The organism is Paenibacillus lentus, assembly GCF_042714055.1.
GTDB lineage: Bacteria > Bacillota > Bacilli > Paenibacillales > Paenibacillaceae > Fontibacillus > Fontibacillus lentus_A.
The window spans coordinates 519,043-576,713 of the sequence record NZ_JBHGVC010000004.1 but is presented as its reverse complement, the minus strand read 5'-3'; the positions used below and the strand labels follow the sequence as shown (position 1 = coordinate 576,713).

At 47.1% G+C, this 57,671-nt stretch carries 43 protein-coding genes (2 of these 43 only partly in view); 4 read left to right on the top strand and 39 right to left on the bottom strand.

Annotated elements, in window-relative coordinates:
* Window positions 1-1,162: the 5' portion of an excinuclease ABC subunit UvrB gene (gene uvrB / locus ACE3MQ_RS12420; protein WP_379392937.1), read on the bottom strand. Its footprint begins 833 nt before the window's first position; only the first 1,162 of its 1,995 coding nucleotides appear in the window; its start codon is at window positions 1,160-1,162; its stop codon lies off the left edge, out of view.
* Window positions 1,163-1,432: 270 nt separating this feature from the next.
* On the opposite strand from uvrB, the gene ACE3MQ_RS12415 reads away from it, so the two are divergent.
* Complete coding sequence (locus ACE3MQ_RS12415) at window positions 1,433-2,239, top strand: flagellar motor protein (protein WP_379392935.1); 807 nt, start codon at window positions 1,433-1,435, stop codon at window positions 2,237-2,239.
* Complete coding sequence (locus ACE3MQ_RS12410; protein ID WP_379392933.1) at window positions 2,236-3,099, top strand: flagellar motor protein MotB; 864 nt, start codon at window positions 2,236-2,238, stop codon at window positions 3,097-3,099. Before ACE3MQ_RS12415 ends, ACE3MQ_RS12410 begins: the two co-directional genes overlap by 4 nt.
* A 599-nt stretch (window positions 3,100-3,698) precedes the next feature.
* Here the strand turns inward: ACE3MQ_RS12410 and ACE3MQ_RS12405 are convergent.
* The 5 genes from ACE3MQ_RS12405 to ftsE form a co-directional block, all read right to left on the bottom strand.
* Window positions 3,699-5,072 (bottom strand): PDZ domain-containing protein, encoded by a 1,374-nt coding sequence (locus tag ACE3MQ_RS12405; RefSeq protein ID WP_379392931.1) that lies wholly within the window; start codon window positions 5,070-5,072, stop codon window positions 3,699-3,701.
* 517 nt (window positions 5,073-5,589) lie between these two features.
* A complete protein-coding gene (locus tag ACE3MQ_RS12400) occupies window positions 5,590-7,035 on the bottom strand; it encodes a S41 family peptidase (RefSeq protein WP_379392929.1) in 1,446 nt (481 codons plus the stop codon).
* A 203-nt stretch (window positions 7,036-7,238) separates the two neighbouring features.
* Entirely contained in the window at window positions 7,239-8,459 is a 1,221-nt protein-coding gene (locus ACE3MQ_RS12395) for a murein hydrolase activator EnvC family protein (RefSeq protein WP_379393099.1), read from the bottom strand.
* Between the two features lie 44 nt (window positions 8,460-8,503).
* Window positions 8,504-9,418: a permease-like cell division protein FtsX gene (ftsX, locus tag ACE3MQ_RS12390; RefSeq protein WP_379392927.1), complete on the bottom strand. Its 915-nt coding sequence runs from the start codon at window positions 9,416-9,418 to the stop codon at window positions 8,504-8,506.
* A complete protein-coding gene (gene ftsE, locus ACE3MQ_RS12385; RefSeq protein WP_379392925.1) occupies window positions 9,408-10,094 on the bottom strand; it encodes a cell division ATP-binding protein FtsE in 687 nt (228 codons plus the stop codon). Before ftsE ends, ftsX begins: the two co-directional genes overlap by 11 nt.
* Window positions 10,095-10,315: 221 nt before the next feature.
* Between ftsE and ACE3MQ_RS12380 the strand changes: the two genes are divergently transcribed.
* Complete coding sequence (locus ACE3MQ_RS12380) at window positions 10,316-11,845, top strand: VanW family protein (RefSeq protein ID WP_379392922.1); 1,530 nt, start codon at window positions 10,316-10,318, stop codon at window positions 11,843-11,845.
* 145 nt (window positions 11,846-11,990) lie between these two features.
* Complete coding sequence (locus tag ACE3MQ_RS12375; protein WP_379392920.1) at window positions 11,991-13,298, top strand: CynX/NimT family MFS transporter; 1,308 nt, start codon at window positions 11,991-11,993, stop codon at window positions 13,296-13,298.
* A 76-nt stretch (window positions 13,299-13,374) separates the two neighbouring features.
* Here ACE3MQ_RS12375 and ACE3MQ_RS12370 read toward each other — a convergent pair whose 3' ends face one another.
* The 33 genes from ACE3MQ_RS12370 to ACE3MQ_RS12210 all read right to left on the bottom strand — a co-directional run.
* Window positions 13,375-14,103 carry a hypothetical protein gene (locus ACE3MQ_RS12370; RefSeq protein ID WP_379392918.1) on the bottom strand — a complete coding sequence of 243 codons (729 nt, stop codon included), beginning with the start codon at window positions 14,101-14,103 and terminating at the stop codon, window positions 13,375-13,377.
* A gap of 159 nt (window positions 14,104-14,262) precedes the next feature.
* Window positions 14,263-16,344 (bottom strand): alpha-glucuronidase family glycosyl hydrolase, encoded by a 2,082-nt coding sequence (locus ACE3MQ_RS12365; RefSeq protein WP_379392916.1) that lies wholly within the window; start codon window positions 16,342-16,344, stop codon window positions 14,263-14,265.
* Between the two features lie 16 nt (window positions 16,345-16,360).
* Window positions 16,361-17,977, bottom strand: a complete 1,617-nt coding sequence (locus tag ACE3MQ_RS12360; protein ID WP_379392914.1) for a response regulator — start codon at window positions 17,975-17,977, stop codon at window positions 16,361-16,363.
* 153 nt (window positions 17,978-18,130) lie between these two features.
* Window positions 18,131-19,441, bottom strand: coding sequence for an ABC transporter substrate-binding protein (locus ACE3MQ_RS12355; RefSeq protein WP_379392912.1), 1,311 nt, complete (start codon window positions 19,439-19,441; stop codon window positions 18,131-18,133).
* A gap of 109 nt (window positions 19,442-19,550) precedes the next feature.
* On the bottom strand, window positions 19,551-21,287 hold the full coding sequence (locus ACE3MQ_RS12350) for a cache domain-containing sensor histidine kinase (protein WP_379392911.1): 1,737 nt from the start codon (window positions 21,285-21,287) through the stop codon (window positions 19,551-19,553).
* A gap of 103 nt (window positions 21,288-21,390) precedes the next feature.
* A complete protein-coding gene (locus tag ACE3MQ_RS12345) occupies window positions 21,391-22,236 on the bottom strand; it encodes a carbohydrate ABC transporter permease (RefSeq protein ID WP_379392910.1) in 846 nt (281 codons plus the stop codon).
* Complete coding sequence (locus ACE3MQ_RS12340) at window positions 22,233-23,186, bottom strand: carbohydrate ABC transporter permease (protein ID WP_379392909.1); 954 nt, start codon at window positions 23,184-23,186, stop codon at window positions 22,233-22,235. The genes ACE3MQ_RS12345 and ACE3MQ_RS12340 overlap by 4 nt, the downstream gene beginning before the upstream one ends.
* Window positions 23,187-23,847: 661 nt before the next feature.
* Window positions 23,848-25,845 carry a methyl-accepting chemotaxis protein gene (locus ACE3MQ_RS12335; RefSeq protein WP_379392908.1) on the bottom strand — a complete coding sequence of 666 codons (1,998 nt, stop codon included), beginning with the start codon at window positions 25,843-25,845 and terminating at the stop codon, window positions 23,848-23,850.
* Between the two features lie 688 nt (window positions 25,846-26,533).
* On the bottom strand, window positions 26,534-28,537 hold the full coding sequence (locus tag ACE3MQ_RS12330) for a methyl-accepting chemotaxis protein (protein ID WP_379392907.1): 2,004 nt from the start codon (window positions 28,535-28,537) through the stop codon (window positions 26,534-26,536).
* A 509-nt stretch (window positions 28,538-29,046) separates the two neighbouring features.
* Entirely contained in the window at window positions 29,047-30,462 is a 1,416-nt protein-coding gene (argH, locus tag ACE3MQ_RS12325; protein ID WP_379392906.1) for an argininosuccinate lyase, read from the bottom strand.
* Between the two features lie 200 nt (window positions 30,463-30,662).
* Window positions 30,663-31,898 (bottom strand): argininosuccinate synthase, encoded by a 1,236-nt coding sequence (locus ACE3MQ_RS12320; RefSeq protein WP_379392905.1) that lies wholly within the window; start codon window positions 31,896-31,898, stop codon window positions 30,663-30,665.
* A 110-nt stretch (window positions 31,899-32,008) separates the two neighbouring features.
* A complete protein-coding gene (gene argF / locus ACE3MQ_RS12315; RefSeq protein ID WP_379392904.1) occupies window positions 32,009-32,971 on the bottom strand; it encodes an ornithine carbamoyltransferase in 963 nt (320 codons plus the stop codon).
* 1 nt (window position 32,972) lies between these two features.
* Window positions 32,973-34,208 carry an acetylornithine transaminase gene (locus ACE3MQ_RS12310; protein WP_379392903.1) on the bottom strand — a complete coding sequence of 412 codons (1,236 nt, stop codon included), beginning with the start codon at window positions 34,206-34,208 and terminating at the stop codon, window positions 32,973-32,975.
* Window positions 34,209-34,284: 76 nt separating this feature from the next.
* Window positions 34,285-35,124, bottom strand: a complete 840-nt coding sequence (argB, locus tag ACE3MQ_RS12305; RefSeq protein WP_379392902.1) for an acetylglutamate kinase — start codon at window positions 35,122-35,124, stop codon at window positions 34,285-34,287.
* A gap of 175 nt (window positions 35,125-35,299) precedes the next feature.
* A complete protein-coding gene (argJ, locus tag ACE3MQ_RS12300; RefSeq protein ID WP_379392901.1) occupies window positions 35,300-36,535 on the bottom strand; it encodes a bifunctional glutamate N-acetyltransferase/amino-acid acetyltransferase ArgJ in 1,236 nt (411 codons plus the stop codon).
* Window positions 36,536-36,553: 18 nt separating this feature from the next.
* Entirely contained in the window at window positions 36,554-37,654 is a 1,101-nt protein-coding gene (argC, locus tag ACE3MQ_RS12295) for an N-acetyl-gamma-glutamyl-phosphate reductase (RefSeq protein ID WP_379392900.1), read from the bottom strand.
* 732 nt (window positions 37,655-38,386) lie between these two features.
* On the bottom strand, window positions 38,387-39,292 hold the full coding sequence (locus ACE3MQ_RS12290) for a YitT family protein (protein WP_379392899.1): 906 nt from the start codon (window positions 39,290-39,292) through the stop codon (window positions 38,387-38,389).
* 84 nt (window positions 39,293-39,376) lie between these two features.
* Window positions 39,377-40,493 (bottom strand): peptide chain release factor 2 gene (gene prfB, locus ACE3MQ_RS12285; protein ID WP_379392898.1). Its coding sequence is split into 2 segments (ribosomal slippage): window positions 39,377-40,420 and window positions 40,422-40,493, totalling 1,116 coding nucleotides; the frame shifts between segments, so codons are not numbered across the junction.
* Between the two features lie 121 nt (window positions 40,494-40,614).
* Window positions 40,615-43,122: a preprotein translocase subunit SecA gene (secA, locus tag ACE3MQ_RS12280; RefSeq protein ID WP_379392897.1), complete on the bottom strand. Its 2,508-nt coding sequence runs from the start codon at window positions 43,120-43,122 to the stop codon at window positions 40,615-40,617.
* A gap of 328 nt (window positions 43,123-43,450) precedes the next feature.
* Window positions 43,451-43,999: a ribosome hibernation-promoting factor, HPF/YfiA family gene (hpf, locus tag ACE3MQ_RS12275; RefSeq protein WP_379392896.1), complete on the bottom strand. Its 549-nt coding sequence runs from the start codon at window positions 43,997-43,999 to the stop codon at window positions 43,451-43,453.
* Between the two features lie 159 nt (window positions 44,000-44,158).
* The gene (locus ACE3MQ_RS12270) at window positions 44,159-45,088 is read right to left on the bottom strand and encodes a DUF2920 family protein (RefSeq protein ID WP_379392895.1); all 930 of its coding nucleotides are present in this window, start codon (window positions 45,086-45,088) and stop codon (window positions 44,159-44,161) included.
* Window positions 45,089-45,230: 142 nt separating this feature from the next.
* The gene (locus tag ACE3MQ_RS12265) at window positions 45,231-45,428 is read right to left on the bottom strand and encodes a cold shock domain-containing protein (protein WP_155612535.1); all 198 of its coding nucleotides are present in this window, start codon (window positions 45,426-45,428) and stop codon (window positions 45,231-45,233) included.
* Between the two features lie 162 nt (window positions 45,429-45,590).
* Complete coding sequence (pseC, locus tag ACE3MQ_RS12260) at window positions 45,591-46,787, bottom strand: UDP-4-amino-4,6-dideoxy-N-acetyl-beta-L-altrosamine transaminase (protein WP_379392894.1); 1,197 nt, start codon at window positions 46,785-46,787, stop codon at window positions 45,591-45,593.
* A 26-nt stretch (window positions 46,788-46,813) separates the two neighbouring features.
* Window positions 46,814-47,761 carry a dTDP-glucose 4,6-dehydratase gene (locus tag ACE3MQ_RS12255; RefSeq protein WP_379392893.1) on the bottom strand — a complete coding sequence of 316 codons (948 nt, stop codon included), beginning with the start codon at window positions 47,759-47,761 and terminating at the stop codon, window positions 46,814-46,816.
* A gap of 42 nt (window positions 47,762-47,803) precedes the next feature.
* Entirely contained in the window at window positions 47,804-48,529 is a 726-nt protein-coding gene (locus tag ACE3MQ_RS12250) for a cytidylyltransferase domain-containing protein (RefSeq protein WP_379393097.1), read from the bottom strand.
* A 21-nt stretch (window positions 48,530-48,550) separates the two neighbouring features.
* Window positions 48,551-49,600 (bottom strand): pseudaminic acid synthase, encoded by a 1,050-nt coding sequence (gene pseI / locus ACE3MQ_RS12245; protein WP_379392892.1) that lies wholly within the window; start codon window positions 49,598-49,600, stop codon window positions 48,551-48,553.
* Complete coding sequence (locus ACE3MQ_RS12240; protein WP_379392891.1) at window positions 49,597-50,604, bottom strand: hypothetical protein; 1,008 nt, start codon at window positions 50,602-50,604, stop codon at window positions 49,597-49,599. The genes pseI and ACE3MQ_RS12240 overlap by 4 nt, the downstream gene beginning before the upstream one ends.
* 10 nt (window positions 50,605-50,614) lie before the next feature.
* Entirely contained in the window at window positions 50,615-51,292 is a 678-nt protein-coding gene (locus ACE3MQ_RS12235; protein ID WP_379392890.1) for a class I SAM-dependent methyltransferase, read from the bottom strand.
* On the bottom strand, window positions 51,293-52,462 hold the full coding sequence (locus ACE3MQ_RS12230; RefSeq protein ID WP_379392889.1) for an ATP-grasp domain-containing protein: 1,170 nt from the start codon (window positions 52,460-52,462) through the stop codon (window positions 51,293-51,295).
* 27 nt (window positions 52,463-52,489) lie between these two features.
* Entirely contained in the window at window positions 52,490-53,533 is a 1,044-nt protein-coding gene (locus ACE3MQ_RS12225; protein WP_379392888.1) for a UDP-N-acetylglucosamine 4,6-dehydratase family protein, read from the bottom strand.
* Window positions 53,517-55,409 carry a motility associated factor glycosyltransferase family protein gene (locus tag ACE3MQ_RS12220; protein ID WP_379392887.1) on the bottom strand — a complete coding sequence of 631 codons (1,893 nt, stop codon included), beginning with the start codon at window positions 55,407-55,409 and terminating at the stop codon, window positions 53,517-53,519. The genes ACE3MQ_RS12225 and ACE3MQ_RS12220 overlap by 17 nt, the downstream gene beginning before the upstream one ends.
* Window positions 55,406-56,005, bottom strand: coding sequence for a hypothetical protein (locus tag ACE3MQ_RS12215; RefSeq protein WP_379392886.1), 600 nt, complete (start codon window positions 56,003-56,005; stop codon window positions 55,406-55,408). The genes ACE3MQ_RS12220 and ACE3MQ_RS12215 overlap by 4 nt, the downstream gene beginning before the upstream one ends.
* Window positions 56,006-57,225: 1,220 nt before the next feature.
* Window positions 57,226-57,671: the 3' portion of a flagellin N-terminal helical domain-containing protein gene (locus tag ACE3MQ_RS12210; protein WP_379392885.1), read on the bottom strand. Its footprint extends 376 nt past the window's final position; the window shows 446 of its 822 coding nt (coding positions 377-822); the start codon falls outside the window, past its right edge — the gene reads right to left on this strand; its stop codon occupies window positions 57,226-57,228.

Sequence of the window (57,671 nt, the reverse complement as noted above, 5' to 3'; positions counted from 1 at the left end):
ACTCCTCGAACTTCAGCGGTCGGTTGTCCAGCGCCGACGGCAGCCGGAATCCGTGCTCGACGAGCACCGTTTTTCTCGCTTGGTCACCATTGTACATCGCCCTGATTTGCGGCAAAGTGACGTGGGACTCATCTACCACAATGAGCAAATCGTCCGGAAAATAGTCCAGCAAGGTATATGGGGTCGCCCCCCGTTCCCGGAAGGTCAGCGGCCCGGAGTAGTTCTCGATCCCCGAGCAAAATCCGACTTCCTTCATCATTTCGATATCATACCGCGTACGCTGCTCCAGACGCTGTGCTTCAAGCAGCTTGCCCTGTGACCGGAACAGCTCGAGCTGCTCTTCCAGCTCTCTCTCGATATTTTTGATCGCGATGCGCATCGTCTCTTCCTGGGTTACGAAGTGAGAGGCCGGGAATATAGCTACATGATCGCGCTCGCCCACCAATTCTCCGGTTAGCACGTCAATCTCCGTAATGCGTTCAATCTCATCGCCGAAAAATTCAATCCGTACCGCCTGCTCTCCTTTAGATGCCGGGAATATCTCCAGTACGTCTCCGCGCACCCGAAACGTTCCCCGCACGAAATTGATATCGTTCCGCTGATACTGGATATCCACGAGCCGGCTTAATATCTGATTGCGCGGCCGCTCCATGCCAATTCGCAAGGAAAGCACAAGATCACGGTATTCCATCGGGGAGCCGAGGCCATAAATGCAGGATACGCTTGCTACTATAATGACATCGCGCCGTTCGAACAGCGAGCTCGTCGCGGAGTGCCGGAGCTTATCGATCTCTTCGTTAATACTGGAATCTTTCTCAATATACGTGTCGGAGGATGGAATGTAAGCTTCCGGCTGGTAGTAGTCATAATAGCTGACGAAGTAATCTACGGAGTTGTTCGGAAAGAAATCTTTGAACTCGCTCGCAAGCTGGGCTGCCAGCGTCTTGTTATGTGCGATAACGAGCGTTGGACGACCGAGTTTGGCGATCGTCTGAGCAATCGTAAACGTCTTTCCTGTGCCCGTCGCACCGAGCAATGTCTGATGCCTTTTGCCTTGACGAACACCCTCTGCCAGCTCGTCGATAGCCGAAGGTTGATCGCCCTGAGGAGAGAATTCAGAGACAATTTCAAATTTATTGTTGCTAAAGACAATATCACTCATTGTCCAACATCACCCTTATCGTCTAAAATGAATTACTAGGGAATGAAAATAACTTTATATTTCTAAAAAGGAGGACATTGCCTCCTTATTATATTAACCTATATCTATATTCTTAAAAGAAACGAATCGGCTTACACCGTATCTCGAGCAATACATTCAGAACCCGTATTCCACATTTACGCAAAATAGGAATGGGTGTTCCCATGTCATTATACCTTTTTCATCCTTTGGATGCAATCGGTAAGTATAGGATAGGAGCTGTCGCAATCTATGGATATCGCAACGATCATTGGTATTATTATCGGACTGGCCGCCCTGGTTGGCGGATTTTTGTGGGAGGGCGGAGAAGTTGCAGGCCTCATGCAGCTTACGGCTGCGCTGATCGTTTTTGGCGGCACCTTTGCTGCGGTCATGATCAGCTTCCCTCTGCGCAGATTAAAGACAATTCCCCGAGCCTTAAAGCTAGCGTTCACAACGACGAACACAAATACGGAGCAATTAATAGAAGATATTGTCGATATGTCAACAACGGCAAGACGCGAAGGCGTCCTCTCTCTGGAGAATAAAATCATCAATCATTCCGATGCCTATCTACGCGAAGGGATCCAGCTAGTCGTAGATGGCACGGATCGGGAGATGGTCAAGCAAATCATGGAGTATGAAATGGATGCGGTCGAGCAAAAATACGACAGCTATGCCAAGATATTCGAATCTGCCGGAGGGTATGCCCCAACGATGGGGATCATCGGAACGGTAATGGGACTCATCCATGTGCTGGGCAGTCTGACGGAGCCTACAGCCTTAGGCCCTGCGATCGCGTTGGCATTTACGGCTACGTTGTACGGCGTCGCTAGCGCCAACCTCATATTTTTACCGATTGCCTCCAAGATCAAAGCCCGCGGGGAGGACGATATCAGCCGCATGGAGATGATTCTGGAAGGCGTCCTATCGATTCAAAACGGCGATCACCCGATGCTCGTTCGGCGGAAGATGGGATCGTTCCAAACGGATATCCATTCTGAGATGTCCTCATCCTCAGCTTCAGCTTCGACATCATTTATGGAGAATGACTTATGAGACAGCGCAACAGGCAACGCAGGAGAGAAGGAGCCGAGGCCAAGGATCGCTGGCTGATTACATATGCCGACCTGATCACGCTGCTGCTCATTTTCTTTGTTATTATGTACGCTATGAGCCGTCTGGATATCGAAAAATATGAGATCGTGACCGCCTCGCTGCAGCATACGTTCAAGAGCGGGGATTCCATCCTGGAGAAGGGCAGCGGGTTGCTAGGCTCAGCCGACCGTTACACGCATCGCAACCCTCCTTCTGAAGGAGAGCAAGGCACCCATCAAGAAGGCAACAACGGCAAGGACGCCCAGGGGCCGGATCAAAATCAGGGTGCCGCCCCCCAGCCGGATGCTTCCTCCCAAGGGCCGCTAACCGAGCGTGAGCTGTCCTTTCGCAAACAGGAGGAAGAGCTCCTCAATTTAATGAATATGATTGAAGCTTATATTAAAGACAATGAACTCGAGGATCAAATTACGGTAGCCGATCTGCCAAAGGGCATTTCGATTACATTAAGCGACCGTTTCCTGTTCGATGTCGGCAAGGCCGAGCTTAAAGCAGACTCTGCCAAGACGCTGTCCAAGCTCGCCAGCCTGTTCAGCAAGCTTGACACGGCCATCAGTATCGAAGGCCATACCGACAGTCTGCCTATCGTCCATGCCTCCGAGTACAAGGATAACTGGGAACTGTCGGGAGCCAGAGCTTTGTCCGTACTGCGCTATTTCATTGACACGGAGAAGCTCGATCCGGAAGGCTTCCAATATGCCGGATACGCGGACACCCGGCCCGATGGAGACAACGCCACGGAAGCCGGACGCCAGAAAAACCGGCGCGTTGAAATCACCGTGCTTCGCCAGCTGCAGCAGTAGCCGTTGGGGATTATGTGCAAGGGATCCTTGAGGGCAGCTATATAAGTTGAACTAAAGATTTTACGATAGAAGCAGCCGTGTGTTCTGCTTGCTATTCTGATTTATGTTTGGCTGTTGGCTGTTTGCTGTTTGCTGTTTTCTGTTTGCTGCTCTACTTACTGTTCTACTTGCTACTATCATTGCCAGTTGTTCTACCCACATGCTTTTTTTCTATTTTCTACTTTGGCTGTGTAGCTTGCTCTAACATTGGATATAGCTGCCCTCCCTTCCTCGCATCGCGTGATCGTTTACTCGCGCGGTGCGATTTTTTCGAACATTTCTGCTACATGGATGATAGCCATCATAAAAGAGGCAAAAAAGCAGAAAAAAAGAGCAGCCAGAGGCTTCTCCTCTTATCTGCCCTTTGCAATTGATTCCCGAATCTAATCCAATCCAACCAATCGAAAGATCCACATTAACACGGCAAACTAACCCTAATTATCCTTAAAGGCACTTAGATCTTCATCCTCTCAAGTGGTCGACCGACCGCCGTCATGCAGCAAAACACCGCACGCTGGGAGCTCGCGCGGTGCGAAAAAGCGTGATCCAAGCATTCTCCGTTAAGCTTCCGTCTCTGCTTGCACCTCTCCCTGCGAAGAGGATCGATGCTTGTCCTCCGAAAGCTTCGCATTCCGTCTATTAAACCATCTCGCAGAACGGCGAGAACCGCTATTCGCCGGCTCGCCTTCGCGTCTCGGGCGAAGCAGATGAATGAGCGATATCGACCGCATTCGTACAGCGACTGGCGATTTATCATCCGGAGCGAGGATGGCGCCAAGCTGGTGATGCTCTCCTGCGTAAATTGCACGTTGGAGAAATTTGCTCTCGCCTGCGAAGTTGCGCACCTCCAGCTTGCAAAAAGCCGGATTCATGCGCAGTGCGGCGTGAAGCTCTTCCTTTGTAGGCACTGGAGTGCCGTTGACCTTGATGATCGTCTCGCCAGCTTGAATTCCAAGCTCCTCCGCAGGGCTTCCCGGCAACACTGCCAGCACCTTAACCCCGTCCAGAGGATTGACGAACAGCGGACTACGGTTCTGCTCCTCGAAGCGGCTAAACCAGATCAATCCTTCATGCAAAATAATTCCCGCCAGCGCAGCCACAACCACAAACGGACTCCACCATGCGCTTAACAACGCCAAAGCCAGCATAACGATGCCGTAAGCGACCAATCGGCCAGAAGAGACCCTAGCCTTGGCCCGGGGCAGCAGCCCGACAGTTATTTCCGTAAAACCAATCACGATTGGGAACGCAATCAATTGAAATCCCCCCTGCCAAGCATCCCCGCCAAACAATGGTGTCCATGGCAGCACTGTCCCCGCTGTCTGTACCGGGATTAGCAAGAATAGCGGAACCGGCCACAAGCTTTGTAGTTGATAGCCGCCAATCGGCTTTCCGCGTTTTCCTTCAAAGAAGAGGGGGCCCGCGAAGGAAGCGCCTTGCCATCTTACTAGCAATCCCTCAGCCACATGCAGCACAGCTACGAGGCATAGCAACGCAGGAATATTCAACTCCCGGATGATGCGCACGACCTCAGCAGTCCATCCAACACCCTGAAGACCCGGAACGATATTTAAAATAAACTGGGCTACGCCAAGCAGCCCCACAGAATAGGCCAGACATAAATAGCGAACACGGAATAGCAGCAAGATAAGCGTGACAGCCCAGATGCAAATGACACCCTCCACCGTTAACGTCATTCCGATAAACATCGAAACGAGCGATACGAAGATCCCCGCCAACAGCCCTCCAAGTACAGTACGCCAAGTCTGAGCTCCCCAGCTGTGCAACCTTACATGAAACAGCTTGCGCTCCAACAGCACCTGCCGTCTATAAATGAGCATAATCAATATTATTGAAATATAATAGAACGGCTGCAGGAGAAGCTGCCATCCCGCTTCAGCCAGCATCCACAGAACTTCAAGCACTGTATCCAAGAGGTATTCACGCTCCTATCCTTTTAAAGAAGCACATTCGGTGCCTATAACAAGATTAACCCTGTTCATACTCCAAATTGATACATTCTGTCCCTCTAAGTGAGAATCCGAAAAAGCGTCAAAACGCTTTACGTTTTGTTGGATCCATCTATCCTTTACATAAAAATTAGAACACTAGCGCAATATTCAATTTAATTGGAATTCTTGTGTCTATTTTTCTTTTTAGCATAGACTTGGCGAAATAGCAGTGTTTCTTGTATCTAAAGTGTTGTTTTTCGCCTAATTTTCCTATAAGACTCATTTTAAGTACACAAAATCCAGCTAATTGTATGTTGAATGTTAAAGTGCAGCTTTTAAATACATCAAATCCAGTTATTATATAACGGCCCTCACGAGAATGTCTCACGATAACGGGCCGATCCAGAAGCTCAGAGCAACGATCCAAACGACGATTAAATTTTCACCAGCTTAAGAAAAAAGAAGGCTGAAATCAGCCCTCTTATGGATTCGACGCTGCCTAGGTTATTTCCTTCCGGATTTCCTCCAGGGCACGGTTCAATTGCGCATCATTTTTCGGATCGCGGATGAGCTCAATCAGCTTGCTCTCCAGCTTCTCTGCCGTCTTGGCTTCAAGCACACCGTTTGCTTCGAGCTCATGAGCGCCCTGGAATTTCTTCAGCGCACTCTCTGTATTTTTGTCAAAATAGCCATCCACCCGGCCTGACTCATACCCGAGACCCTTGAGCATAATTTGCGCGCTCTTCACATCTTCACCGAGCATATCATATTTATAGGTTTTTTCTTTATTGATCGGTGCTACCGAGAAATAATCCGGCTGGGAGATGTTAACGTCCGGCTGAATTCCTTTCTTGTGAATCCACTCGCCATTAGGCGTCAACCATTTGGCAATCGTTATTTTGAGCATGCTGCCATCGCCCATCTCCTGAGAGTAGCTCGATTGAACGGTGCCTTTGCCGTAGGTCGGTTCACCGACCAGCTTCGCTCCTGCCGATTCCTGCAAGGCCCCTGCTAAAATTTCCGAGGCACTGGCGCTGCCTTTATTCGTAACGACAACAATCGGATACGATTTGCCAGACCCTGTCGATAGCGTAGAATCGCGGCGTCCGTTCTTATCCTCCACCTGGACGATTCCTTTGCCTTTCGGCACGAACATCTCGGACATTTCAATGACGATCGGCAATACGCCGCCCGGATTGTTCCGCACGTCGATTACGAGGCCCTTCATCCCTTGGTTCTCCAGCGCCTCAAGCTCTTTCTTGAAACGATTCGCCGTATTCATGGAGAATTCCGTAATTTCGATCACGCCGACCTTATCATTCTCCATACGCGCGTAAACCGTTTCTAAGGCAATATCGTCGCGTACGATCGAAAACTCCAATGCTTCCGAAGCTCCAGAGCGTTTGACTTTTACTTTCGCTTCCGTTCCTTTAGGGCCGCGGATTTTGGATACCGCCTCATTCAAGGTCAATCCTTCAAAAGACTCCCCATTCACGGACAATAAAATATCCTTCGGCTGAATTCCCGCCTTCTCTGCTGGAGAACCCTTGATTGGTGAAATAACCACCACATTGCCGTTCTCCATCGACACCTCCGCGCCGATTCCCGTAAAGGAGCCTTCAATTTGCTCCGAAAATTGCTGGGCTGTTGCTCCAGCCATGTATGAAGAGAAAGGATCCTCCAGCGCATTCATCATTCCATTGATAGCGCCGTCCACGAGCTTGCTGCGATCCACTTTTTCCACGTAGTTTTTAGTTACCAGATCAAGCGCTGTTTCGATTTTCTTCATATCGTTCTTTGATTGCCCACCGATATCCGCGAATAGACCGCTCGAAAGCTGCCCTGAGCCAGCCAAGCTCCATTGGCCCGACAAAGTCACGGTGAGTAGACTACTAACCACCATAGCAACCAAAACGAGTAGAGTAACTGTGCGTCCCTTGAACATGAATGAATTTCACCGCCTCTGTTTAGTCCGGCCGACTCGAAGCCCACCTAATTATAACCATCATAGTATATGTTCAGCTTGTACGGAATATATACAACGACTAAAGAAGGAAAAACGGATATTCATCCTGCGAGGACGGTATCCGTTTTATAATCGCATAATTCTATTTTATAAGTGCCAGATGAAAAAGTCCAACGAATCTACTACAAATACGGGGACGGGTCTACAGGACTGCCGTTAATGCGTACTTCAAAATGCAAGTGAGGGCCTGTCGAGTTGCCTGTGCTGCCCACCTCGGCGATTTTTTGTCCGCGCTTGACCTTCTCGCCCTTCTCTACCTTGATCCCACCGTTACGAATATGTCCATACAGCGTCCATACGTTATCGCCATGGTCGATAATGACCGTGTTGCCGTAACCGCTCCACCACTCGGCAACGATCACTACGCCGCCTTCGGCCGCCTTAATGTCCGTTCCCTGTGGAGCTGCAAGGTCCATGCCCGTATGCTTCTTCTTCTGCCCGGAAATCGGGTGAATCCGAGTGCCATAATTGGATGACAAGCGGGCTCCGCTGACCGGCAGCGCCATCGAGCCGCCGTTCCCTTTGAATCCGCCTGAGCCGGAGGAAGAACGTTTCTTATAAGTATACACCTGTGCCGCTTTCAGCTTATTCTTCTCTTTTTCCAGAGCCGCGCGCTTCGTTGCCAGCTCAATGAGAAGCTGCTCCTGTTCCTCACTAATATCGTCCGACTCTTCAATCTCGGCATGATATTTGGCAATCAGCTGCTGCTTCTCGATCTCCTTCTGCTCCAGCTCGCTCTTGCGAACCTCAGCGTCTGCGTAAAGCTGCTTTACTTTCGCATAATCCAGCTCTAATTGAGCCTTTTGCTCTTCAATCAAAAGCTTGTCCTTCTTATGCTCCTTGAGCAGCAATTGATCCTGATTCGCTATCGCCTGCAAAGAGTCCGCCCGCTCGAGAAAGTCCGTAAAGCTGGTTGACGACAGCAGCACATCCAAATACGATACAGCGCCATCGGTATACATCAAACGCACACGGGAATCCAGCAAGCCCGAACGCTCCTCAATCCGCGCTTCTGTCTCGCTCAGCTTCAAGGCTGTATTTCTCAGGCTTTCCTCCGTATCATGGATTTGCATGGAAATCTTGGCGAGCTCCGCGCTCACGACATCCATCTGCCTTAAAACTTCTTTGAGATAATTCGTATTTTTGTTGACGTAATGCTGAGCTTCCTGCTTTTGTTGAGCGGCCTTCTCCTGCTGCTTCTTGGCTTGCTTGGCCTGCTCCTGCAGCTGCTTCAATTCTTTATCGATTTGGTTGATTGTTTTACTCTTGGCGTAACCATTATCAGGTTGGAAGATTATAGCAGCTAAAGTGACCACGACTACAACGGAAATCCATTTTTTCAACTTCGCTTCCCCGTCCTTCATCATTTTCTTCTTGCTCACAATAATTACACTTTGAGAAATCTACGTATGGAAACTGTACTTCCCCATATTCCGATGAGCAGGCCCAGTCCGACTAAAAGTACCCCAAGCTGGAGCCCGACCTCATTTAACGAAACTAGCTGGAAGGCCAGTGTAATGTCCTCTTTAACGGAAAACGCCAACTGGTTGTACCCGAAGAACAGAATGCCAACCGTAATCAAGGAGCCAATAAGCCCGATCAGCGCACCTTCCACAAAAAACGGCCAACGAATAAACATATTCGTCGCACCCACCAGCTTCATAATGCCTATTTCCCGGCGACGGGCTAAAATCGTTACACGAATCGTATTCGAAATCAGGAACATGGCCATTAATCCAAGCCCCGCTACGAAAGCAAAGCCAATATTGCGAACGGCACGGGTAATCTTGAACAGCTTCTCCGTCGTTCCTTGCCCGTATCTAACTTTATATATCGGCTCATCCGGGTATTTCGTGTTGAGCTGCTCGATCTTGGAGGCTACAAAAGGAACGGTCGTCGGTTCAACGACTTCCACCTGCAGCGTATCCGGGATCGGATTCGTCGTCTCATCGTAGCCTTCGAGAAGATCCTTGCCTTCTTCTCCGAGTTGCTCGCGGAAATCCTTTAACCCATCAGCTTTGGATATAAAAGTAACCCGGCTCACTTCCTCCATCGCCGCGATTTCGTTATGCAGCTTCTCCCGCGTAGCATCATCCACGTTCGAATTAAGGTACGTCTTGATTTGTACCAAGCTGTCCGCATCATCCGCGAACGAATTGACATTCAGTACAAGCAAAATGAATACGCCTAGAATGAATAACGATACAATGATGGACGTAATGGAGGCCACCGACATCCAGCCATTCCGAAAAACGTTCTTCGAGCCTTCACGTACATGTCTCAAGAGGGTACTAAAAATCATAACCATATTCCCCTCTCAGTTCATCTCGAACAATATGGCCCTGTTCGATAGCGATAACGCGTTTACGCATGCTGTTTACAATGTCTTTATTATGAGTAGCCATGACAATCGTCGTTCCCCTGAAATTAATCTCATCCAGCAGCTGCATAATGCCCCAGGAGGTCTCCGGATCCAGGTTCCCGGTGGGCTCATCCGCAATGATGACCGAAGGATTGTTCACGATCGCCCGGGCAATGGCTACGCGCTGCTGTTCTCCCCCCGACAACTGCGAAGGGTCGCGGTTCGCTTTGTTCTTCAGTCCGACCAGATCCAGCACTTCCATCACGCGTTTCTTGATCACTTTCTTGGGTGCCTCGATGACTTCCAGCGCAAAGGCCACATTCTCGTAAGCCGTCAGCTTGGGCAGCAGCCGAAAATCCTGGAAGATCACGCCGATATTCCGGCGAACATAAGGAATTTTCCGCGGCTTCAGCCTGCCTATATTGAAGCCATTAACTGAAATCTGTCCTTTAGTCGGTACTTCTTCTCGATATATAAGCTTCATGAACGTCGATTTCCCTGCTCCTGAGGGACCTACGACATATACGAATTCATTGCGGTCGATCTGAACCGAGACGCCGCGAAGGGCGTGTGTTCCATTGGGATAGGTCTTCCAAACATCCTGCATTTCTATCAATTCATCACGTCCTAAAACTTGATTCCTTATCCTATGGTTGCCTGTATTTCATTTCGACACGTTCCAGCCAATTCCTTTAAAAGCTGAGTTATTTCATCAGCCCGTTTTTTATTGTAACAAATATGTTACCTCTTGAGGACCCTGAACAACCGAAAGTTTCCAGAATTTCATCATATATATGTTTGTACGCCATCATTTTCTCGAATTGAAAGGAGAACCGTATGAAGAAATTACACCTTGTAACTATTTTGCTCTCTTTCGCGCTGCTTCTTGGGTCAATTTTTTTTGGAGCGCTTTTTTTATATGCAAGCCGGGATACAGTGCCGTCCGGTGTTACGATAAATGGAGTGGAAATCGGCAATATCGAACGGAACGAAGTGACTGCCTTGGTTGAAGCCATGATCCAGTCCATGGAGCAGGACGAAGTTATCGTTGTGATACAGCAAACGGAGATCGATTCGACATGGAAACAGCTAGGCGTTCAGTACGACGCTTCTCATTTTTACGATGCGCTGGCTCATTTATTTCATGGAAACTTATGGGAGCGGTCTCAGGCCAGATGGCATTTCCCCAAAGCCTGGGAGCTTAACATTACATTAGATGAGAAAGTGCTGCGCAAGCTGTTCACCCCAGATTGGGAGCAGGCCCATTTCGGCAGCCCGATCAATGCCGTACGCATCGTTTCGGCCCAAGACAACATTAGTTATCTGCCGAGCCATTCCGCCAGGCGAATCGATTGGAGCACGTTCGGGGCCATCGTTCGCGAGCAAAGTCTTAAAAGGCTGCAAGCTCCCCCAACTAAAAAGCAGAAGCCGCCGATTCTCGAAATTCCGCTTTACACCCTGCAGCCCGAAGTTACGATAGAAAGCCTGAAACAGGAAGGCATCCGACGAAAAATCGCGCAATTCTCCACCAACCTGCAAGGCAGCGGAAATGGCCGCCGTCATAATGTCGATGCTGCAGCACGTACGATACACGGAATGGTGCTGGCACCGGGAGATACTTTTGATTATGAGCAGGTGATTAAGGCTGCGGAGGACAAGTACGGCTTCCAGGAAGCGCCGGTCATCTACGGAGGCAAGCTCGTTCCGGGAGTCGGCGGCGGCATTTGCCAAGTATCCAGCACCCTGTACAATGCCGTCATCCTGGCCGGGCTGGATATCGTAGAGAGACGCAATCATACGCTGCCTGTCAGCTACGTCCCTAAAGGGCTGGATGCCACTTTCGCGAGAGGGTACATCAATTTCCGCTTCAAAAATATCACCGACCACCACCTGCTCATCCAATCTGAGGTAAAGCATGACCAACTGACTGTGAAGCTATTTGGCGATATGCCTGAAGATATCACTTACGACGTGGAATCCTTCACGACAAAAACGCTCCCCGCGCCTAATAAATACGTCGCCAACCGCACTCTTTCCCCCGGTAGCCAAGAGATAATTATCGAGGGAAAAGCCGGTTACATCGTCGAATCCTATCGAATCAAAAAAATCGCCGGCAAGCCTGTCGGTAAAACCAAGCTATCCCGCGACATTTATCCGCCCCAGCCTACCGTTATCGCTATTCATGGCGACGAAGACAATAGTGGCCAGCCTAGCGAAGACAGCAGCCAGCGTGCCGGTAACCATGGCAGTAAGGACAAAGATAAATCCAAGGCTAACGATGCTCCAAAGAATGCAGTCCCCCCAGCGCCGGGCGTAGAGGCACCAAAGATCATACTGGAAGACGGCGTAGGAGGGCCAAACTTCTAATTTTGAAATCAAATATCGATCCGAGAGAGACAGGAGGAGATTTAAGCGTTTTCCCTAACTTAACTATTGCTTGTAAAAGTTTTCATATGTTAAGGTTAAGCCACTTTACAAGTACGGCAACATATCAGGAGGAGTATCTGCAGCTATGAAAGGATCAAAAAACGACATATCTCTGCCATTAGAAATAGAAGCTGAACCATTTTCTAGGACAGGCCCAAACCTTAACCCCGGCAATAATTCAGAGGGAATCTCGAAGGGCGGCGATCAATCTGCAAATCAACGGCTCGGCGCCTCAGCCCTGCTGATTGCCGCTATTCTGCTGACCGCGGCGACGCTGCGTTCCCCCCTCACTGGTGTCGGTTCGCTCATCGGCCAGATCCAAGGCAATACAGGGCTGTCCCATACGGCAGCGGGGATGCTGACCACTCTGCCGCTCGTGGCGTTTGCCGTATTCGCGCTCGCCGCTCCCAAGCTGGCATGGCGATTCGGCATGGAACGAACGATGTTCTACTGCATGATCATTATGACGGCCGGAATTCTTCTGCGTTCTCTGCCTGCTATTCCGGCGTTGTTTTTGGGCACTGCTCTAATCGGTAGTGCAATCGCTATTTGCAATGTATTAGTACCCGGCTTAATCAAACGTGATTTTCCAAATCGAATCGGCCTGATGACCAGCCTGTACACCTCTTCCATGAATGGGTGGGCGGCCATCGCTTCTGGAATCAGCATCCCTCTTTCCCGCAGCGCGGGATGGAGAGGCGCTCTGGTATACTGGGGCATTCTTTCGGCGGTGACTGCCTTATTCTGGGTTCCCCAGCTGCGCCGCAGCATCCATCGAGGCAAATCGCAAAGAGCGGCCTCCTATCGCAAAACAGGCACTGTCTGGAAATCAGCCGTTGCCTGGCAGGTCACGATTTTTATGGGCTTCCAATCGATCATGTTCTATGTAGGCATTTCCTGGCTGCCGGAAATTCTTCATGAGCAGGGGATGAGTCCTGCCAAAGCAGGCTGGATGCTCTCGCTGATGCAAATCGCCAGCATGGCCGGCTCGTTTCTGATGCCGCTGATCGCATCCCGGACGCAAAGCCAGAAAGGACTGGCTGCTGCTTCCTCTACCCTGTTCCTCATCGGATTCGGAGGGGTATGGCTCAGCACTCCAGCCCTGGCCCCCCTATTTATTGCAGCGATCGGGCTCGGCTGTGGAACAACCTTCAGTCTCGTTATCTTGTTCTTTGCCCTGCGTTCGCGAACGGCCGATCAGGCGGCAGAGCTGTCCGGCATGGCGCAATCCATAGGCTACCTGCTAGCCGCTGTTGGCCCGACCCTGTTCGGCTTCATCCATGACCAGAGCGGAAATTGGGCAGTCCCGCTGGCCACGATTACCGGATTATCGCTGCTAACCATCCTCTTTGGATATGCCGCTGGGCGCAAAGGCTATGTCGGGCCAGAATAACGGTGCAAACAAAATAAATATATAAACTTGGATCGGCTGCGAATGAACCATAAATAGCTTCAGCGGACAAGCAGCCTCATTGGGCCTGCTCCGCCCTGCCAACAGACGCGTTGGGATCGACTTCATAATGATGCTTGTACTCAACGCGGTCTATTACGCAGCCCGGCCCAATCCGGATCGTATGCCCCCGGACAATCCCCGCCTTTGTTTCCTCCAGCACGATGTCATTGCCTTCAATAAGCTCAGCAGTCAAGCCCGGCACCAAGGAAGTCGATAACAAACTCAACAGGCGACCAACGCCTAGTTTTTTACGGACATGTATACGATCACCGCCAATTTCTTTGGCATGACATGCTCCGGCCATTAAAATATCCAAATCTCCTGCATTCAGCCTCCCGCCAACCTGCAGCACGCCGTGAACCTTCAGCGTTCCGTATTTTGCAGAACCGCCGAGCTTCATTCCGCCGTCGATGTCCGCATCTTCGCCATTTGCACCGCCGCTAGCCTGCAGCATTCCGTTTATGTTTATATGTCCGAAGCTCACATCGCCGTCGATCTTCAACGTTCCGTCTACACGCAGCCGCTTTCCGGCAAGCGTTCCCGTTCCCCGACCCGTTCCGTTCAACCGAAATTGCTCTGCATAGACCGAGTCTCTCAGCTTCAACGACCCATTTGCCGTTAGCGAAGCACATTTCACTTCCCCTTTGAATGTCGCTGTGCCGTCCGTGCTTATTTTTCCATAAGCTCCGCCTGGCACATTCCCCATTCCATGGATCCTCAAATCCTTGACGTCCTGTTTCTCCAACTCATCCACCTCGCTTCTACTATACCCATCATACAAAATGAGATAATACCTGTAAAACGCAAAGAACCCTGAGCTTCAACCGAGGTCGAAGTTCAAGGCTCCTACTGATCTAACCGCCTAATTCCTAGCATTCCTATCCAGTGTTAAAGCAATCTATTTCTAGTAGATCACGCGCTTGTGCTGATCCTCAATGCCGGATTTGCGGTAGAAATACGTGTTGATGACATCCCGCCAATGCTTGGCGCTGTCGAGCTGCTCCAGCAAACGCTCCTTGACGTGCATATAACGCTGCTGATCGAGCTTGTGCTCCAAGGCATCCCAGCGCGCCAGCCATTGCTCCACTTGCTCTACCCCTGCAAAGTGAGTGTCGTAAATATGCTGAATCACCGTCTTGCCGGACTTTAAGACATAGGTATAAGGAACATGATGGAAAAATAGCAATAGCTCATCCGGACAAGATTCCAGACTGTCATACAAAGCTGCATTGGCGCCAACGTATTGGCCGGAGTATCCCGTTCCCGTCGCTTGGGTTCTGTCTACGCCGATGCCGTCGCGGTCTGCGAAATGATACGTTCCCCATTTAGAGTACTCATACCCGTCCACGTCAGGGCCGTAGTGATAATGCGGCACGACCATCCAGCCCACACCAAGCGGAGATGTATAGTTCTCATAGGTCGGCCAGGATTCCATAAGAATGCCCAGAATCGTATTCGTCACAGCCTGATCCAAACCAAAGGTCATGCCCGTCCATTCCTCGGCGATCTCCTCCGCCGTCAGCTCTGGATTCCATAGCAGCCGGCCATACCCATAAAGGTTCGACTGGGCAAGATAGTGCCCCGTCCAGTTAAAATCATCACCGATGCTGGATACCGCCGTAATTCCGCTGTATTTGTACGGATGGACTTGTCCGGCCACAATATCCTTCACCTTGCTGCCCTCACCCTGGCAAAGCGTATCGAACTCTAATACCTCTTTCCATTGCGGGATCAAGTAGCACACATGTCTTTGCTGCCCCGTATATTCCTGGGTAACCTGAAATTCCAGCATTTGATTAGTACGCGCCATAGCGCCAAACAATGGCGATACCGGCTCCCTGACCTGGAAATCCATCGGCCCGTTCTTGATTTGCAGAATAACATTGTCCTTAAATCTGCCGTCCAGCGGCTTGAAATGGTCGTATGCGGCGCGAGCCCGATCGGTCTTGCGATCCCGCCAGTCCTGATGGCAATCATATACGAAGCATCTCCACAGGACGAGCCCGCCAAAGGGCTCCAGTGCCTCAGCCAGCATATTGGCTCCATCCGCATGATCCCGTCCGTAGGTGAACGGCCCAGGGCGGTTCTCGGAGTCTGCCTTGACCAGAAATCCGCCAAAATCGGCAATGTACCGGTAGACATCAGCCGCTTTCTGCTTCCACCATGCCTGAACTTCCGGCTCCAACGGATCCGCCGTGGACGTATCTCCCAGCTCGATCGGCGCAGCAAAATTCACGCTGAGGTAGAGGCGAATGCCGTAATCGCGAAACACATCGGCTACGCGGGCTACGTCAGGCAGCAGCTCCGGCGTGATCAGCTTCGTTTCTACCTCATGCACGTTCACATTATTGATGGCGATACCGTTAATGCCGACGGAGGCCAGCATTCTGGCATACTCCCGCACACGAGTCAGATCGGAGACGATTTTATTATCCTGATAAAATATCGAATGCCCCGCATATCCACGCTCAATGCTTCCGTCCATGTTATCCCATTGATTGAGCATGCGAAGCTGGTACTTCGGAATTTCTACCAGGTTCAGCGCTTCGGACGCCTGCCCGGTTTGCAGCAAACGCAGAAAATGAAAGACGCCGTACAGCAGTCCCTTTTCTGTTCCTCCCGCAATGAAAATATATTCCTTCCCTTCTCTCGCGGTCTTGCGGATGATATATCCTTCTTCCCCTAGGCGAGCGGCTTCCTCTGCCTCCAGCGCATCGTCCAGCAAGGGCATACTTCCGCTGCTTTCGAGCGTACCTATCGCCAAGAATCGGTCTGCAGCCGCCTCATGCCCTACGGACGGCTGCTCCCCTCTCAGGGAAGCAATACCCTTCGTCAACTCTTGAATTGCCGTGCGGAAAACCTTCGAGTGAACTCCCGCTGCGGTCACGATATGATTCAAATATCCTTCAATCGGCTTGATCGCTGCCGAGCGTTCCGCTGACGCCCCGTCGTACCGCAGCCAAGTCAAATCATAATTGCTGTTCATTTTTGCCACCCCTTATTCATTTCACGATTTCCGTCGGGTTCATACCCGTGATTTTCTTAAATACGGTGCTAAAGTACGGAACGTTCTTGTATCCGACCATTTCCGCGACTTCATACACCAATGCTTTCTTCTCCATTAAGAGTTCCCGAGCCTTCTCAATCCGCACTCTCGTCAAATAATTATTAAACGTCTCGCCTGTAATGTTCTTGAAAATCATCGACAGGTAGTTGCGCGAAATATACACTTTATCCGCCAGCCCGGCGAGGGTAATATCCTCGGCATAGTGCTCGTGAATATATTCCATCATAAAGTCGACGGCCTGCCGATGCTTGCCGTTTCCGCCCCACTCGCGGCTGCTGAACACGATTCCGATCTTGGCGCTCAGCCATTCGGCCAGCTCGGACGGACGTTTGAGATCGGCAATTTCGCGGGTAATGCAATCATTCGAGAAAATATCATCCAATACCGTACCCATCTCATAAAAGGCAAAGGCGATAATGCCCCACAGCTCGCCTGCCAGCATGCCGATGTACGGCTTCGTGATGCCCTCCTCTTTCTCTAAACGCGTCATATAATCGACGATAATTTTTCGCGCCTGATTTTCCTGCGACGTTCGGATGGCTCCCGCCAGCTCCAAGTACAGCTTAACGGGACGGATCGGCGTCTCCGCGCTTCCGCTCTGCAGTTCTTGCGTATAGACGTATAAATCATAGCCGGAAATCACCGGCTGGGGATTCAAATCGATGACACGGAAGGCTTCTTCCGTTGAATCGCCGATATCCTTTATGCTGCCCTTCCGCTCGCCGATTCCGATGCGGAGCTTCAGCTTCAAATAGCTCTGGACGCAATCGATCAAGCGAACGCCGAGCTGCTCCAGCCGCTGGCGCAGCCGCCTGTCGTTCTCCATGCGATCGCTATGCACGATAATCACGGAGCGGTTGGTGTGCAGATCCGTATAGTCAAAGGAGGAGAAAGCCTCCTCGGTTACCTCGCAAATAATATTGCTGATTGCAAAACGAAGGAGGCTCCAGTCTGGCAAGCTCAGCTTGGCTGCCCGTTGATCACGAACCAATTCAATGCCAAGAACGGTATGATCGCTTTCAGACCAGTAGCGATAAGGTGTCGGAATTTCCGTTTGAAGCCGGGAATTTTGCAGGGTACCCGCCGCAGCCGACTTGACCCATTCCTTCTCGACGAACGGCTCGTAGAGCCGCAGCTTCTGCAGCAGCTCATCCTGCTTCATGCGCCGTTCTTCCTGCTTCTCCAAATCGGCTATGGCCTGGCTCAACACAGATTTTAAGGTAGGAACGCTGACCGGCTTGGATAAGTAGTCGCTCACATTCAGGCGCAATGCCTGACGGGCATACTCAAAGTCCGAGTATCCGCTCAAAATAATGACTTTTCCCGCATACCCGTTTTGCCGCAGCTGCTCGATCATATCCAGACCATTCCGGACAGGCATATATAAATCGGTAATGACGATGTCGGGACTTGTGGACTGAATCATTTCCAGCCCTTCTTCTCCGTTCATCGCCTCTCCTGCCCACTCTGCATTCAGCTCATCCCAGGGTATCGCTCTCCTGATTCCCTGCAGCACCCCGCGGTCGTCGTCGATGATTCCAATTTTCCACATCTGTAGAGCCCCCTTCTCTTGCAACCGTGATGTTCTCGCACTGTGCTTCGTCGTGCCTCAGCAGCATACTCCGCATAATGCTTCGCAATGATGATAATACGTCATGCCCGATAAGCTGTTAAGCCTCTCAGGCATGACGTTATAATTTAGACCTTATTCGTACTCTTGCGCGGCCTTTTTCAAGGATTCATAAGCTTTCTCTGGCGTTGTTCTGCCGAAGCTCAGCTCATCGCGCACGAGCGGGAAGTCTTTATCGATGAAGTTCACCCAGCCTTCCGGCCCAGTCGTAAAGGTTTGCCCATCTGGAGTCGTTGCATCGATCAGCTTCATGCCGACTTTCTCGCCTTCCGGAAGGTTAGGAATCAGGCTGGCTGCGATCGTAGCATTGGCAGGTACTCCGCGAGCTGTTCCAAGAACTGCTCCTGCCTCCGGATCATTGATGAACCAGTCGATAAACTTCGCTGCTTCTTCTTTATGCTTGGAGTTTGGCGACAAGCTAAGGAACATGGACGGTTTCAACCAGCCTCCCGCTTCCTCGGCCCGCGGCATAGTTATAAGATCAAATGCCCCTTCTTTCATGCTATCCCATGTCGTGTAGTTGTTCGAGAAAGAATATCGGAACAATACTTTGCCGTTAACCAAAAGGTCAGCCGTCGGATCCATTTCCTTATCGGATGCGTTCAGATCCGCTGGAGGTACAAGTCCCTCATTGCGCAGCTGTTCGAACTTTTTCGTCCATTCCAGGAACGTCGCTTCATCGATGTTGAATTTACCGTCATCCGTAATCAGCGTTCCTTTGCCTTTGGCATAGTGATAAGCACTAAACATGAAGTAGTTGCCGGCATAATCCAAAGTAAAGTATTGGCCTTTAGCCAATTTAGGCTTTACTTCCTCCGCCAAGGCGAAGAAATCATCCCATGTCCAGCCGTCCTGCGGAGTAGATACGCCCAGTTTTTCCAAGGCGGCCTTATCATATATCATACCAAAAGCAACCGATCCCAGCGGAACTCCATACTGCTTGCCATCTTTTTGGCCAATCGGCAGCAGGCTTGGCGTCAATTCATCCAATTTAACCTTGGAATCGAGCTCTTCCAATTGGTTACGTGATGTCCAATCGGAAATCCAGCCTGGATCCATTTGCATAATATCCGGTTCGTTATGCGCTGCTGCCTGCGTGGACAGTTTATCTAGGTATCCGTCCATTCCGGAGTATTCCGGCTCGAAGGTCACATGCGGGTTTTTCTCCGTGTACAGTTCCAATGCCTTCAATGTAGCTTCGTGACGCGGCTGTGAGCCCCACCACATAATCCGTAATTTTACTTTGTCAGAAGCCGAATTAGATGCGGTCGGATTATCACCCGCCGTTGCTCCTGCATTATCTTCCTTACCGCCGCCACATGCCGCTAACAGCAAGGAGCATACAAGCAATGCTGCGACAATCTGGAATCGCTTCCATTTCATCATGTTGACTTACCCCCTAAAGAAAAAATATATTGTAGTCAATACTTATCCTATCAACTCCAAGTAAATCGGAGTATAAGAGAGATGCACAATTTATTATAAAATCGTCCGATTATATTTCACTCTTTCCCGGAGCTTCTTCAAGCCGCGGAAAGGTTATCGATACAACCGTTCCCCCCTGTTCCCCCTCCGCAAGCGAAATATCATAATCCTCTCCGAAATACGCAGTGAATCTTTCCCTCACGTTCCGTATACCGTATCCGCCCTTCCGTCGACTGTTTCCTTTGTCGTTGTTAGACAGCCCGCTGCCGTCATCTATAATTGTCATGCGTACGCGCGCGCCCTCCTCTGCCACCTTGATGACGATGCGGCCGCTCTGCCTTGAATTAAAGCCGTGAATAATCGAATTTTCTACGAAAGGCTGGAGCGTCATTTTAGGAATAAATAATTGAAGCAGATTCTGGGAAGCCTGCACTTCGTATTCTAGACCGTCCTCCCATCGCAGCTGCTGGATTTCTAAATAGCATTCCACATGGGTAAGCTCCTCACCAATCGTAATGAAGCTTTCCCCATGAGACAAACCAATGCGGAACATGCGGCCCATCAGCTCCAGGATGCGGCTCATTTTATCCTGGCCCTCCGCAATCGCCATCCAATTGAGCTGATCCAGCGTATTGTACAGAAAATGCGGATTAATATTCGCCTGCAGTGCTTCAATCTCAGCCTTGCGCTGCTGCTCGTAACGCTCGGCCAGCGATAAATACAAGGCCTCGATTCTCTCATTCAGTCTGCGATAGCCTGCGAATAGAACGCCAAATTCATTGGTATAGTCGCTCGTCAGTTCCGGCTGCTCTCCCCCGACCACATAAGTCTTCATCGCCTTCACAAGCTGGGCAATCGGCTTCATAAACTGCCGGCTTAACCAGAGCGTTAATAAGAAGGCCAAAACCAATGCCCCGATGCCGATTGAAATGATCGCCCCGGCCAGCTTCACGCTGCCCGCCGTAATTTGCTCCCACGGGGTAATCTCGACGAGCATCCAGTCGGAGTCCGCCACCTTCGAATAGACGATCAGGGAATCGATGCCATGCGGCTGCGTATGCAAGCGAAAGACGCCGGACTCGCCTACGAACCGCGGATCAGACTCCAGCAATCCAGCTTCCTGCATCGACTTTCCAACGCTGAGCAATTCCCTGCCGTTCGTATCCAGCATAATCCGGTTTGAATCCTGCGAGTATCCCTCAAGCATGCTTCGGATCCAATCGGCTTTCACGTGTACGACAAGAATACCCATAAATCGAGTATTATAATAAATTTTACGAGAAAAGCTCAGTACGGACGCTTCCCCTTTAAAGGTCGAAATTTGATGCTCCTCCGACCAAGCGAAGTCGTTTTTCTCCAAGGACGAATACCAGGATTGATCTACGGCCGCTTCTAACTCGTGAAACTGAATATAGCTTTGACGGTCACCCCATTGCGGCTGTTCCAGGTATAAATCGATGGCTTGTATTTGCGGGATCGAATAAGTTAGCTGAGCAAGAGCCTGCTTAATGCCCATCGATCTCCGGTATCGGTCGAATACATCGTCCTTGCCTGACAGAAACGCAAGCAAATCGTTATCTCTGGAGGTTGTCAGAGACACCTGCTCGATCGACGTCAGCCGACCGGTAATTTCATTATTCAGCTCCTCCAGCAGCCTCTTCTGGTAATAGGACGTATTCTCGGCCAATTCGCGGGATGAGATGGCGTAGCTGATCCACACTGTGCTCGCCAGCACAAGCGTGATCAGACCGGCGAAGCAGACGATGAACAGAAGATCGATACGGTATTTTTTGAATGGATTAGTCATGAAGACGTCCCCTTTTCCATATACGTTCAACTATCTTAAAAAAACATTGAAGCTGAGCCAGCCTCAATGTTTTCTCATTTTAATATATTATGTTCCGAACTGGCTACCCCTTAATTCCCGTCGTGGCCACGCCCTCTACAAAGTACTTCTGAGCGAAGGTAAACAGCACGGTTGCCGGTAGAATGGACACGAGCGACATCGCCAGCAGTTGTCCCCATTCCGCGCCTCCCTGAGCGTCGTTGATCATCCGCAAAGCCAGTCCTACCGTGTATTTATCGACGGAATTAATGTATAAGAGATGGCCGAGGAAATCGTCCCAATTCCACAGGAAGCAGAAAATGATGACGGTAACGATGGACGGCTTCATCAAAGGCATGATGATTCTCCAATAGATACCAAACCAGTTGCAGCCGTCAATTTTTGCAGATTCATCCAATTCCCGCGGAATACCGCGAATAAACTGGATGAGCAGGAAGACGAAGAAGGTTCCTCCCGCTCCCCCCGCTAAAGCGTGGGGCACGATAAACGGTAAATACGTATTGACCCAACCGAATTGGTGGAACATCGCGTACTGCGGAATAATGAGCACCTGTCCCGGCAGCATCAGCGTAAGCATAAGCAGGGAGAACCAGAAGCCCCGCAGCGGAAAGTCCAGTCTGGCAAATCCAAAAGCGACAAGCGTACTGGAAATCACCGTCACAATGATGACTGCAATAATGAGATAAAAGGTGTTCACATAGAAATCAGTAAACGTGAATCCTGGAACCGAATGCCAGCCTTTAATGTAGTTGGACCACTGGGGCACGGTCGGGAAAAGCGATGGCGAGCTCAGCTCCTGGTTGCTTTTCAAAGAAGCACCGACCCACCAAATGACCGGATAGACCATAATCAAGCTGAATACGATAAGCATCGCGTGGCGGATCAAGCTGTTCCATTTTGACTTGGTCATTTTCTTTTCCCTCCTTGGCTCTCGGATTCGTAGAATACCCAGTATTTTGACGTAAGATTAATGACAACGGCAGCAGCGACGATCAACAGCAGCATAATCCAGGCCAATGACGAGGAATAGCCCAGCTGATAGCGGCTGAATGCCCGCTCATACAAGTAAAGCGCATACACATAGGTGGAGTTCATCGGGCCTCCGGCGGTAATCACATAAGCAGGCGTGAACACCTGGAAGGAGTTGATAACCCCCATAATGAGGTTGAAATACAGTGTTGGCGACAGCATCGGCAGCGTAATTTTGAAAAATTGTCTTAGCTTGCCCGCACCGTCCACGGCCGAAGCTTCGTAAAGGTCAGTCGGAATCTGCTTCAAGCCGGCAAGGAAAATAACCATCGAAGAGCCGAACTGCCATACCGACAGCACGATCAGCGACCAGAGCGCCGTATCGGGGTTCGTCACCCAGCCCGTGCCTGGAATGCCGAAGATGCCAAGGATTTTGTTGAAGAAGCCGTCTACGCCAAAGATGTTTTTCCATAGCAGGGAAACCGCGATACTCGCCCCGATCAAGGACGGAAAATAAATGGCCGTACGATAGATTGAAATCCCGCGCACCGCCTTATTCAGCAGCATGGCCACAAGCAGCGCAGCAATGAGCTTCAGCGGCACCGAGGCCAGCACGTAATAAAACGTGATTTTGATCGATTGAGCGAATTTCTCGTCCGCCGTAAAAATACGATTGTAGTTTTCCATGCCGACCCATTCGATCGGCTTCATTAGAGTATAGTTGGTGAAGGAATAATATAGGGACAACAGCATCGGATAGGCCGTTAACGCCAAAAACCCGATCAGCCACGGGGAAATGAATAAATAACCTGCAATGGGAGAGTCCCAACGCTTGAGAAATGATTTTTTACGCACAGGTGTCCCGGAAGCTAAAGGTGTTGTTCGTTCCATGAGTTCACTCTCCTTTTCTGTACTTTTAGTATAGATGGAGAGTCCCGGGGAGCTACAGGAGACAATTGCTCAAAATCATTCAATATTTTCAGAATATCCGAGGTGCAGTGAAATAAAAAACCGTCCGGCAATTTGAAATTGCTCCGGACGGTACTGTAGATATGGCGAATCTGAATTGAACTGCTCTAAAATTGGCACATTGGCGGATATACGTTAGTGCTTTTCACATTGGGACAGATTGGGACAGTTGATCCCCTTCACATTGGCACATTAGTGCACTTCGCACTGGTTCATTGGCGGATTTGCATCGCTGTACTTCACACTAGCACAAGTATTAGTGCTCTGGTGCTTGGCGCACGAATTAAGGCTAATATGGTCGACAGCCATCCAAGCTTGCCTCGAACCACACACCGTGCACACAGGGAGCAGTGCGCACGCAACGCCATGTCTTGATTTAACTGGATTTCTTGTGCCTATTTTAGTTCCATCACGACAGTGACGCGAAATAGCTGTACTTCGTGTATTTAAAACATCGCTTTTTAGCTTTCTCCCCTTTAAACCTCTTTTTAACTGCCAAAAATCCAACTAACAGTACATTCAGCGATAGAGTGCAGATTTTAAATACAACAAATCCAGTTATTGTGTGACTACCCCTGCAAAATTAAACTTTAAAGTGTTCGATTTTGGTCTGCATATCCGCAGCCATCCGGGCAAGTCCATCCGCAGCGGATGAAATCTCCTCCATCGATGCCAGCTGCTCCTCCGTGGCCGCCGTAACGCTCTGGAAGGAATCCAAGCTTTGCTGCGAGCTTTGCGAAATATGCTTCACGGAATTGGCAATTTCCTCTGCACTCGCCGACATTTGCTGCGTAATTGCGGATACATCGTGAATTTGCTCTGTAATATGCCGTGTCGAATCCTGGATTTGCTGGAATGCATTCTGCGCTTCCGCAGTTACGGTGATGCCGCGCTCCACGTTGCCCGTGACCTCTTCATTCATGACTGCATATACCTTCTCCGTCAGGCTGGCCATCTGCACGATTTCCTCGCCGATTTGCTCCGCCGTCAGTCTGGACTGCTCGGCCAGCTTCCGTACTTCGCCCGCTACGACGGAGAAGCCGCGTCCTTCCTCGCCGGCACGTGCCGCTTCAATGGCTGCATTCAGCGCCAGCAAATTCGTCTGTACGGCGATATCCGAGATCGCGGTGCTCATTCCGGCAATGCGAGCACTAAGCTCGTTCATCTTGTGCATCAGCTCGGCCGACTGCCCCGTCGACCGGCGGATTTCCTCCATCTGCAGCCCTACTTGATCTACCTTTTCGCTGCCATAGCTGACATCCTCCACCGTCTTCGAGGATGACTCGACGATAGCTCCCGAAGCTTCAGCGATTTTATAAATGCCCTGGGACATCTCCTCCATCGTCTTGGCGCTTTCCATCGAGACTTTTGCCTGTTTTTCCGCCCCTTCGGAGGATTCCTGCACCAGATCCACGACATGCTCGACCGTTTTCGCATTCTGCTCCGTACCTGCCGTCAGCTCTTCGCTGGAGGCGGCAAGCTGGCTGGAAATTTCGGCGACGTCCATGACCATCCCGCGGATCGAGGCGACCATTTCGTTATAATTTTCGGCCAATTGGCCGACTTCATCTTTCCGCTTGATCTGGACTTCCTCATTCAAATAGCCTTCTCCTACCCGCTTAGCCGAACGGTTCAGCTGCTCGATCGGGCGCGTCACGCTGCGAATGATCAGGAACAACACAATGCCTGAGACAACAAGAGCGATACCGAGCACTATGAAGGATGTCCACATAATCGGGGCGGTCGCTCTAGCGAACTCATTGATTTCCAGCACTCCAACAACCTTTAAGCCCGTCAGCTTATTGGTTACAACGTAGCCCCGCTGAGGATTGCCGGTCAATGGACTCTTGTAATCGATAAAACCGGACTCCATCGCCTGAATCTGCGAAATATGCTCTCCCGTAGCTTCCTCCCCGGGCTCGTACGAAGGGTGATAAGTATATTTACCGCTGCGATCCAGCAAGTATACGTACCCTTCGCTGCCGATCTCTACATTATCCGTAAATTCATTGATTTGGGTCATATTATAGGATGCCGTTATGGCCCCCTGCCCATCCGGAAGCGCCCGGCTGATGAACAGGTTGTGATTCCCCGTAGTAGCTGATTTAAAAGGATCAATGATTACTGTATTCGTCGGGTCAGCAAGCGCGGCTTTATACCAGTCTCGTTCCGTTGGATCGTATTCATGCGGCCCTGGATCAGGCGCCTTCATAAAAGCCTTATTATTGTTTCCGACAGTAAGCAGTTCAAGCTCAGGATGCTTCTCCATGAACAGCTCCATCAAAGCCTGCAGCTCGGGAGATTTGGCGTCAATTTGCTCCGCATTCATTTGCATGACCAGCTGCTCTATATTCCGAACCTGCGCACCAATGGCCAGATCCAGAGATTCGTTCATCAGCTCGACGCTGGTTCTAGCGGAATTCTCAATCTTGGATTCCAGCTCATACCTTGCACTCGTTATACTGGATACCACGATTAATAAATTTGGTACAACTAACATAATAGTAAAAACAAGCAATAAACGATTGCGAAGCGATCTGAACTCGATCATTCGGCGCAAGCTCGACCATATTTTTCCCATCTTCTTCTCTCCCTCAAGATCTTTTAGATGTACTGCTTAGTTATTGCGAATTCGATTGATTTTTCTTCCTCCTTAAGCCATCACAGCTCACCCACCTTAATGCGACTTCTGACTAGTCTCCCTGCAGCATTTAATAAGCTGATATTATTAAATCGCTTCATTCCATCCGAATATCTTTTTTCTCTGTGTTAAGCAGAGTCTCAATGCCTGCTTTTTCTTTTTCACCTAGCTCAAAACAACTAGATTTTTGCTTGAATTTGTTGAGTCAATGATTCTCTATATTTATTTTCGACAAAAAACGATAATTTTTTATACTTTTTATGAAAATATTCAGAAAAATAATGATGGTTTACTGATAATTTACCGCGCTTTCATTTGTTTTCTTCCTCGAAATGTGATTTTTGCACAAAAAATAGGCTAAGACGTAAAACGTATAGCCCTAATCGTAATCTTGTGAACCCTCATCATAAATACAACTCCTGCGGGTCAGGCTACTTGTTAATTAGAAACAAGCATTACAGTGAAAATCATTATAGTATTTTGGTAAGTATGATAGTAATTCTTTCTTATATTTTAGAAAGGTCGAGTATAGGACGACACATCCCCTACTCGACCTTTTTCTATGTGAAACATGAAATTTTTCCGTGCTATAATGCTCGCAATGAATGTAGTTACAGCTTGAAGTACTTTACAGCTTAAAGTGCTCTATTTTGGTCTGCAGATCAGCAGCCATTCGAGCTAAGCCCTCAGCAGCCGCTGAGATTTCCTCCATGGATGCCAACTGCTCCTCCGTTGCGGCAGTAACGCTTTGGAAGGAATCTAGGCTCTGCTGCGAAGTCTGGGCAATGTTGCTAACAGAACTGGTAATTTGCTGGGCACTAGCCGACATTTGCTGCGTAATCGCAGATACATCATGAATCTGCTCGGTAATATGACGGGTCGAGCGTTCAATCTGCTGAAATGCATTCTGTGTCTCGGTAGTAACACTAATACCTCGCTCCACATTATCCGTGACCTCCTGATTCATTACGGCATAGGCTTTCTCGGTCAAGCTCGTCATTTGAATGATTTCTTCTCCAATTAACTCGGCTGTCACTTTGGACTGCTCGGCCAGCTTCCGCACCTCAGTGGCTACAATAGAGAAGCCTCTGCCATGCTCGCCTGCACGGGCAGCTTCAATAGCTGCGTTCAATGCCAGCAAGTTTGTCTGCACGGCAATATCCGATATTGCCGTGCTCATGTCTGCAATTTCGGCGCTTGCTTCGTTCATACGATGCATCAGCTCAGCTGACTCTTGCGTCGAGCGGCGGATTTCCTCCATTTGCAGGCCAACCAGCTCAACCTTTTCATTGCCGTAGCGGACATCCCCTACCGTCTGGGAAGATGATTCGACGATGGTTCCCGAAGCTTCGGCAATTTTATAGACCCCCTTCGACATTTCCTCCATCGTCTTGGCACTTTCCATCGATTCTGTAGCTTGTTTCTCTGCCCCAGCAGACGATTCCTGCACCAAATCAACGACGTGCTCCACCGTCTTCGCATTCTGCTCTATACCTGCCATCATCTCCTCACTGGAAGCGGCAAGCTGACTTGATACTTCTGCAACGTCCATAACCATCATCCGAATCGAGGCAACCATTTCGTTGTAATTCCCCGCCAATTGCCCGATCTCGTCTTTTCGCTTAATTTGAACCTCCTCATTAAGATAGCCTTCTCCCACACGTTTAGCGGAGTTGTTCAACTGCTCAATAGGACGTGTTACACTTCGAATGACAATGAATAGTAATATTCCTGATACAATCAATGAAATACCAAGTACGATAAGTGAGATCCTTAAAATCGGCAGCATCGCTTTATCAAACTCTTTAATTTCCAATACACCGACAATTTTCATGCCTGTAAGTTCATTTGTTTGGACGTAATGGTGTTGATGATCGCCGGTCAATTCATCATCTACTTCCATTAATCCCGATTCCATAGATAGAAGCTGCTGAATATATTTTCCCGCAGCCTCTTCCCCAGTCTCATATGTAGGATGGGAAAGATATTTTTTGTTGCGATCAAATATGTATATATATCCTTCTTCCCCCAATTTTGCATTCTGTGTTAACTCATTGACTTTGGACATATCCAAAGATATTGTAATCGCACCTTGGCCATCTGGTAGTGCCCGGCTAATATATATATTATAATTACCGGTAGTACTGGATTTAAACGGATCAATAATTACCGTATTCGTCGGATCGGCCAGTGCAGTCTTATACCAATCTTTCGTTTCTGCATTTTCCTCCTCCTGCCCATGCCTACGATCTGGCGCTTTCATCCATGCCCCTCTATTATTTCTCACCGTTAGAGTTTCAAGCTCAGGGTTTTTCTCCATGAACAGCTCCATGAGGTCTTGTAGCTCAGGGGAGTTCACATCAACCTGCTCTGAATTCATTCTCATAACTAATTCCTCTACATTACGCATCTGTGCAACTATTGCAAGATTAAGAGCCTCATCTAGCAATTTGATGCTAGATACAGCAGTTTCCTCCATTTTAGCCTCCAGCTCATCATGGGCACTTTCAAGGCTAAATATGACAATTAACAAATTAGGTATGATTAATATAATGGCAAATATAATAAATAGACGATTACGCAATGACCTTATCTCCAACAAATGGCTAATGCTGGACCAAATTTTCTTCATGTAGTTCCCTCCGTAAAATAAAACTTCTATTTATGGTAAAGCACAATCTGACAAAAGCTGCGAGCCCCCCGTGCCTCTCATATTATCCCTCCCTTTTAAAGCCACTCTTCTCAAACCTTTCAATTTTTAAAGTTTGAATTTCGATATTCTTGAAAAAATCAATAACCTATATATCTTTCTTCGACAAAGTTTGATAATTTTTTACGAATCTATTGACATATTCAAGTAATTCATTCTCTTTTCATTTGGTTTTTCATTTGCCGTTCATTTATTTTTTAAATTTTTCCATCGTTCCTTTAATTTCTCATAGGTTTTTGATCAAATCACAACAGAGCTTGTTCGGCTTCACGGAGCACTTATCAATTTAATCATCTAAGCAAAAAAAGAACAGGCTCTGTCCAAAGGACAATTCCTGTTCTTTATACTTTTTCCTTCAACACTACTTTTTCTCTCAATTTTACGGTTTACTCAAAACTGTTATTTGATCCAGATATACCACATGATGAGTACTACTTACTCTTCTCCAAATATTCCTGCACCCATTGCCCGGTAGCCTGCAATTTCTCCTCCGCCCGGCTGATTGCAGCTGCCACTTGGCTTGTTGCCGTTCCGCCGTATACGTTGCGTGCGTTAACGACCGTTTCAGGCTGCAGTACTTCATAAATGCTGTCGTCAAACAGCGGCGAAAATTGCTTGAACTCCTCCAGGGATAAATCAAGCAAATATTTATTGTGCTGGATGCAATACAATACCGTCTTGCCGATGACTTCATGCGCCTGGCGGAACGGCAATCCCTTGTTCGCCAGGAAGTCCGCGATGTCGGTCGCATTGGAGAAATCCTTGTTCACGGCCTCGCGCATTTGCTCCTTGTTCACCTTCATCGTAGCAATCATCGGGGCAAACAATTGCAGCGCTCCCTCCAGCGTAGCTACTGTATCGAACATGCCTTCCTTATCTTCCTGCATATCCTTATTGTAAGCCAGCGGCAAAGATTTCAGCACCGTCAGCAGTCCCATCAAGTTGCCGTAGACGCGGCCGGTCTTGCCGCGCACGAGCTCAGGCACGTCCGGATTTTTCTTCTGAGGCATAATGCTGCTGCCCGTACAGAAAGCATCATCCAGCTCAACAAAGCGGAACTCGGTGCTGCTCCACATCACCAGTTCCTCACTCAAACGAGATAAATGCATCATCAGAATCGAGGCGTCTGCCAGAAACTCCAGGATGAAATCACGGTCGCTGACCGCATCCAGGCTGTTCTCATAGACGCTGTCGAAATGAAGCTGCTCAGCTACGAAATGGCGATCAATCGGGAAGGTGGTTCCGGCTAGAGCCCCCGCGCCGAGCGGCAGAACGTTAATCCGCTTGTAGCTGTCCTGCAGGCGCTCGATATCCCGCCCGAACATCGATACATAAGCCAGCAAATGGTGAGCGAACAGAATCGGCTGAGCCCGCTGCAAATGGGTATAACCCGGCACAATTGTATCCAGGTTGGCTCTCGCTTGTCCAATCAAAGCCTCCTGCAAATCATGCAGCAGTCCCACGAATTCGACGACCCGCTTGCGCAAATAAAGGTGCATGTCCGTCGCCACCTGATCGTTTCGGCTGCGGCCTGTATGCAGCTTGCCGCCAACGGATCCGATTTCCTCGATCAGGTTCTTCTCAATATTCATATGAATATCCTCATCCGAGACGGAGTACTCCAGCTCTCCGCCGCGGATTTTTTGCAGTACGGATTGCAACCCTTCTTTAATCTTCTCGGCATCCTCTTCAGGAACGATTCCGCATTTGGCCAGCATCGCCACATGCGCCAGACTTCCCTGCACATCCTCCTCGGCCAGCGCCTTGTCAAACCCGATGGATGCGGTATATTGTTCAACTAGTTTGTTGGTCTGCTTCGTAAAGCGGCCTCCCCATAGCTTGCTCACCCAATTCACTCCTTATCTGTTTCAAACCCCATACGGATTCAATCTTCTAGTTCGGTATTTCTAGCTTATTCTTATAATTCAAATCTTATCTGATTCAAACCGTAGGCCGTCTCCCATATCGTGGTTCATATGTGAAAACGGCCGCAGGTTCAGGTGGAATCATTCAATTGTTGACAGCCCATCGTTTCAGGCTGAAGCTTTTACTTGCCGCTTTGCTCTACGCCGGAGCTTACTTTCAAGCGCAGTGCATTAAGACGGATAAAGCCGGTCGCATCCCCTTGATCATAAGCTTCGGTTGGATCTGCCTCCATCGTAGCAATGTCCGGATTGTAAAGGCTGACTGGGCTTTTGACGCCGGCAGCGATGATGTTGCCTTTATACAGCTTCACGCGTACCGTTCCGGTAACGTTTTTCTGGCTTTCCGTAACAAGCGCCTGCAATGCAAGACGTTCCGGAGCGAACCAGAAGCCATTATACACAAGCGTGCTGTAGCGGGTAATCAAGCTGTCGCGCAAATTCATCACTTCACGATCCATCGTGAGGGATTCCATTTTGCGATGAGCAGCAAACAGAATCGTGCCTCCCGGTGTCTCATATACGCCGCGGCTTTTCATGCCGACGAAGCGGTTCTCAACCATATCCACCCGGCCAATGCCGTGCTTGCCGCCGAGCTCGTTCAGCTTCTCCATCACGCCAAGCGGGTCAAGACGCTGCCCATTGAGGCCAACGCAGTTGCCTTGCTCGAAATCCAGCTCCAAATATTCCGGTTGATCCGGCGCATCCTCTGGATCTACGCTGAGCAAATACATGTCCTTGCTTTCCGCTGCGCTGGCATCGAACCAAGGATCCTCGAGAACGCCGCTCTCATAGCTGATATGCAAAAGGTTGCGATCCATCGAATACGACTTCGCGGCAGACGCCGTTACCGGAATGCCGTTCTCTTCCGCGTAGGCGATCATTTCGGCACGTCCCGGGAAGCGGTCGCGGAATTCGCTTAGACGCCATGGTGCGATTACGTTAATTTCCGGGGCCAGGCCTGCGACAGCCAGCTCGAATCTCACCTGGTCATTCCCTTTCCCCGTAGCTCCGTGAGCGATAGCTGTTGCACCTTCCGCACGCGCGATTTCAACCATGCGCTTGGCAATCAGCGGACGGGCAATACTCGTCCCGAGCAAATATTGTCCCTCGTACATGGCACCGGCCTGGAACATCGGATAAATGAAGTCCTTGGCGAATTCCTCGCGCAGATCGTCAATATAAACTTTGGAAGCCCCGGTGGCCAGCGCTTTGGCCTCAAGTCCGTCGAGCTCTTCTTTCTGCCCGATATCTGCCGTGAAGGCGATGATTTCGGCATCATACGTCTCTTTGAGCCATTTGAGAATAATGGATGTATCCAAGCCGCCAGAGTAGGCTAATACGATTTTATTTTTTGCCATAATGAATGATCCTCCTAAAAGTTGGCATTGCTCACAAGCCCTTATACATGTTAATTCATATATCTCTAAGTTACCTGCGTGTCGTTCCGCTTTTTACATAAAGTCCCTTTTTATCCGATCAGAGCCGCCATCAGTGCTTTCTGGGCATGAAGACGGTTCTCCGCCTGATCCAAAATAATCGAATTTTTGCCGTCGATAACCCCTTCGCTCACTTCCTCGCCGCGATGGGCAGGCAAACAGTGCATGAACAAATAATCCGGCTTGGCATGCTGCACTAGCTCTTCATCAACCTGATAATCGGCAAAGGCCGCCTCGCGCGCCTTCTGCTCCTCCTCGAAGCCCATGCTGGCCCAAACGTCCGTATAAATGACGTCAGCCTGCCGAGCAGCCGCTTTCGGATCGCGGATGACCTCAATAACCGCTCCGGTCTCCTTGGCGATTTGCTGCGCCTCTGCTGTAACTTGCGCATCCGGCCCGTAGCCTTCCGGGCTCGCCACAGAAATATGAACGCCAAGCTTGGCGCAGCCGATCATTAGAGAATGAGCCATATTGTTCCCGTCGCCGATGTAAGCCAGCTTCAGGCCCTTCAGGGCTCCCTTATACTCATAAATAGTCTGCAAATCTGCGAGGACTTGGCAAGGGTGCGCCAAATCGCTGAGGCCGTTAATGACCGGTACGGTAGCATGACGGGCCAGCTCCACGACATTATCGTGACCGAAGGTACGAATCATAATGCCGTCCAGGTATCTCGACATGACAGCCGCCGTATCGGCAATCGTCTCTCCGCGTCCGAGCTGGATATCGTTTTTGCTCAAAAACAGGGCGTGCCCGCCAAGCTGGTAGGTTCCCACCTCAAAGGATACCCGCGTCCGCGTCGAAGATTTCTCAAAAATAAGACCGACGGTTTTTCCTTTTAACGGATGATAGACTTCACCTTTCTTGTGCTTGGTCTTGATCTCAACCGCCAAATCAATTAAATACTGAATTTCTTCCGTCGTATAATCGTTGAGCTCAATGAAATCGCGACCGCTCAAGTTAAATGTATTATGCTTCGTTGCATCTGGTTGACTCATTTTATGCTTCCTCCTCGGATGTATGGGCGGAAATAATCGCAGCCAGCGTATCGACAGCTTGATCGATCTCCTCCCGGCTCACGTTCAAGTTAGGCAGCAGGCGAATGACGTTCGGCCCTGCCGTCACGAATAGCAATTTGTTCTTCTGGCCCTCGGTAACCAAATCCGCTACCGGTTCGGCGCATTCGATGCCGATCAGCAGGCCTTTGCCGCGAATGGCCTTCACGAATGGTTCATCCTGGAAAGCCTCGTGAAGCCGCTCGTGCAAGTACTTGCCCATTTCCTCCGCACGCTGCGGAATGCCGTCCTCCAGCATAGTTTCAATCGTAGCAACGACGGCTGTCGCAGCTACCGGATTGCCGCCGAACGTGGTTGCATGGCTGCCCGCCGTGAACGCTTCACGCAGATATTCCTTCGCGAGCATCGCCCCGACGGACAGTCCGCTTGCAATGCCCTTTGCGGAAGTGAAAATATCCGGCTCAATGCCATAATGCTCGTGCGCGAACCATTTACCGGTTCGGCCCATGCCCGTCTGCACCTCGTCTACGATCAGCAGGATGCCCTCTTCTTTGCATAGTGCGACAAGCTCTTGAACGAAGTCCGGGTCTACCGGATACACGCCGCCTTCAGCCTGGATCATCTCAAGCATAACCGCCGCCGTATTTGGCCCAATTGCCGCCTTAAGCGCCGGCATATCGTGCAGCGGCACCGTCTTGAAGCCTTCCGGCAGCGGCAGGAAGCCCTCCTTCACCTTCTGCTGGCCCGTAGCCGTCAGCGTAGCCAGCGTCCGTCCGTGGAACGACTGCTCGAATGTAATCACTTCGTAGCGGCCAGTTCCTTTTACCTTCTGGTGATAACGGCGCGCCAGCTTAATCGCAGCTTCATTCGCCTCCGCCCCGCTGTTGCAGAAAAACACGACATCGGCACAGGTGACCTCTGTCAGCAGCTGCGCAGCCTTTTCCTGCTGCGGGATATGGAACAGATTCGATACATGCCACAGCTCATCCAGCTGAGCTTTTACCTTGGCCGTTACCTTTTCCGGGGCATGCCCCAAGTTCGTGACCGCCAATCCGCTCATAAAATCGAGATACCGATTCCCCTGGTCATCCCAAAGCCAGCTCCCGTGTCCTTTGACGAGACTGATCGGATAACGGGCATAGCTAGGAAACAGTGCGCTTTTCTTCCCTGTGTCCGCAGCTTGGGTTGCCTTTGCTTCTTTAAGATCACTTTGTGCCATCGCTTGTCAACTCCTATCGTTTAGATCAACTCTCTTATTTCACTCTATTAACTATAACGCAGACCAGAAAGGCAGGCTACTGCATCCGCACGATTTTAGTTCCGATTTCCTCGCCGGCAAGCACACGGCTTAAAATGCCCGGCTCGCTGCCGTCCACGATGATGACCTCTTGGACTTTGCCATGAATGCAGGCAATGGCCGCTCGCACCTTCGGAATCATGCCTCCGTAAATCTCCCCGGTTTGGATCATGTCTTCAATTTCCTGTACCGTCACCGACGGTAGAACTCTTTTTTCCCCGTTTACGGTTTTCAGAATTCCCGGGACATCGGTCACGACGATCATCCGCTCCACTCCGAGCTCTGACGCTACCGCTCCGGCCGCCGTATCCGCATTAATATTATAACGCTGTCCATCGGCATCCACGCCAAGCGGAGCAATAATCGGCATAAAGCCGAGCTTCACTACGCCCTCGATCAACGCGGCGTTTACCTCGGTGACGTCACCGACAAGCCCTACCTCGGCGCTCGCAGCCACCGGCTGAGCGGTAATCAGTTGGCCGTCTATGCCGGACAAGCCCAGCGCCTTGCCTCCGGACTGCCCGATGCGCCGCACGATACCTTTATTGATGCTCCCGGCAAGCACCATCTCTACGACATCAAGCACATCCTCGGATGTATACCGCAGACCGTTCACAAATTTGGTTTCGATGCCAAGTTTGCTGAGATTGTCGGAAATCGCCGGCCCGCCACCGTGAACGATGATCGGCTTAACCCCGTTCTCCTGCAGCTTAACCAGATCCTCGAAAAAGGAATCCGGAAGCTCTGCGAGCGTGCTGCCTCCGCACTTCATGACGAACGTACCGCCTGCCGCAGGCTGATTGTTTGTAGTCTTGTTGTTATTCAACGCTGTCCTCATCACTCCAAAACTCCTCTCCGAATCTCATGGGATCTTCCCATATATTTCGTTAATAAAAAGTTTGCTTACAGCTTCTTTATGGGCTCATTATTTCTTCTTAGCCCTTAAAAGCCTCATTTCTTTCTATGCGTCGTTTTTATAAAACCTCGATCTTCCGCCTTTTGAACTTCCGCTCTTAAGTACGGTAGGCCGCGTTAATTCGGACATAGTCATAGGTCAGGTCACAGCCCCAGGCAGTGGCCCGGCCTTCCCCGTGATGCAGATGTACATGGATAACCACCGTATCCCCCTGCAGGTAGGCCAGCGCCTCTTCTTCATCAAAAGGAATCGGACGGGAGCCCGTCAGCACATTGATACTGCCCAGCGAAATATCTACCGTATCCGGGTTTACCGGCTCGCCGGCGCGGCCCACCGCCGCGATAATGCGGCCCCAGTTCGCATCGGCGCCGAATACAGCCGATTTCACCAGGCTTGAGCCGATCACCGTCTTGGCAATGGCCCTGGCCGACAGATCGCTGACCGCGCCCTCCACGTTCACCTCTACGAGCCGCGATGCACCTTCCCCATCTCGCGCAATCGCCTTGGCGAGAACCTCGCATACGTAGCCAAAGCCCGCTGCAAAGCTCTCCCAGTCAGGGTGCTGCGGCGTCAAGGTCTCATTGCCCGCAAGCCCGCTCGCCATGGCTAACAGCATATCATTCGTGCTCGTATCCCCATCCACCGTAATCATGTTGAAGGTAGCATCGGTCACCCGCCCGAGCAGTCCTTGCAGAGCCTGAGGCTCAATATCGGCATCGGTCGTTACAAAGCCGAGCATGGTCGCCATGTTCGGATGAATCATCCCCGAGCCTTTGGCCGCTCCGGCGATATTCACTTCCCGGCCATTCACGTTCAGCTTCACGCAGACCTCTTTCTTGACGAGATCCGTCGTCAGAATCGCTTGGCAGAACTCCTCGGCGCCATCGGCTCCGCCCGTCAACACGGCCGGCAGTTCTTGGATTCCCGCATTCACCCGCTCCATCGGCAGCAGCTCGCCAATGACACCCGTGGACGCCACGGCGACCTCCTCGGGACGAAGTCCGAAGGCTTCGGCCGTCGCTGAGCGCATGGCATAGGCATCCTCCTCGCCCTGCTTGCCTGTGCAAGCATTGGCGTTGCCGCTGTTGACGACGATCGCCCGCAGGCGCTGGCTGCCCGAGGCGAGGCTTTCGCGCGTCACCTTGAGCGGAGCGGCCTGGAATACATTCAATGTATACACAGCCGCTGCTACAGCAGGAACTTCACATACGATCGCGCCCAGATCGTTGCGCGATGTTTTTTTCAGACCGCAATGCAGCCCCCCTGCCTGAAATCCTAGCGGCGTTGTAACTGTACCATCTCTAACTACCGTGAACTTAGTAACCTCTCCCATGACGCTCTCCCCTCGTTATTACGGATAAACCGGACTTAGCTTCAGTCCTGTCGTTTCATCCCAACCCATCATTAGATTCAAATTTTGAATGGCCTGACCTGCCGCACCTTTTACCACATTATCAATAACGGATACGATCGTTAATCTTCCTGTACGATGATCGGCCGCAAAACCGATATCGCAATAGTTCGAGCCGAACACTTCCTTCGTTGCCGGCCATTTGCCTGCCTCCCGGATCCGCACGAACGGTCTTCCTTCATAATACTGACGATACAGCTCGGTAAGATCCTCTTCGGTATAAGCGCCTTTCAACTTGGCGTACATCGTGCACATAATCCCCCGCGTCATAGGTACCAGATGAGTCGTAAAGGTTACTGTCACCGGCTCTCCCGCGATTTGAGCCAGACTTTGCTCAATTTCCGGAATGTGCTGGTGCTTGTTAATTTTATAAGCTTTAAAATTTTCATTCATTTCCGCATAATGCGTCATCAGGCTAGTGCCCCGGCCCGCGCCGGAGACCCCGGACTTCGCATCGATAATAATTGTGGCCGGATCGATCCAGCCCGCGCTTAAAGCCGGAATTAAGCCCAGCAGCGTCGCCGTCGGGTAGCAGCCCGGATTCGAAATGAATTCCGAGCCGCCTACATCGTCGCCGTAGATTTCGCATAATCCGTACACCGCCTGTTCCAGCGCGTGCGCCTCTGGAGCATCATGTTTGTACCAAGCCTCATAGACCGAGCCATCCTTGATCCGGAAGTCTCCAGAGAGGTCAATGACCTTGACGCCCGTCTCCAACAATTGAGGCACGAGCTTGCTGCTCACCCCGGAAGGCGTTGCCGTGAATACGACATCCGCCTTCTTGGCGATCTCGGCTGGATCGACTCCATCCAAATCCCGTACTAAAATGTCCGATAAATGAGGGAATCCGTCCGTAATAGGCACTCCCGCGCTTGAAGCCGAGATGACGGAGACGATCTCCGCCTGCGGATGTCCCAATAAAAAACGAATCAGCTCCACCCCTCCATACCCTGTAGAACCGACGATAGCCACTTTTACTTTGTCTGCATGTCCGTTCGCATTTCCATTTCCGTTTCCGTTTACGTTATTCGTCACAGCCATAACCTCTCTTTCCTCTCCCTACAATTTCGGTATGTCTCTTGGCGTTCCCTGCTAGCTTGCTATCCGAAAGTAAAATATGTATTATTATACGATTATACTTATATAAATACAACTGGCTTGCATAATTATTTATTGCAGCAAAAATTGTCAGTGGAATGCGTATGAGTAATTAGCGATTATCAGGTTTGGGAGCCCAATTTCTCAAAAAGTAACTCCACGTTAGATTTGCTGTTTTTGATTAACTGGATTTTGTGTATCTACTTTCGGTTCATGGGACGGTTTACGCAGATTAGCTGGATTTTGTGTTTCTAAATCATCCCTTTTCGCCTTACTACTGTTAAAGTTCATTTTTTAACTGCAGGAAATCCATTTAATTGTGTATTTCAGTGGTTACCCCCTCATTTAAATACATGAAGTCCAGTTAACATTTGCATCGATTTCGGCGGATCGGTGCATCCGCTATATGAACAGCTTATTGGGTCTTAACAGGAATAATGAATCTTTCTCCTTTTATCGGATCTTATCGAGCTTACAGGACTTTATTAGAATCTATCTAGTTGGAGCAGGGCGTATCGGAGATGCTATCCCATGGTAACCAATTTGATCTCCTTTTGACATATGTACTTTTGCCTCTAACAAACCCGAGTCCTACATCTGTTAGCATCTGACCAATACCTCTCAACAAAAAAAAGAACCCGAGCACATGCTATATGCCCGGATTCTGTCCACATCTCATTTATTTTGTTTATTGCGTCTTCCCAGTGAAAATCCTTCGCCCAGCACTTCATGAGCATTCGAAATGATCACAAATGCCGTAGGCTCAATGGATTGGACTAACGTCTTGAGGCGGGTCACTTCGCTCTGCCCGACCACGACCATTAATACCGTTCTGTCATCCCCGGTATAACCACCTTGGGCAGACAGCTTGGTTAGCCCCCGATCCAGATGGTGCAGGATCCCATTCGTTATTTCGTCCGTTTTATCGGCGATAATATAGGCTACCTTCGTGTAGTTGAATCCGAGTTCCACCACGTCAATGAACTTGCCTGTAATGTATAGACCGATCAAAGCGTAAAGCGCCCGTTCCGGCGACAAGACGATACCTGCCAGCACAATGACCAATCCATCCATCAGCACCACGCAGAGCGACAGGCTGAGACCGCTGTACTTCTGAATGATTTGCGCTAGAGTTGCTAATCCTCCGGTCGATCCTCGCCCCCGAAAAACGAGACCCAGACCTAGCCCGACGCCAATCCCCCCATACAGAGAGGCCAACAGCGGATCCGTCGTAGGCGCAATCCAGTCTCTGGACAAAAAGACAAACAGCGGCAGAACTACTGTACCCAGCAATGAACGAAGCGCATAGTTTCGACCTAGCAGTAAGTAGCCTAAGGTAAATAATGGAATGTTCAGTGCCCATTGGGTGTAGGCCGGTTCGATATTAAAAAGCGACTTAGCAATGATGGATAGCCCGGAAACACCGCCCGAGGCGATACCGCTAGGCACCAAAAACAAGTTAAAGGCCATCGCCGTAATAAATGACCCGGTCAAAATCATCAGCGTATCCAACGTATGTCGGAATGGGCCATCTATTGGAAAGTAATCCGTGGGTCTGCGTTTATTTGAATTAGGTGACACAATACTCCTCCTTACTTTACTCCAAAAAAATTCCTACACGCATATGTTTATGCTAGTGTAGGAATTCATTTCTGAATCGATGAATCAATTTTGAGGTTCCGTCCGGATTTGACTGCGCAGATATCCATCGATGAACGGATCAAGCTCCCCGTCCATGACGGCTCCCACATTTCCAGTCTCCACCGAGGTACGGTGATCTTTGACCATGCTGTAAGGATGGAATACGTACGAACGGATTTGGCTGCCCCAGGCAATATCCGACTGCTCGCCGCGAATTTCGTCCAGCTCCTTCTGCTGCTCCTCCAGCTTGCGCTCATACAGCTTGGAACGGAGCATCGTCATCGCCCGCTCGCGGTTCTTAATTTGAGATCGTTCGTTCTGACACGTCACGACGATTCCCGTAGGCAAGTGAGTAATCCGTACCGCGGAATCCGTCGTATTAATATGCTGCCCTCCGGCTCCACTAGCCCGGTACGTATCAATCTTCAGATCCTCTGTCCGAATTTCAATATCGACATCATCCGTAATCTCCGGTACGACGTCACAGGATACGAAAGAGGTATGCCTTCTTCCTGAGGAATCGAACGGGGAGATCCGCACCAGGCGATGCACCCCTTTCTCTGCCTTTAGGTAGCCGTAGGCATTATACCCTTTGATCAGCAGAGTAACACTCTTGATTCCCGCCTCGTCACCTGGCAGGTAATCGAGTGTATCGACCTTGAAGCCGTGCTTCTCCGCCCAGCGAGTATACATCCGAAGCAGCATCTGGCCCCAGTCCTGCGACTCAGTGCCTCCCGCTCCCGGATGCAGCTCAAGAATCGCGTTCATTTTATCATATGGTGCGCTGAGCAGAAGCTGGAGCTCGAAATCTTCCAGCTTCTTCAGCAAGGCTTCGACGGAGCCTCCGATATCGGCTGCAAGATCTTCGTCGCCCTCTTCCTCGGCTAGCTCGGCCATCAACGCCATATCATCGTACTCCTGCTGCAGAGCTTCATACTGATCTACCGAGGACTTGATGGCATTCAGCTCGGCAATAAGGGCCTGAGCCTTATCGTTATCGTCCCAGAAATCGGGGGCCGCCATCTTATCCTCGTAGTTGGCAATCATTTCATGCTTGAGATCTAAGTCAAAGAGACCCCCTAAGATTGGATAGTTTCTTCGCGATTTCACGCATATCCTGCTTGATGCTCGGGTCGATCATCGTTGTTCATTCACCTTCCCAATTGTACTTTAAGGTGTGCTCCATGCCTCTGACAGAAGCAATACCCTTCAGCCTTAGTAATGGAATGCTTTCCTATGGCTATGCTAAATCCTTGGCAAGCTTAAGCGTTCTGTCCGTGGCAATGTTTGTACTTTTTGCCGCTTCCACAAGGACATGGATCGTTTCGGCCGATTTGCTCGCCGCGCTGAATCGGGCGCTTCTCAGCCGGCTCGCCGCTAGTTGAGATTTTGCTCTCGTCCACGACCGCCTGACGCTCCTGGTTGCTCTCGACGTGTGCCTTCATAATATATGTGGCAACCTCTTCCTGAATGCTGGCTACCATTTGATTGAACATTTCAAAGCCTTCGAATTGATATTCGCGAAGCGGATCTGTTCCGCCGTATGCACGAAGATGTATGCCTTGACGCAGCTGATCCATCGCATCGATATGATCCATCCACTTGCTGTCAACGGCACGAAGTGCGATAACCTTCTCGAATTCGCGAACCATTTCCGGCCCGAGCGCTTCCTCGCGGGCATCGTATTTGGTCATCACTTTGTCGAAAATAAACTCGATCATTTCATTCGGCTCTTTGCCCCATAGGTCATCTTTTGCAATCGCGTCTTCATCCAGCAATTTGGCGTTCATATAGTCAGCTACGTCCTGCAGCTCCCAGTTCTCCGGAATTTCATCAGCCGTATGCGCTTCAACTACCCGCTCGATGACCGGTTTAATCATATCAATAACGATTTGCTTAATGTTATCGGATTCGAGCAGCTCACGGCGTTGTTTATAAATAATTTCGCGCTGCTGGTTCATAACGTCGTCATATTGCAGGACGACTTTACGCACGTCGAAGTTGTTTCCTTCTACCCGCTTCTGGGCAGATTCGACCGCACGAGTGATCATCTTGCTCTCGATCGGCTGATCCTCCTCAAACCCGAGGCGCTCCATCATATTAAGCACGTTATCCGCGCCAAAACGCTTCATCAGTTCATCGCCCAGCGACAAGTAGAACTGTGTGGAGCCCGGGTCGCCTTGACGGCCCGCACGTCCGCGAAGCTGATTATCGATCCGTCGCGACTCATGGCGCTCAGTACCGATGATATGCAATCCGCCGATTTCCGATACGCCATCACCAAGCAGGATATCTGTACCACGACCTGCCATGTTTGTGGCGATCGTCACCGAACCCGGCTCGCCTGCACGAGAAATAATTTCAGCCTCTTCCGAGTGATATTTCGCGTTAAGCACCTTGTGCTTTATACCTTTACGCTTGAGCATTTCAGAAAGCAGCTCGGAGTTCTCAATCGACACCGTACCTACCAGGATCGGCTGATTCTCTTTGTGCCGCTTCACGATTTCCTCTACAACGGCCCGGAATTTGCCTTCCTCACTCTTATACACAACATCCGGCATATCGACACGAATATTCGGACGGTTCGTAGGTACTTGAAGCACCTCTAGACCGTAGATCTTCTTGAACTCTTCTTCCTCGGTTTTTGCCGTACCCGTCATACCCGCCAATTTGCGATACATACGGAAGTAGTTCTGGAATGTAATCGTGGCCAGCGTCATGCTCTCATTCTGAACCTCGATGCCTTCCTTCGCTTCAATCGCCTGATGCAGCCCTTCGCTGTACCGGCGTCCAGCCATCAGACGGCCCGTGAACTCATCGACGATGACCACCTCATCCTCGGTCACGACATAGTCTACGTCGCGGCGCATAATGACGTTCGCCTTAAGCGCTTGAACGATATGGTGATTCAGCGTCACATGCGCATGATCATACAAGTTGTCAATTCCGAAAGCACGCTCGGCTTTGGCGACTCCTTTTTCCGTCAAAGATACAGCTTTAACTTTAATATCAACCGTAAAGTCCTCTTCAGGCACAAGCTTCTTTATAAAGCGATCGGCTGCGTAATACAGCTCCGTCGACTTCTGAGCTTGTCCAGAGATGATCAGCGGCGTACGCGCCTCATCGATCAGAATCGAGTCCACCTCGTCAATGATACAGAAATAAAGCGGGCGCTGAACCATCTGCTCTTTGTAAAGAACCATGTTGTCACGCAAATAGTCGAAGCCGAACTCGTTGTTCGTTCCGTAAGTAATGTCGCAGGCGTAAGCCTCCTGCTTATCGGCATGCTCCATTCCGCTGAGGTTCACCCCAACGGTCATACCGAGGAAATTATAAATCTGCCCCATTTGCTCACTATCGCGCTGAGCCAAATAATCATTGACCGTAACGACGTGCACGCCTTTACCGAGGAGCGCATTCAAATAAACCGGCAAGGTACCGACCAATGTTTTCCCTTCACCGGTTTTCATCTCGGCAATGCGGCCTTCATGGAGGGCCATCCCCCCGATTAACTGTACGTCAAAATGGCGCATCCCCAGCGTTCTGCGCGAAGCTTCTCTTACGGTGGCAAAAGCTTCAGGAAGCAGCTCGTCAAGCGTTTCACCCTTCTCGATCCGTTCGCGGAACTCAGCCGTTTTGCCTTGCAGCTGCTCGTCCGATAGCGCCTCAAATTTCGGTTCCAATGTATTAATAAAGTCCACCGTCTTCATAAGACGTTTGACATCACGTTCATTCGTGTCGCCAAATATCTTCTTCACTATTCCTAGCATAGTTAACCCCTTTCACGGCAAAACAAATGATTTACCTAAATTGTAACAGTTTGTAAGGCATGCCGCAACACGCGTCATCACGTTTCCTGCGGCCTTCCAGCACTTTCTATTTATGAATAAGAGAAACATCGATCGACGTACTTTCAAGGTAGACGGATCGCGTTTCCGGTAACTTTTCCTGTGATATCAGGCATTTCATACTCTGAATTCATGCCGTTCTGATATTTAAAAAGAGCCCTATCCGCGGGCGGATAAGGCTCGTGTCCTTAAGTTCAATTGCAAGAATTACCAAGTCATTCATACAATCGTCATGATTGGATACGTTATACTAATCCTGCTCGATCAAACCATATTTCCCGTCATTCCGTCTATAAACAACGTTCAATTCTTTACTATCAATGTTAGAGAAAACAAAGAAATTATGGCCGACCATATTCATTTGCAGTATGGCTTCTTCCACATCCATCGGTTTCATTGTAAACCGCTTCGTGCGGACGACTTCCAGATCATCGCTATCACTTTCGTCTACGACCACGGAGCCACCGTTCTCTACGAACAGGCTCTTCAGGCTGCCTTCCTGACGGAACTTGCGGTTGATCTTTGTTTTATGCTTGCGTATTTGGCGTTCGAGCTTGTCCACGACGGCATCAATTGATGCGTACATGTCATCACTACGATCCTCAGCGCGAAGCATGACGCCGGTCAGAGGAATCGTTACCTCCACCGTATGCAAACCGCGTACGACACTCAAAGTGACGTAGCCTTCTGAGGTAGGGGGTGCTTCAAAGTACTTGTCAAGTCGACTGAGCTTCTTGTCCACATAATCTCGCAGTGCTTCAGTCACTTCAATTTGCTGTCCTCGAATACTAAAATTCATAGGGCACTCCTCCTTTGCTTTGCACCTTCATTATATCATGGTGTTAAGGCAATGTAAAAAGTGTAAACGGGAGAATAATGGCAAAAAAAGATCAACTTTCGCAGCGTATGGCGCCGGGGTTGATCTTTGTATGTGTGGCGAATTTGTGTGGGGAAATGTTTACTCTGATACAACTTCAAGCGCCACTAATCCCGATGAATAATCGAATATATATTTCCCCTTTTTTGTTTCGATATCTACATTAGGCAATTCATATCGCTTCTCTTTTTCCACGTTGCAATTATTAATCACCCAATCGAATAATTTCAAGAAGTCAGCTCCTAATCCATGCTCGGTAGATGTAAAAATCCCCCCGGTTAGTGATGGGTCTTTTATCAGATACAAAGTACAGTTATTAATACTATTACAAAAACGCTCTTTATCTAAATAACTCACCATGCTATCATGAATGCCATGAAAACATGCAATAGATGCTCGATTGTTGAATTTCTCATAAATACTTGGCAAATGCAAAAGTGAATGATCGATGTTAATTTTTTTGACTAGGTAATCAAACACTAAGTTTTGAGAAGGTAAATGTCGATTTGCTTGTAAATAAACCGGATATACATATGCGGAATTATCAATAACTAACGAGAAAAGATCAGGTGCAAATCTATTACACTGAAGCGCAAGATAACCACCATGTGATTGTCCATAGGAAATGATCTTGTTCTCATTAAAGGAAAGATTATTCTCCTTCAAAATAGAAATGACAACAAGAACAGATGTAATATTATCAAGTGCTTGCATGATCGACATATCATTGAAATTCGCAATATCCTCTTTAAGGACTTGCGCTTGCATGAATTCATAGCCAAAATAATCGCATTGGATACAAACCAAATTATATGTATCAGCAAATTGTTTTCGCATTTTTATGTAAACATTAGAATTCGCGTTTCCACCATAGCCTGCAATAAATAATAATAAACCAGTTTCTTCATTTACTCCATTTTCCGGCTCAGTAAAATAAACCTTCAAATCCCGATGTTCCCCATTGTAGATATTTGGATGACCAGCCATAGCAAATTCATATTCTTTAGCCATAATTTATTGATCTCCCTGCCTAAAATATAAGTTAAGATTATACTTAATGAATAAAGACCCCAGGTATCCCCAGGGTCTATGCTAGCGAATCTTCAATTGTTAACCATCGTACCGTTATATGTAGGTCGGCTCTGCCGGATGATTATAATTTGATTACGTTAGCCGCTTGCGGTCCACGAGCGCCTTCAACGATCTCGAACTCTACAGATTGTCCTTCTTCCAGCGTTTTGAAGCCTTCGGATTGAATAGCCGAGAAGTGTACAAACACGTCTGCGCCTTCCTCAGTTTCGATAAAGCCATAACCCTTCTCTGCGTTAAACCATTTCACTTTACCTTGCATTCACTAACATTCCCTTCATTATCAAATAAGAGTGTGATCCTGTAACCAAGCTCACATTTCTGACTATACCACTCCAGCTTAAATCGTGTCAATTGGAAAAGAAAAGGTTTTACTGTTAATTTATTGTAAAATCTTGTCGCAAAAAACGGAATGACCATTTAGCTAGCATAGGTAGAAATGCGCTCGTACTTTATTAACCGCTTCAACCACATCCGAAACATCCGAGTTCGACATTCTTGGAAATATAGGCAACGTTATTGCTGAATAATAAAATTTTTCGGCATTAGGGCAAAGGCCGCATTCGTAACCAAGCTTCTGATAGTAAGGCTGAAAATACACTGGGATGTAATGCACTTGAACACCGATCCCTTCAGATCGAAGCGCCTCGAACCAATCTTTACGACTCCCTCTAAATTTCTCTGTGTTCCATCTAGTCACATATAAATGCCAACTTGATTGCGTTTGTTCCAATTGCTTCGGTAAAATAATCCCAGGTAAGCCAGATAGCTGTTCATTATATAGTAATGCAATTTCTTTTCTTCTCTGAATAAATTGATCCAGCTTATCCATTTGGCTTGAGCCTAGAGCTGCTTGCATATCTGTCATTCTATAATTGTAGCCGAGCTCCTGCATTTCATAGTACCATGGGCCCTCGTTTTTCATAAGCATGTTTGAATCTCTGGTCATACCATGATTACGGAATAGTATAAGCTTTCGATAATACTCTTCACTATCAGTAACAATAATTCCACCTTCCCCTGTAGTCACATGTTTAACAGGGTGGAAGCTAAACATCGTCATATCTGCCAGCGAACCAACCTTTTGACCAGCATAGGTAGCCCCTAATGAATGAGCGGCGTCCTGAATAAGCACCAGGTTATGATCACGTGCCAGCATAGATATACGATCAATTTCTACGGGTTGTCCACTAAAATCAACAGCGATGATTGCTTTCGTTTTATCGGTAATTTTCGACTCGATCTCTAAAGGATCGATATTATATGTTTCCATGTCGATATCTGCGAATACTGGAGTTCCGCCCTGATACAATACACAGTTACTGCTCGCCAGAAAAGTAATTGGCGTAGTGATGACTTCATCCCCCTCGCCAATTCCTGCAGCAAAGCAAGCCCCATGTAATGCAGCTGTACCGTTTGTAAAAGCAACTGCATAATTAGCTCCAACATAATCAGCCACTTTGGTCTCAAACGCTTCTATAGCTGGCCCCTGAGTTATGAAGTCTCCTCGCAGCACATTAACAACAGCCTCGATATCATCTTCATCCAGCCATTGTTGTCCATAAGGCAGCAGAGTATTCCGTACTGGATACGATGGCCGTTTATGAAATTCTTCTGACATACCTGGCTCCTCCTTACTAGTTCACATTAAGCTAAGCCACCGCTACGGATCCATTCCCTTGTCCGATTAATGCCTTCCTCCAGACTAACCTCAGGCTTCCATTCCAATAGTTTATTGGCTTTACTTGAATTACAGAGCAATTTTTGAATTTCGCTCTGAGGGTGGATATGCTTAACATGTTTAATCCGAGAGGAGTCCCCCGAAATCAATAGTGCCAAGTCATTTATTGTAATATCTCTACCAAGCCCTGCATTCACGATTTCTCCATTAACCGCATCAGAGAAACCAGCAGCTACTACGAAACGAGCGCAATCTTCGACATAAAGTAAATCCCGAGTCTGAGAACCATCTCCATAAATATTAAGATCCTTACCTTCAAGATCATTCTTAATGAAAATAGCTACAACCCCGCCTTCGCCACCTGTTTTTTGGAAAGAACCGTAGGTATTGAACGGACGAATGACCACAGTAGGTAAACCATAAGCGTAGTAATAAGAAAGCACCATATTTTCCGCAGCTACCTTTGCTCCGGCATATGGTGAGGCTGGCTTAGTTGGATGCAGCTCAGTTATTCCTTCTTCGTCATTGCAACGATCGTATACCATACAGGTACTCATAAAAACTAGCTTAGTATTATGCTTACGACATTGTTCTAAAATATAAAAAGTTCCGATTGTATCGTTATTGAACGTCGTTCGCGGATCGTCGATGGAATCCTGGACGTTGATGGAGGCCCCGAGATGATAGCAGATATTGAATTGATGTTTAGCGTACAATTCTTCTATTAATGCTTCATCCAAAATCGTTCCTTTAATGAACTGTTTAAACCCAGGATGATCGCGAAATTCACTTATATTCTCTTCCCGTCCGTTGGACAGGTCATCAAGAATCCAAATATTATAGCCTTCATCAAGCAGCCTCTTGGCAACCCAACGGCCGATAAAACCGGCACCGCCGGTGAGTAGGATATTCATTCGTTTAATCCCCCTGATTCTTTCATCGAATAACATTTACTTTCAAACTACTGGCTTTTGCTTAATATGTTCGTTGATAGCAGCAACTTCAGGATGTTCATTCAAGTATTTGATAATATTTTTAGAACTTGAAAATAAGCTATTTTCAACATTATATGACAATTTTTTACATAAATTATAATCTTCAGGCGTATCTAGCGTAATTCTTAATTTTGGATAGTTATACTCGTCTTCCAAAAAGAAGGTTGTTGTTTTAAACTTTTCTGGGTATTCATAAGCATAATAAGTAACATGCTCTCTATATCGGGGTTCGAGCCCTTCCAAATGCATTCTTTCTAGAGCTTCAAAAGAGATAATTTCAACTGCTAACCCACGGGGTAAATTTCCTTCAAAGACTAACACTTCTGAAGGATTTTTTAACATGGTATCTAGAGCACTACTTGCCAATTCATAATCAACAAAGGGGCAGTCAGAAGTCACCCTTATTACATACTGCGGATTATATTGAGATGCACAATAGTAATATCTTGATAATACGTCATTCTCCGAACCTCTAAAGCAAGCTACATTATTGTCTCTACACCAATTTTCTATTAAGTCATCGGTTGCCAACTGTGTTGTGGCTACAATAACCTGATCCACTCCTTTTATAAGTTGGCATCTCTTCACTACATAATCTAATACCGTAGTATTGCCAAGACTCATTAACACTTTTCCCGGTAATCGAGTCGAACCCATACGAGCTTGAATAATAATTATTGTTGAGATTTTAATTACCTCCAAATTGTTTCAGATTAAATCCCAGCTAATCGGGGTTCCTTTTTTTATTTCCGTTTTAGCAGTTCTGCCCAATATAGTATCCATGTATATAGGCTCCAATCCAAATCCAGGCCGTACAATTTTGACATTTTCTTTTGTTATTGTTTCTCCGATAGAAATGTTTTCAGAAGCATAGATCGACCTTCTATTATTTCTAGATTTAAATTCCGTTTCAGTTGGTCCCAATTGAACTTTACCAATAGCCTCCCAGGCCCGCTTACTTTCGATAACCAAAGACTGCATTTCATTAGGCTCCATGGAAAACGCCGCATCAACTCCACCTTCAGCTCTTGATATAGTAAAGTGCTTTTCTATCAATGTAGCACCAAAAGCAACTGCGGCCAAAGGCGCACCAATTCCCATCGTATGATCAGACAAACCTACCTGACAGTCAAACAACTTTTTCAAGTATGGAATGGTTGAAACATTACTATTTTTAGGAGAAGCAGGATAATTGCTTGTGCACTTAAGCAATATCAACCCTTCATTTCCGGTTTCTTTAATAACTCTTACTGCTTCATCCAACTCTGCCACAGTAGCCATACCAGTAGACATAATGATAGGTTTACCCGTTTGAGCAACTTTTTTTATTAACGGAATATGACCATTTTCATAGGAAGCAATCTTATAACATGGGACATCCAAAGATTCCAAAAAATCCACGGCTGTCTCATCAAAAGGAGAGCTAAAATAAACCAACCCCAATTCCTTACATTTATTAAAAATTTGAGCATGCCACTCCCATGGTGTATATGCTTCGCTATATAAATCATAAAGATTTCTACCATTCCACATGCTGTGTGAATTATTGATTGTAAAATCACTTGTACGGGCATTTAAAGTAATTGTGTTCGCTGTATATGTTTGCAATTTTAATGCATGAGCTCCAGCAGCGGCTGCAGCTTCGACAATTTTCAAAGCTTGTTCAAGGGACTGGTTATGGTTCCCAGACATTTCTGCAACAATAAATGGAGAATGATCCTCCCCAATTAAATACTTACCGATTCTAACATCTTTCATATTTGTCTCTCCCCGGACGAATTTATAAGCTTGACAAGATATTCTGCTACTCGTTGTGCTCCTGCTCCATCCACTGATAACCATCCATTTCGACTTATACGTCTTAATTCTTCCAAAGGTGTATTCATAACCTTAATTAACCTAGATATACTCTCACACTTGTCACCTAGATTAAAAACCACTTCAGCTTCCTGAAGAATTTTGACATATTTCTTCATAGTTTGCCATTCTACCGTAGCAACCAGCTTGCCTAAACACATCGCTTCATAGCTCGTTATTCCCCCAAGAGATACAATGAGATCATGCTCCAACAATAACCGCCCCATATCGGAAGGGGAATCAATAAATATGTAATGCTTATTGTGCATAAAGGATTTCAAATATTCTTTTCTTTTCGTAGAAAAAGCTGGGCCCATAATAAACGTGAATTCTTTAGTTGTTACACCAACAAGTTTGTCAGCAAAGAACTCAGTGTAATTACCCGGATCCGCACCGCCAAAAGTTACTAGTACTTTTCTTATACCGTTGCCTTCTACAACTTTAGGTCGCAATTGAGTGATATTATCATTAATAATAAAATAAGCGGGACCAGCCAGTACATCAAGCTTTTTTCCGGAATATTTCTTTGCAGCATCAAAATCGCCATCTACTATTAAATCCGGCTTATAGCTTTCTATCCCGTTGTCATTAAGATGCACCACCCACCTTACTCCCTCATTCTGAGCCTCGACTTTGTCTAATTCATCTAGTCCTAACAAGTCAGTAATGAGTACCCCACCATTAGAAAAAAGCTCTCTTCTATATTTTATAGCTTCATTTCTATTTTTGGCCGTAATAATAGTTATGTCCTCACTTGAAAAAAAATCGGCCAATGACTTCTCACATTCAAGTAATAAGCACACTTCTTCACTACAAAACTTTTTTAGCCATTTAGCTAGGGTATGACATCTTTTTAAATGCCCTATACCAATTTTTTCATTCCCTGCAGCATGTAAAACAATCAAAATATACCACCTACTGCTTCTCTAACCAGCATATTATCCAACTATGCTGTTCTTGAGCATTATTTTTAAATAAATCCAATCTTTCAAAGTTGAAAATATTAAACCCAACAGACTGAATCACAGATGTTATTTCATCCTGGTCTAAAAATGTATAGGTTATCCCTTCATATGATCCTGCTGAGGCATCAAGCTCATAAGTTATTCCCTCAGTTATTGCCGACCCTTTTCCAAAGAACCAATTGTCTTTTGTACGGAAATTAATAATCATCTTTCCACCTTTGGACATACGATTTTTAATCAATTCAAGATCTTTTTTAATATAATCAATTGTTTTATAAAATATGGCTCCCCAACAAATCACAACATCAAAAAATTCAGAAGTGTATGGCAAGTTACTAATGTCGGCTACCTGCAAGTTCACATTTTTGGTTTTTTCGTTGTATAATCTACTCACTGTGTCCACTGCAGCGGCATTATAATCGATCCCGTAAGTCTCAAAACCATAATCACGAAGTAACGCAATATGTCTCCCAGAACTAAAACCGATATCTAATGCCTTAAAACTACTATTCGTATCAATGTCGGGATAGTTGGCAGCAAGAAAACTAACAATTCTCTCATCAGGGTAAATTAGTTGACGTTTCTCCAAAACTTTAGCCCATGCCTTAATATTTTTTTGTTGACTCATTTATCCTTCATCTCCACTTTCCCTGATGTAGTTGTAGACTTTTTTAGATTCCAAAAGAGCCTCATCAATAGATGCACCTGTCGTAATCATATACTTAATGGGGGTGACGTCGATGTCATATTCGCCACCTGTTGAGAAACGAAGAAGTCCTGGAAATTTTTTTCTAACCAAATCCTCGGTCTTCTTCGGCAATCTTTTTATGTCATCATATAACAGTCTCATTGCTGTAGGCTTTACTTCGGTATTCTTTCTTATCTCCACAGGAAACCCCAATGCAATTTTAATTCCTGTCTCTAAAAACTCAAAGTCAGTAGCCAGTGGAATCATTTCACTAGCAATAAAAGTGCCTGCTGGTCTTCCTGTGATCTCTAAAATGGTGCTTTTTTTAGTTTGTTGATTAACTATGATATCAGCATTAATCAAACAATCTTTTAAGCCAATTACTTCAATACACTTATTTACTTGCCAACATATTTCTGACTCAATAGATTGAGGTAACCTTGCTGGTGTAACAGAACCGAATGTTTTTCTAAAGGGTAGTTCTGTTTGTTTTTTATCACGAAACAAGTGAAATATTAAATTCCCATCTTGTACTACCCCTTCAAAACCTACTTCATTTCCTTCTATAAATTCCTCCAGAATAATATTATCATAAGGTTCTTCAAAAAATTGTTGAATGGTCTTATCTAACTCATTTGGATTGAGGATTGCAAAAACGCCTTTACTGCCGGATCCAAATCTCGGTTTTATAATGCAGGGAAAACCAAATCCTTGTATTGCTTCATGTAACATAAATCTATCGCCAACAAAAAACTGACGCGGTCTCCGTATTCCATTACTAAAAGCTATCGAATGGAACTTCACTTTATCTGTACAATACTCGGCGGCTGTACTCGAAATCCCTTTCAAATTGAGAGCATCGTTCACGCCCCCCACTGTTGTCAGATATCTTCCAATCGGTGCGGGTATAACTGCTACCACATTATACTGCCTAGCAACTTCTATGACTTGCTGCTCTTCAGCAATATCTACAGCTATACCAATATCCGCTTGTTTCAATCCTATAGCTGTATGATTTTTATCCACAGCGACTACTTTCAGCCCCATTTTTTGAGCAGTAATAATGGAAGGAAGTTGCTCTAGTCCTGCTCCGACGCACAAAACATGCATAAAATCACCCCGCTAACTATTCTTTTGTTATTTACGACTTAAAGATGAGGACAGTGTATTCTGATATAATAAGTTTGCCTTTAAAAGAAGATCGTAGAGATCACCATACTCAATGGGATTAGAAAAGCAAGAACTGTAGCTTTGATGTTGTGCTTTTTGCAAATCATCATAGTTCTCATTAAGAAATACATTAGGGATCACATACATTTCCTTTGTTTCATATGCATGATAAGACTCCTCTTCAGTCATTAGCTCTTCATACATTTTTTCACCCGGTCTTAGTCCCATCTCTTCAATTTCTACTGAATCAGAATTTATTCCTAAATACATTGAAGTATTATCTATAATTATGTTTGCAAGGTCATTGAGTCGAATTATTGGCATTTTGAGAACAAAGATTTCACCCCCACGAGCCAATTGTGCCGCCTTCAAAGTTAACTCGGTCGCCTCTTCCAAACTCATCATAAAACGTGTCATTTGCTTATTTGTTATAGTTATCTTTCTCTTATTTTCGATCTGCCATCTAAAAAGCGGGATAACCGACCCTCTCGATCCCATAACATTACCAAAACGAACAGCAGCAAACTTGGTTTGTTTTGAACCTGCCTGATATTGAGCAGCTGTAATTAACCTTTCAGCCATGAGCTTTGATGCTCCGTAAGTATTTGTAGGTGAAATTGCTTTATCCGTGCTCGTAAAAATCACTTTCTTAACATTGCATGCTAATGCTGCTTGAATGACATTTTGCGTGCCCAGAACATTAGTTTGTACAGCTTCAAAAGGGTTATATTCACACGCAGGTACATGTTTCATTGCAGCAGTATGGAATACATAATCAATGTCCTGCATAGCTCTTTCCAGTCGATTGTAATCACGTACATCGCCAATAAGATATCGAATGTTAGTATATTCCTTATACTCTTGCTGTAATTGAAATTGCTTAAATTCATCCCGACTAAACAAACGAACAACTTCTGGGTTATCCTTAAGAATCTCTTGAAGCAAACTTTGACCTATGGTTCCTGTACCACCCACAATTAGAATCTTAGCGTCTTTAAATTGTCCGTTCATTATTCGCATCACCTAATCTGTTATTCACTGCAAAGACATTTAAACGATTTTGAGATTGGATTAATAATCCCTCTAATTCTGGAGTAAATACAACCATTTCCCTTACTAAATCCCCCAAATATTGAGAAATTAGCTTCGCTTTTCTCAAAGGTTCTTTAGTCTCAACAATTAGTGGAACCATCTTCATGTATTTATTTATATTATATGCTAGTCCATATGAATAGAATTTTACAAACAATTCCTCCGAGGTAATTATTTGCCAGTCATTATTAATTTCTTGCAGAGATTGGTTAACATTAATAACAATTTTAAGGTCTCTATTCAATTTGTTCAATTTAACTTCTAACCGGCTTAACTTCTTCTTCATCGCTTCTAACTCCTGAAGTATACAATTAAACCTTAAGACATAGGACTGATATAAATTATTTTGCTCCTCTATTGTAGGAGGTAATATTTTTTCATTAATATTAAATCTATGATCAGGTAAAGCTTCTAATTCAATGAATTTTTCTTTCATAGAAATCCAACTTGCCCCATCAATTACAGCTCCACCATCTGAAGAATTTACAACCTTTAATCCTTTGAAGGCAAGTAATTTTACAATTTGCCCAATGTCCTTTCTAGTTACTTCCATTGCCTTAGTTGTGGGATTCATACCACCATTTACATTTTCTACCCATTCTGTAGCACTATTTAAAACTTCTTGCTTCCTTTCCTCTGTAATATGATTTACACCTGGAGTATAAAACGTTTTTTCAGGATAAGATAAATCCTGCCCCATCAAAATGATTTCTTTAGCCCCCATATATGCCGCCAATTGAAGTGCTGTACCTGTTACAGAAGATGAGGACTTCATTGTGAGAACTTGTTGTTCTCGTAGCATATATTCGCTAACTTGGTCATTAGAAAACATAGCATACAGCAAATCGTTCCGGTATACTTCAGCTATTTTGTGATGAACTTGAGTAGTAAATAGCAATGGAGTTCGAGATGTATCAATATTTTTAAAAACCTTGTAATTAGGAATGCCTCCATCAATTGTCACTACTAAATCTGGATCTAAATCAAAATATTGCAGAGCTTGTATACTGGATCCCGCTGCAATAATAAAACACTTATTCCTTATCTTTTTTAAATAATGTATATCTTTCTGGAGTGAAGGACCCGACCCCACAATAATTACTATCCCACCGTTAATAGATCCCTTAAGTGAGGTTGCGCTTGGGTGATTAATTGTATAGGGAAGATTGAACAATATGTTTTTAAGCCAAGTCTTTTGAAACATTTGATACGTTTGCAAATTAGATGCATCATTGTTTACTTCACTTAATATACTCATTTGCAATTGCTTATATGTTTCTTTAAATATTCGCAAATAAATAGGAGTAGTAATCAAAGATATAGAATCTGCAAACATTTTTAAAATTGAATGTGCAATTTGAGCTATTACATACTCATGACAACCTACAGCGAGCATCTTAATTCTATCATCAGATAGTAGACACCGAATATCTTTTGAACGTATCATCTGATTAAAAATCCCAATATTCGGTTCATATACTATTACATGCGTTGCATTTGAGTATTTTATAACAGCATCTAAAAAATACCCCATTCCAGTTCCAAATAATAATATTTGCCCATTCTTATTAATTTCTTCTTTTACACTTTCTAGCCATTTCACAGATTCTTCCTTCGCATTGTATTTGCTATGCAAGAAATATAATTTATTGTTAACAGTTAGTTTTAGATTCACTTCACCGTTTTTAGTCATTACGGTCTCAAAATCACCATCTTCTTTATAACCTTCGATTAGGGCGGCAATTTCTGGATATTCCCTCTTTAAAAACTCTACATTCTGCTCATATATATTCATATCAAATCACTCTTTTTATTTCGATCACGATATTTCTCTAACAAAGGAATTACTTCATATTTTAGTACATCACCTACTGAAACGAAGTCTTCTTGTATAATACTTTTATAAATTTCTCCAACGCAGCTTGTTAAGGAATCAAATATTTTTACCCCCAAAGAATAAGAAGAACTTGTTGTATTTATCCTAGCATTAAGTGTACGGTTAAACTCCATCGCTTGTATTATCCAATCAAGGCCTTGCACCAACTTAGAAAATAAATCACGTTGTCTCAGGTCTATTTTCCCATACAATTGTTCTGTAATTCTGTTTGCAGTAGGAATAAACCGATCAAGGTATTCATCTATTGTTTTCTCAGTATTCAAAATACTCTCTTCTATTGACAATGTATTAACTTTAATCTCGTTTATTTTGTTAATATTTTCGGTAATATAGTCTTCATAACCATCATATAAAATAATCCCATCTATTTCGACATTGTAGATATATCTTTGATTTTCTGAAATATAAGCAATAGATTTCTTCCACCATTCGTCCAGTTTACTAATTGTCGAATCAAGAATTTGTTTGGTCTGCTGATCAATCGCTACCTTCATAACACCCACACCCTTAATAAATTTAAATATATATTAGATATATCGGATATCAGTACGAGTAAATGTATAGTAGGAATCGAGTGGGTGGGGACGGCTAGCCCCTGATCTACCCCACCGTAGTATGCGGAACCGTATACTGCGGTTCTTACAGGTTAACGAGTTTCGAGAAAGCGAGTCGTTAGACTTTCCAGTACAAAAGGTGATGGCATTATCATGTTTCGGACATTTCCCAGTAGTCTGGGTGCGAATTAGCCATCTAGTAACCCATTCAGCATACAGCTTCACGCAATCTAGTTCTAGGTTGTTATCACTGTTTCGAAGTACACATGGGAATCTGTGATAAATCCATTCGTCTAGTTCCTCGCAGTGGTCTTTACGTATGCAAACCGAAAGTACCATTCCATCCTATTAAATAACTGTTAAGCTCTTTGTTTCGATCTCCGTAGATATCCCTCTGGTTCTTGAGGTGATCGCCCTTACTCGTTCCTTCATTTTATTAGCATCTCGGTACAATTCGAATAATTCTTATCTTGTCTCGTTTTACTTTCAGTCTAAGCTTTCCCTCTACGAAGCGGATCACTGATTCCATTACGCGTTCACCGCACGCTTGCTTTTCACGGAGATATTACAGTGGCCTGCGTAACGTACGAAGCGCAGACCCCGGTTGAACTCGGCCTTCCGACATATTCTTGCGGCTTCGCCACTACTCTTTGTCGTAAGCCATCATATAAAGTTGGCTACTGTCGTTGTTCTTGCAAGAACCTATCGATTTCTTCTCTCCCTTTAGTTCAGTCTTTCAGATTTCCGGCGTCCGGTATTCGCGTACTATCGCATATGCTGCTGACTCCTGTGGATTCTCAGCACAGTCTTTCGGCTGTTGTTACGAAGTTAATTCGCGTGTTTCACAGGCCTCCCCAGATAAGAAATCAACTTTCTATCCGCAACTACTCGGGTTACAAGCTTGGTTGTTGGCGACTTAGAATTTCGTGATGGTGTGGTGACTCGTCCGGCTATCTCTGCCTCAGATTGAGTTCGTGTACCTTGACTCTTGCATTTGCCTCCAGCTTCCATCAGATTCAACCTCCCGGTCGATATCTTTGCCTGTGTAGGCCTTCGCCAGCCCATGTTCGGAAATCTAACCCTAGAAATGACGGGTTGCTGGGCATACAAAGCAAAAAGACTCCCCATAGGGAGCCTTTTGATGAATGATACTAATAATATTATCCAAGCAATTTCAAAACTGCTTGTGGTGCAGAGTTAGCTTGAGCCAACATTGCAGTACCTGCTTGAACAAGAATTTGATTCTTAGTGAATGCTGTCATTTCCGTAGCCATATCAGCATCACGGATACGAGATTCAGAAGCAGATAAATTTTCAACCATAACACCAAGGTTGTTAACTGTATGCTCTAAACGATTTTGAACAGCACCAAAAGTAGCACGTTGTTCAGACACTGTTTCGATTGCTGCTTTAATTGCAGAAATAGCTGCGTTTGCTCCAGATGCTGTTTCACCTGATACGTTTAGGCTATTAATGCTCAGAGCAGTTGATCCCATTGCTTTCAAGTCGATAGATATAGTAGTATCAGCATCTGAACCAACTTGGAATGAAACAGTTGAAGATTGGCTAAGAAGATTAATACCATTGAAATTTACTGTAGTAGCAA

Coding starts and splice junctions, on each gene's coding strand:
- ACE3MQ_RS12415 (WP_379392935.1), top strand. CDS start 1,433: ATGGATATCGCAACGATCATTGGTATTATTATCGGACTGGCCGCCCTG.
- ACE3MQ_RS12410 (WP_379392933.1), top strand. CDS start 2,236: ATGAGACAGCGCAACAGGCAACGCAGGAGAGAAGGAGCCGAGGCCAAG.
- ACE3MQ_RS12400 (WP_379392929.1), bottom strand. CDS start 7,035: ATGTTCAAGGGACGCACAGTTACTCTACTCGTTTTGGTTGCTATGGTG.
- ftsX (WP_379392927.1), bottom strand. CDS start 9,418: ATGATTTTTAGTACCCTCTTGAGACATGTACGTGAAGGCTCGAAGAAC.
- ACE3MQ_RS12380 (WP_379392922.1), top strand. CDS start 10,316: ATGAAGAAATTACACCTTGTAACTATTTTGCTCTCTTTCGCGCTGCTT.
- ACE3MQ_RS12375 (WP_379392920.1), top strand. CDS start 11,991: ATGAAAGGATCAAAAAACGACATATCTCTGCCATTAGAAATAGAAGCT.
- ACE3MQ_RS12365 (WP_379392916.1), bottom strand. CDS start 16,344: ATGAACAGCAATTATGATTTGACTTGGCTGCGGTACGACGGGGCGTCA.
- ACE3MQ_RS12360 (WP_379392914.1), bottom strand. CDS start 17,977: ATGTGGAAAATTGGAATCATCGACGACGACCGCGGGGTGCTGCAGGGA.
- ACE3MQ_RS12355 (WP_379392912.1), bottom strand. CDS start 19,441: ATGATGAAATGGAAGCGATTCCAGATTGTCGCAGCATTGCTTGTATGC.
- ACE3MQ_RS12350 (WP_379392911.1), bottom strand. CDS start 21,287: ATGACTAATCCATTCAAAAAATACCGTATCGATCTTCTGTTCATCGTC.
- ACE3MQ_RS12345 (WP_379392910.1), bottom strand. CDS start 22,236: ATGACCAAGTCAAAATGGAACAGCTTGATCCGCCACGCGATGCTTATC.
- ACE3MQ_RS12340 (WP_379392909.1), bottom strand. CDS start 23,186: ATGGAACGAACAACACCTTTAGCTTCCGGGACACCTGTGCGTAAAAAA.
- ACE3MQ_RS12335 (WP_379392908.1), bottom strand. CDS start 25,845: ATGGGAAAAATATGGTCGAGCTTGCGCCGAATGATCGAGTTCAGATCG.
- ACE3MQ_RS12330 (WP_379392907.1), bottom strand. CDS start 28,537: ATGAAGAAAATTTGGTCCAGCATTAGCCATTTGTTGGAGATAAGGTCA.
- ACE3MQ_RS12320 (WP_379392905.1), bottom strand. CDS start 31,898: ATGGCAAAAAATAAAATCGTATTAGCCTACTCTGGCGGCTTGGATACA.
- argF (WP_379392904.1), bottom strand. CDS start 32,971: ATGAGTCAACCAGATGCAACGAAGCATAATACATTTAACTTGAGCGGT.
- ACE3MQ_RS12310 (WP_379392903.1), bottom strand. CDS start 34,208: ATGGCACAAAGTGATCTTAAAGAAGCAAAGGCAACCCAAGCTGCGGAC.
- argB (WP_379392902.1), bottom strand. CDS start 35,124: ATGAGGACAGCGTTGAATAACAACAAGACTACAAACAATCAGCCTGCG.
- argJ (WP_379392901.1), bottom strand. CDS start 36,535: ATGGGAGAGGTTACTAAGTTCACGGTAGTTAGAGATGGTACAGTTACA.
- argC (WP_379392900.1), bottom strand. CDS start 37,654: ATGGCTGTGACGAATAACGTAAACGGAAACGGAAATGGAAATGCGAAC.
- secA (WP_379392897.1), bottom strand. CDS start 43,122: ATGCTAGGAATAGTGAAGAAGATATTTGGCGACACGAATGAACGTGAT.
- hpf (WP_379392896.1), bottom strand. CDS start 43,999: ATGAATTTTAGTATTCGAGGACAGCAAATTGAAGTGACTGAAGCACTG.
- ACE3MQ_RS12270 (WP_379392895.1), bottom strand. CDS start 45,088: ATGGCTAAAGAATATGAATTTGCTATGGCTGGTCATCCAAATATCTAC.
- ACE3MQ_RS12265 (WP_155612535.1), bottom strand. CDS start 45,428: ATGCAAGGTAAAGTGAAATGGTTTAACGCAGAGAAGGGTTATGGCTTT.
- pseC (WP_379392894.1), bottom strand. CDS start 46,787: ATGTCAGAAGAATTTCATAAACGGCCATCGTATCCAGTACGGAATACT.
- ACE3MQ_RS12255 (WP_379392893.1), bottom strand. CDS start 47,761: ATGAATATCCTACTCACCGGCGGTGCCGGTTTTATCGGCCGTTGGGTT.
- pseI (WP_379392892.1), bottom strand. CDS start 49,600: ATGAAAGATGTTAGAATCGGTAAGTATTTAATTGGGGAGGATCATTCT.
- ACE3MQ_RS12235 (WP_379392890.1), bottom strand. CDS start 51,292: ATGAGTCAACAAAAAAATATTAAGGCATGGGCTAAAGTTTTGGAGAAA.
- ACE3MQ_RS12230 (WP_379392889.1), bottom strand. CDS start 52,462: ATGCATGTTTTGTGCGTCGGAGCAGGACTAGAGCAACTTCCTTCCATT.
- ACE3MQ_RS12225 (WP_379392888.1), bottom strand. CDS start 53,533: ATGAACGGACAATTTAAAGACGCTAAGATTCTAATTGTGGGTGGTACA.
- ACE3MQ_RS12220 (WP_379392887.1), bottom strand. CDS start 55,409: ATGAATATATATGAGCAGAATGTAGAGTTTTTAAAGAGGGAATATCCA.
- ACE3MQ_RS12215 (WP_379392886.1), bottom strand. CDS start 56,005: ATGAAGGTAGCGATTGATCAGCAGACCAAACAAATTCTTGATTCGACA.